This window comes from Spirosoma oryzicola, assembly GCF_021233055.1.
In the GTDB taxonomy this organism is placed as follows: Bacteria; Bacteroidota; Bacteroidia; order Cytophagales; family Spirosomataceae; genus Spirosoma; species Spirosoma oryzicola.
Genome location: NZ_CP089543.1, coordinates 1 through 57,671, shown reverse-complemented (window position 1 = coordinate 57,671; position 57,671 = coordinate 1). Strand labels below are relative to the sequence as shown.

The following is a 57,671-nucleotide window of genomic DNA, read 5'->3' as shown; positions in this document are numbered from 1 at the left end:
CACGTTTATTTGCCTGCCCCGTACGTAAGCTGCCCGGTATTTCTGGTAAAGATCCCTAAAGGCCAGTTCACTAGGAGCGGGATTGCCGTAAAGCGCATAGGTAATCTCTTCCCAATTCCGGTTCAACTTGCCACATTTTACCATGATCATATTCCAATAGTACTTCCTGAAGCGGTCGTAGGCAGCCTTCTGCATCGCTACGTATTCAGTACCATGTCCTTCTTTGGTCGGGAATGTTTTATGGGCCAGATCGGTGAGGTTATATTTTTGGCCATTAAACTCAACATCCCCTTCTTTAAACGCTTCCCGCAAATTGCTGTAGTTATCGGTTGGGTCCGCTAGCACGATTAGCTTTTGCGTAATGGCCATTTGCATGGCGTTGTGGCCAAGTGTAAAGGTGGCAATTGTTCCACTTAAACCATCCGGTTTATGAGCCGATGATTCTATTAACTTTATGAAATCCGTTATAATGCCAAACACCGGCCCGGCCAATGGGAATTTTATTCCCACCTCCTGTAAAAGCCCGATTCCTATTTTGGTAAAGGCGTTGCTGAGAAAGTCTTTCCAGTCCGAGGGACCTTTATCGCCTGATTGTAAAAGTTCAAACACGCCGGTTTCATAGCCAAGGCAATAGGGATACAATGCTGTTATCCAGGCCTCCATATTTTGTAAATTCTGGGCCGCCTGACCATACAGATCAAAATCTGCTATGGGCATTGTTGGTGCTGGTGTGGCTCCCAGGCCTCCTGGTTCTGGAATCATGTGATCGGCACAGCCGGTCAGGAACCAAGGGAGTACAACGGCACCGGTAGCCCCAATGGCGGCATTGCGTAGCCAGTTTCTCCGGCTTAATTGGTTGAGTGTGTTTTGGGATTGCATGGCATTTTTTGGTTTAAATGGGGTAGGAAACAAAAAATGAGTTGATACGAGTTTCTGTTAATTAAGCTCTGCTAATGAATCGGTTATGGTTTACCGGAGTACCCCAAGGCGGATCGGGCAGCAAAAGTCGCGTCGTAAAGGGCATTGATGCATTTGCCAAATGAAATCTCACCGTCTTTTCCTTCAGTTAAATCCCATAAGGGTAGGTACGCGACCACCGATACATCCGTTAGCGGATCATACGCAATCACGGCGATGTTACCAATGCGTGCCCCATTTTTTCCGTATCCCAGATTGAGCCGGAAGGTTCCGCCCAAATCATCCAGCTGCATGCGCTTCACCGTTTCGAGCGTCAACACATTCTGGCCTTTCATCAGGGTGCGGATGTAGGTATGCAAGTCTGCCATGGTCCCGTAGCCATTCCCTTCGCCTACCTGCGCACTCATGTTGTAATCGGCGTATCGCTTTTGAACGTTGCCCGGCAGCCATTCAAGCCCTTCGATCCGGGGTATTGGCAAGACCGTATCATCGGCCCGGTCAGGAAAATGTAGGCTAGCGAGCGGCACCGTGGCCGTCGCCCCCACGATATAGTCGCGCATGTAATCCTGATACGTTTTAGTGCTACCGCTTCTGACCGAATACACCCGTGCGATAATCTTGCCTAGTATAGAATAACCCGTGTTACTGTAATGATAGGCAGTGCCGGGGAGGTCGTAGAAAAGTTTATGAACGATGAGTTGATGCACCATTTCCTCGGTGGTGAACTGATGGGTCGGATCAGCCAGTTGGATATACTCGGTGTAGGAGTGCCCGTTAAAACCTGGCACCGAATCATTATCCACATCAAAAACGCCCGCCCGGTGTTGCAGCAGTTGCTCGATGGTGATCTGATTTTTGTAGGGAAAGCCCCATTCCGGCGTGTTGGGTACGTAAGGCGTTTGTGTGCCCGGAATCAGGTCGGTGATTTTCGCTTTATAATCGATCCATCCGGCTTCGTGCATATTCAGCAGGGCGGTAGCCGTAAAGTGCTTGGTGATGCTGGCAAAGCGGAAGTTGTCCGTTTCGCGAACGGGGGGCTGACCGCCGGGGACTGACGAGGCAAACACCCTACGGGTGGGGGTCTGAATCAGCACATTCAGTGAAGGCACCGGGTGACGCAGGCTGTCTTCCAGGGCCAAGCGGACGTCATCGACGGCTTGCTGCACGGTTGGTTGAGCGCCCGTTAGGGGACGATGATCGAGCACCGATGAGCAGCTAATGAGTCCTGGCGTAAGCAGTCCTAATAGGCAATACCGTTTTAGGAGCTGACTACGGTTGGCGATGATGAAGGGCCACGGCTGAGTAATCCGACTAAGTTGATGAGTAAAGGCTTTCACAGTAAAATTGAAATAGGATGTACAAGGAATCATGCCACAGAGGACCAGCGCTCCGGCTCTACCGATTGATGAGCTGGCTGGCCGCCAGGGCCGTTTTCTGCATACCAAAAGCCAGCGTCAAAAAATCCGCTCTGGATGATTCTGGCGTGGTGTTAACTTTGAAAATGGTAGCCACGGCCAGTACGGTCGTTTTGGTGGCCGGGTTGTAGCGCAACGTAGAGATGTAGCTGAGATGGGCTCCATCATGCCCAAAGCCAATACCCTCGTTATACGTAAGGCCTAATCCGTACACCCCGTGATCGGCATCCGCCACGTGCATTTCTTTCATTTTAGCTATATTCTCCAGCGAAATACCCGCCTGACCGGTCAGTAGCTTTTCGATCCAGGTTGAGATGTCGGTTGGCGTGGAAACCACATTGCCATCGGAGACCAGGACCGACATGTTATCGTCGGAAGTTTCCTGGACCGGTTGGCCAGGTACATAGAGATACGATTTAAGAAAGGGCTCTTTCATGCGCGTATCGGTTCCCAGATAAACACTATACGTGTTGGTGAGGCCTAAGGGTTGAAAGAAGGTCTTGGTGATGTACTCACTATAGGACATCTTCGCGATCTGCTCCACAATTTTGGCCATTAGATGGTAGCCGGTGTTGGAGTAGTGAAACTCGGCACCCGGCACCGAACTGGACAGCTTGTTGCGGGCAGCCACCCCGATCATTTCCTCCAGGGTAAAGGTATGGGTCGGCTGGTTGAGGTCTTCCATCACGTACGTGAAGTAGCGCTTACCGGCATAGGGTTGATTGACGGTTGTGGGAATATCCTGATTGGTTACGTCAAACACCCCGCCCCGATGCTGGAGCAATTGCCGGATGGTAATCTGGTTTTTATAAGGGACATCAAAGGCTGGCGAATCGGGCAGATACGTCGAGATCGGCACATCAAGTGAAATAAGCCCTTCCTGATACAGGCGCATGATGGAGGCTGCCGTGAAGGTTTTGGTAATACTGGCGATGCGAAAATGGGAATTCTCCTGCACGGCGGGGGCAATGTTGCTGGAAACCAGATAAGACCCCAAGGGATTGGCCACCCGGATTAAGACACCCCCCTTGTCGACGCCCCATTCCGCATTCATCTGCCGGTAAACGCTATCGGCGAGTTGTTGTAGTTTCGCCTGAGTAGTAGTCGGTGCCAGATGGTCCTGAACAGTACAGGTTTGTAGCGTGAGGCCAGCCAGGGAAAAGACCAACAAGCGACAAATAAGCGTAGTGAAATTCATAGTACGCATCAGTAAATAAGACTTAAAAAGGAGAGAAATAAGCGGGCAGTATATCGTCTGTACGACGTTTCTGCGGGAGCCGCATACGGACCCATATACGTTTACAAACGTACCGCCGAGCCGACAGACCGGGGTAGACTGTTGTTTCGAAGAGGTGGATTCTCGTTCTGAAGAGGTGGATTTTCGTTCTAAAAAGGTGGACTATTGTTCAGCCCGGGCCGATTGGCGGTACGTAGTGGGTGACTGACCGTACTTTTCCTGAAAAACACGGCTAAAGTACTTCGGGTCATTGAAGCCAACGGCGTAAGCTACCTCGGCAATGGTCAGGCTACTGGTCGTCAGCAATGCCTGTGCCTTAGTGAGCCGAAGCAGTCGGACATACAGGGAAATGGGCATTCCCGTCAGGGCGGTCAATTTCAAGTGGAGCGTCGTCCGGCTCATGCCCATCAACTGACAGATCTGGTCGATGGACAGGTCAGGATTCTCCAGTTGCTCCTCAATGCCCGCCCGCAGTTTTTGAAGAAATTGGTCTTCGAGCGGCTCACTCGCTAAGTCGCCTGGTGAGCCGCTCGGGGAAATCCCAAGGGCCAGCTGTTTGTAGTAGTGCTGCAGGGTACGCCGGGATTGGAGCAGGTTTGCCAGTACCACCAAGAGTTCCTGCCGCTGAAACGGCTTCACCAAATAGGCATCCGCTCCGTACTGCAGGCCCGTAATGCGGTCGCCCGTAGCGGCCCGGGCCGTGAGCAGCACAATGGGGATGTGGCTGGTCCGTTCTTCCTGCTTCAGGGTGCGGCACAGGGTAAACCCGTCTTTCAGCGGCATCATTACATCGCTTAGAATCAGATCCGGCGTTTCGGACAGGGCCCTGTCAATACCTGTCTGTCCGTTCTCCGCCCGCATGACGTCGTAAGTAGTACCAACGCAGTGGCGAATGTAGCTCACTACATCATCACTGTCTTCCACCAGCAGTAGTCTCGGTCGGTCTGGGGTGATCACCTGCTCCGGCTCTATCGGCTTAATGAGTTGGCCTTGGTTCATCTCAGCCGGTGAATAAGGGAGGGCTGCTTCGGTCGGCGTTGCCTGTCTGAGTAGGGGCAGGCTGACAAGAAACTCGGTTCCCTGGCCCGGCTCACTGAGAACGGAAAGTCCGCCCTGCATCAGCATCACCAGCTCCCGAACCAGCGCTAGGCCGATGCCGGTACTGCCGTAGCCATCGGGCTGATTATCCAACTGGTAAAAGCGGTCAAAAATGCGGGGTAAGCTAGATGGATCAACACCGGGACCGGTATCACTGATGCTAATATGCACCCAAGGCTTGTTTTGTCCGGCCGGGGGCACTACCTCCTCATGGTATCCCCGAGACCCGAACGATTGCCAGCCATCACTCTTGGTCAACTGCACCCGGACACGCCCCCCGGCTGGTGTAAACTTTAGGGCATTCGCGAGCAGGTTGACCAGGATGTCCTGAAGTTTATCCTGATCAACGTCCACTTCACAGCTCTCTTCTTGCGTAAGAAAATGCAGCTGAATCTGATTCGCGCTGGCCAGCGAATGGAATGACTCACATACGTACCGGGTAAAGGCAACCAAATTAACCCGGACAGGATGCAGATTCATTTGGCCAGCTCCAATTTTGGCCAGATCCAGAATTTGATTGATGAGCTTGAGCAGCCGTGTCCCATTGCGTTCGATCATACTACCGGCCTGTTGTACCCACTGCGGGTCCATCTGATCATAGCTTTTCAGTTCGGTCGCCATGCCTAGGATAACCGTGAGCGGAGTGCGAAATTCGTGGGAGATATTGGCAAAAAAATGGGTTTTAAGTTCATCCAACTGGCGCAGGGCAGCCGCGTCTTGCTGTTCACGTTCCAGTTGTTGCCGCAGTTGCCGCCGACGCACCCGCGTCCGGATTATGTAGTAACTTAACCCGCCGACCAGGGAGAGGATGAGTAACCGAAAAGGATTAGTTTTCCAGAACGGCGGGACCACGACTACCGGCAGCGTCAGGATATCTGAACTCCAGCTACCGTTGCTTAGCGTTCGGTTGACAAGCAATGTATACTGGTCTGCCGGTAACTGATAGCTGGCAGCTCCTTCGGCATTCTCGGTGACTCGCCACGATTTTTCGTAGCCGTCCATTCGCCAGCGGTTGTAAATCGGCTGGCGAGTAGCTAATGGAGCGAAGATGATGTTAAATCGGTCGTTTTCGGCCAGGGTGAGGGTAGGGCGGCCCAGGGAATCATACCGTAAGTTGCGGGTAGCTGACGCATTATTTTCCAACCGGATTCCGTTGATGTCCACACTCAGAATAATCAACGAAGCGTCTATCGGCGCCTTCCGTAGATCATACTCGTAGAGCTTCCCGTTCGCGCTGACCCATAGTCGGTTGGCAGGACTTACGTACACGCTTTCAACATATTCAGTAGGCTCGGCCAGCACCACCCGCCGAATAGAATCAGTAGTAGTGTAACAAAACGTGCCGGTTCCCACCGTAAAATACAGATTATCCTGCTGATCGGGGATCATTTCAGGCGCATGCGCATGATTCAGCAGGTTGGTTGATCGTACGGCACTCAACCGCAGTCGCTGAACCGTGTTGGTGGTGGGCTTAAACAGGTTTACCTCATTGGTCATTCCTATCAGGATATGGCCATTTTTTTGGGCGTATACACCGTGTGTCGAATCGGTGCTCAGCGAGTTTTTATCCTGCGGGTTTGATCGCAGGTTGCGGAGCCGTGCCGTTAGCGGATTATAGATGAACAACCCGGATGCGGTGGTGGTAAAATATAGGATGCCCTGCCTGTCCTGGGTGATTCCCCGCACATCCAGCTGCTGATCAACCACGTGGGTAATGGCGCCCGTTTGGGGGTTATATTTCAGCAGCCCATGATGTCTCAATCCAATCCAGAGATTGGCCTGATCGTCGGCAAACAGGTAATGGCTGCCGTACTTGACTAAATAATTCCGGACCAGTTTGCTCGTGTCGGGCACCCGAACGATGCACTGCCGGGCCACGTCAACGTAAGACAGGGAGGTGCCTGATTCCATTTTGAGCCACATTCGACCCTTGGAAACCGGCGTAATTTGGTAATAATAGTCTCCCTCTTTACGAACAGGATCATGAAACGATTGAAATTGCTGCCCATCGAAGCGGGCTACGCCATCTTCAGTAGCCAGCCACAGCCCACCCCGCCCATCCGCCTGCATCCCGTTTACGTTCAGGTTAACGCCGGCTATATTACTAAACTGGCGCACCAGGTGTGGTACGACCTGTTGACCATACCCTACGTTTAGGCTTGCCAGCGTTACTAAACAGACGAGCAGGACGTACTTGTAAGCCGACATAAATTAGTAAGCAGATTTAATCAACAATAGGTTTACCAGTAACTAGCGGGTACTGATAACTTGGTAAAGGTAACGGAATCAACCGAATCGCTTTTTGTCGAACTGCTGGTTATGGGATAAAGTAATTAATTGCCCTACCTCAGCGGCCATCGGGTCAACTACTTTTTTTGTGTCGGCCTGATTAATGAAGCGCTTTCGACACGACGGAATAAAGGTGTTTAGTAAAAAAACGACACGTTATTTTTACTCCTTTTTGTAGCTCATGGCATACTTGGGTTTGTAATCGATCCTGGGAAAAATCCTTGTGGATAGTTTAACTGGCCATAACCCTGAATTGTAGCTAAATACAATCCACTCGCTACTTACGTGACGGATTAAATTCGTCTACGTTGGCGGGCGATCACTGACTTAGCCGGTGGGTGGCCCAACTATAATGTAATAGGACAAATCGTCTACGCCGTGGTTTCGAGGACCCTACGTATTTTAGTCGGTTCTTTTCCTAAGAATACGGCGTTTACCCCGCTAAATTCCGTCTTTCGGTTCAATCCAAACAATAGTCCACCTTTTTGGAACAATTCTCCACCTGATTCTAGCGCTCTTCCTGTAGACTTGCAAAGCCGTGTTAAGCCCTTTTTTTGTTGGCGATCAATCGGAGGTGTGAGCGGTGTTTAACCAATAGCAAACTGGTCAATTAAAATTTTAGTGCTATGTTTCACTCCTTTAAGGAACAGATTACCATTGGCGGTTTACAGTTGAATTTCTTAGTGGATGGCCAGGATACCGAGGGTAGTCTGGTTATGTTTGAAATGCTTGTACCACCCAACGCTAAAGTACCAGCGCCGCACTTTCACGTAGAAGTCGATGAAACGCTTTACGTCTTGGAAGGAACGTTGACTATGCTGTACAATACAGAAACCCGCCAGCTAAATCCGGGTGATAGGTTATTTATTAAGCGTGGACTTAATCATGGATTTACCAATGAGCATACCCAAACGGTGCGCGTTCTTTGTGCATTGTCTCCGGCCAGCATCGGCCCGGCCTACTTTCGCCAACTGGCAGCCGTGATCAATGTCGGTGGCCCGCCTGATCGGCATCAGATATTGTCCATCATGAAGCAGTATGGTCTGGAGCCGATACAAGCTGACTGATCGATTCAGTTGATGGGATGTATATCCATTGATGTATAAAGAGCGATAAGCCATTTGGGTTACTCGATCCTGCTTGCCCTGTATTTTGACCTATCAGAAGCAACTAACAATTTTATTACCATGAGTCTGGAAGAAAATAAAATGTTTATGAATTCTTTTATTGAGGAAGTCATCAATCAGAAAAATTTGGCGGCAGCGGATCAGCTGGTAGCCGAAGATTTTATTGAACAGCTGCCCTTTCCTGGTCAGGGGCCTGGACGGGAAGGGTTGAAATTTGCCCTCAATTCCATGTTTATTGGCTTTCCCGACATGACCTGGACGGTAGATGAACAAATTGCCGAAGGAGAAACGGTGGTTACCCGGTTTACCTGGACGGGTACCCACCAGGGAGATTTTATGGGCATACCGGCAACCCAAAAACGAGTTGAGGTTTGGGGCATAGTGATCGATGTGATTAAAAACAACTTGTTTTCTGAAAGCCGGATTATTATGGATACGGTTGGCCTATTGAAACAAGTAGGCGTGATGGCCTAGTCTGCCGAAGCATAATCAACACTTGGCCAATTGACAGCTGACTGGGTATTGCCCTTATTCCAGTGGTTTTCTTAAAGGTAAATCCTTTAGAACATCTGGGTAGGGTATTGATCAACTAGATCAGCGGGGTAGGTCAAGTCTTTTCATAGAATGGCATTTTCTATCGACTTACTTAGATCAGCCTATGTACAGATTAAGCGGTTGACTTTTTTTGACCGCTGTCAAACACCAGCTTTCGCCATAGGTTGCAGTAGACACCGTACATATAGATTTAACTAAGACCTACTAGTTGTTTGAGTGTCTTATCCTGATATAGGTTGTCAATTTTCACCCAAAATTGACAACTATGCAAGACCACATCCGCGACCTGCTGAGTCGCTTTCAGTACAGTGAACAACTCCGAGAGACGGCCGTGTTCCGCATTCTCTTCGGCGGAGAAGAAGTAAGCCAGGTGATGGAAGATTTAGGCATTCATAGTGGCTATACGATTCGTAGCTGGGTGCAACTCTATCGTCAGAAGACGAAGACTGGCCTGCTAACTTTACCTGCCATGAAGCAAGCACAAAAGCGCGACATGGCCGCCTTAAAGCAGCGAAATGAAGAGTTGGAACAGACTCTACAGCAGGCCAATCTGTTAATCTTAGCACTTAACACGATGATTGAGACGGCTGAAAAAGAACTAAATGTGCCAATAAGAAAAAAGTCTGGCACCAAACGGTCTTAAACCTTCGTGAGAACGAGATAGCAAAGGTGAGCGTCGGAAGCCTTTGTCGACTGTTTGGTGTGAGCCGACAAGCATTTCATGCAAGAAAACAACGTGCTCAGCGATCGGTGAGCCATGCGATGTTAGTACTGGATCTGGTAACGGCCCTCAGACGAGATGTGCCTGGCCTGGGCACTCGGAAATTACATCTTTTGTTGGCAGAGCCATTAGCCAAAAGTGGCATCAAATTAGGTCGCGACAAGTTGCACAAGATCTTATACGATCATGCTATGGTTATCCGTCAGGGTCGACAGGTGCCCCAGACAACTGATTCTAATCATCGATTACATAGATACCCTAATCTACTCATTGATAGGGTAATAAATGCTCCCAAACAGGTTTGGGTTAGTGATATAACTTATTTGTATATTGGGTTAGGATTTGGCTACCTTTCGTTAATAACGGACGCTTATTCAAAGCTGATCGTGGGGTACTGCCTGCATCCATTCTTAACAGCAGAAGGTAGTTTAAAAGCTCTAGATATGGCCTTATCAACCCATTTGGAAAGGGAAGAAGAACTGATTCATCATTCAGACCGTGGCAGCCAATATTGTAGTTTTGACTACGTTCGCAAGTTAAAAGGGGCGAACATTTTAATCAGTATGACTCAGCAGGGCGACCCTTATGAAAACGCCATCGCCGAACGGGTGAATGGAATATTAAAAACGGATTTTCGGCTGAACCGAGTGTTCGTTACTTTTGAGGAGGCTGAAAAGGCGGTTGAAAAAAGTATCTACAACTACAATCACCTGCGCCCGCACATGAGCTGTGGTTACCTGACTCCGGTGATGGCTCATCAGAGTGAGCATCCGCTTAAAAAGCACTGGAAACCGAAGGTATATAAACGGTCAAAGGTTGTACGAGACCAGAGCCAATTTGGGTAAATCCATCTGTTTCATCTATTTTGACAACGCTATACTAGGATTACTATTGACCAAAAATTGCTGACTGAAAAACTGACAACTTATTTTCAGGATCAGACAACGGTCAACTTATTTCAGGACGATACAGTCCCATTCGAACTGGGACGTTTTTCTGAACGGTGGCTGGGTAGGGGGGAAGTAACCAAAAACAGTCTTTTTAGCGTTCAATAAATCCGTTCAATTTACTAGTTCAGTGTTTTTAGTCGGGGCAAGGTTTATTTGGACGAATCTTTAGGGAAGCTCATCTCGTAATCCTTCTCTGAGCTGTTCAAGAGTGGCTAATGCGTATTTGATAGACCATCGAGTTTCGCGTCCTAACCATTCTGCGACTTTGCTTTCTTCGCCTATTTCAAGTTGCCGATCCAGAATTGTTTCAATCCGTTTTTGTAGTTCAGCCGACCGCCTTATAATGGGTTGCATTTGCCGGCCCATTACTCTAGCTGCTGCCTTGCCCATGTCAAAATCTGGCCAGTCAAATAAGTCGTCATGACGTTCATAAATTTCAGCTTCTGCGATGTCAAAATAATGCTCTAATATGAAGCTGATATCCAGAATGTCTTTAGGGCGGTGCTCGGGGCGATCGTCATAAGCAATTAGTTTTAGAATAACGATTCCCGCTAGGGTGCATACCCGGTACGGATTCCCGTTTACTGTTATCACTTGAGTACCAGCTTCAAATACTTCTTCAAAGCCGTCTACCCGAATATCTGTGAGTCCTAGTCCAACCACATTGACTGACCCTTCCATGCTGATCGCTCCGAACGGTAGTAAATCAACAGGGCGACCGTCTTCAAAGACAACCGTATACGAATTTCCTCGGCTTGTTGTAAAGCGCCCCGTCTCAATTAGCCGTTGTCTCAGAAGCTGATATTGCTCTTCACTACTTAATAATAAAGCCAAGTCTAGATCACGAGTGATCCTGCTGGCGGGAATATCGTGTAGTGCTGTCAACCAAATATCCCGTGCTACAGCTCCGATCAAATAGAAATCAATACCTAGATTTTGCAGTTCGACTTCCAGTACGGCAAACAACTCCTGTAAGTTACCTTGCCGAATTTGGTCAAAGTTAATAGTGTACATACTTCTGGTAGATCGTACTTGCGATCTCTAGATTTCGCGGGTCAGCACTAGCTAAGAGATCTGTATAGATAAGTAAAGGTGGAACGATTGAAAGTTCATTCGATTGTTCTCCTATTGGTCGCCAGAATAGGTGGTATATCTCTATAGAGCCCTCTTCATCAGGTAGTAACCGATATTTTCGCATTAATCCAGATTTGTCTTCTTCTGTATAAATTGTCAATTTTTGCGGCCTCAAATTATTGGTTACTGCATCAGCAGCTGGCTCACCACTCCAATAACTACCTAATTGAAGTTTGATTTTCTGCCAATCATTGGGCTGTAGGCCAGTAGGTAATCTAAATTTACCTACTAATAGGTTGGGTTTAAGTGTACTACCATATCGGTTCAACCATTGCTCTATCAATCGTTCAACTTTCACCAACTTACGTCGGTGCTCATCTACAGCGACTACATAACCTAGATGTTTAAGTCCATCTAGAGTCTGCTGTACTGATCCAATAGAGACACCTGTTCGGTCGGCTAATTCCCGTACGGTTAGATTGATGGAATCAGCTTGAGTAAGCAGTGTAAAAATTACCCGTAATCCGCTCTTTCCGAAAGGCTGTTTTGCTGCTATTGTAAACTTTCCTCCCCTACGTCCTTCAATGAGAATAAACTGACCTTTTGATTGGATACAGCAGTTACCTGCTGTATCTAAATAATTTAATTTCAGTTGTTTAAGCGTCTTTTGAAGATCAGTGGGTATAAATTCAGCGATTAATAGAACGTCTCCCAGCGCTTCTTTTAAGGCCGTTAATTGAATAATCAAATGGGGATTGGCGCGTTGTTTTACCTCGATAGAGAAATTAATTATCTCATTATTAGTCGATAGTTTAACAAATCCGTCTAATTCATTTGATAATCCAAGTTCCCAACCTACTTGAAAGCCAGTAACTTCTTGCAAGGATTGAGTTGCTCGGCTAACTATATCTTCATCTTTGTTCATTTTTAGTTTTTGTTCATTTTTTTTGAACAATCAAATATATTGAACAAAAAAATGAAAATCCACAGAATTTAGGAGTACTGACTTATTAATAACTCTTTTATGCTCAACTAAAATCGATGTATAGGATAGCAGGTTACACACCCCACTAACCACCTATAAGTTAAGTGAATACGGAAAAGAAGTAACTTAAAAGTGGGCCTTTAAAGATCTCCGTAAACACGAATATGACTGGACAAAAAAATATTGGATATACACCAAAATTTTTTCGTCCATAATTTGCTTCATAGATAAAATTATTCACACATTTGTTAACTATTTCTAACACGAAGACATGCATGAGAATATTTTTCGCGACAAAAGAACTAGCTGACTTGTATGAAGATAATGCATCTGCCAAAATACAGATGGATTATAACTTTGAGAGAACGCATAGATTCATAACCGTTATTAACACGATTCGGGCAGCTACTTGTCTAAATGATTTAAAAGTTCGTCGGAGTCTAAAATACGAGAACCTAACGAATGATGAGGGTGGATTAAGTACAGTTCGCGTTGATGATTCACACTGCTTAGTCGTCGAGGACGGATCCTATGAATCTACTCGTACATTAATCATTCGGGCTTTAGTACATCTCAAACATAGCCTTGCCAAAAGACTTAACATACATCGAAGCACCCTACGGTCATGATTGAACTAAAAGACCTTGTTCCTGGCCGTGCCACTCATCCAGGAGAAATGTTGGCTCTAGAACTGGAAGGTTTAAATCTAAGCCAGCAGGATTTTGCCCTCCAGATTGGGATGCAGAAATCCCAGTTGAATGAAATTATAAAAGGTAAACGTAGCATCAACGCCGAAACCGCTATTCTGATTGCCAAAGCGCTTGGCGGTGAAGCGCAATTTTGGCTAAACGCACAACTCAATTACGATTTGGACATAGCCAAGCGGCAACAAAAAGTGCAGGATCGATCTAAAGCATTGGATCTATGGAACCGATTTAAGAATCATGTTGGTGTCACTTACCTCAGAACTCAGAAATATTTAACGGGTGATCCCGTTGACGATGTTCCAGCAGTTCAGAAATTATATAATGTTGAAACACCCGATGAATTAAAATATCAACTTGAGCATTCATCAATGGCTTTATTCCGCAAATCGCAACGATTAGACGAGGACAAGGTGAATGTGTTAGCTTGGGTAAAAATGGTCGAATTTCATGCCAGTCAGCAGGAAGTGCCGCCTTTCAATCTGCAAGCTGCTGATGAGGTCGTTACCGCCCTTCGGCAAATCATACTACAAAATGTGAATGTCTTGGTGAATGTTCAATGTACGTTGAATCGCCAAGGCATTAAATTCATTTATCAGCCTAAAGCCGACAAAGCGCCCATTGATGGCATGTCCTGCTGGTCAGGTGAAAATCCAGCTATTGGTATGTCGTTACGAAGTGCCAGGCTTGACAATTTCGCCTTTACCCTCCTTCATGAACTAGGCCATGTTTATCGGCATTTAGCCCATAATAACCACATCTGCTTCTATGATAATTTAGAAGACACACTGAATAATCAGCAAGAAAAAGAAGCGAATGCTTTTGCTCAGGAATGTATTTTGCCGGAACCAGCTTGGAAGCAGCTTATGGCTACAGCCGAGCAGTTTAATCAAAACTACATTATACGATTTGCGAAGTCGGTAGCCATGCATCCTGCGGTTATTGCAGGTCAGGTTTGCTACAGAACGGGCCATTATAAATGGCGTCGTAGCGATATAAACAACGTAATTGGTTGAGCAAGGAAGTATAAACTCAGGTCGCGAACGTCAATGTTGACGGTGGGCCTAAAATGTGAGAAACATATGAAACAAAAGTGTTCCGAAGCGCCAACTCCGGAACACGAGGAAATCAAAAACATCACTATTGTCGCGATTACGAACGAAGGATATTTTAATGGGAACTAGGAGGCCCTGTTAAATTTCCTGAGAATAAACGCAAAATTAGCTTCGTTTGCTCCATTAGAGCAAGCCCAATCTTCTCTTTGCCTTGCTTTTCTCAGAAAATCCCTTCTCTTCGATAATTGTGACGTTGCTCCAGCCAGGAGCCTGAGCGCATTTTGTGCTGCCCATCAGACCTGATGACATGGCAGATGATTCCGTATGCAATTTGAATGTGAATTTTATTCAAAGAACTCATGGCCACAAATGGAAAACCGGGCGGAGGACGCCACGGCGCTATTAAAGATCGGACTCAAGTCTATAATCCTCAAAATGATCGTTGGACCAAGCGCGGACCAAATGGAAAATTTATGGATCAGAAGGCTGACGATCAACCTTTTAAAGGCGTAACCAAGGAAAAGTGATTTTAACCAAAGGCAACCGGTCAGCAATGATTGGTTGCCTTAAATATACCTGAATTATGAAGAAAAGGAAACTATCCGAAGGTACTGTTAGCAGGGCCAGAGGACGACATCGTTGCCTGTCCCATATCATTGTCATCGGCTGTTTGCTGGCCTGTGTTGAGCCGAGTTTCGCTCAGAAGACCAAGCCATCAACAGAGGCAATTATTGAGCGCCTGAATTCTTTGGAAAGGGAAAATCAGCGTATACGGAAAGACGTTAGCGATTTGGAGGCAGAGGATAAAGACTTAGAATCAAGAAATAAGGAATTGGAGGAGAACCTAAAAGACTATGAGCCTTTCAAGTTTTGGGGTTGGATTCTAACAGGATTAGGTATTGGTAATATTATCGGAATAGCCTGGTTGTATCTCAAGGTCATTCCAAGTAAGGTGAATAAGCAAGTCGATGCAATAATCGCCAAGCACCTGACGGATCGGCATGAAGCCTTTATTGGGCTTCTCAAAGAGTACGATTTTGAGAAAGCAGTCAAACAGCGCCATCAAATTGTTTTACTCTCCCATCGTAACGGAAGTGATGATTATCATCACCGGATGCTCAGTAAAAATGGCTTTCAGGTTAAGGCACTCACTCGCCTAGAACAACTTCAGGAAGCTGACTTTACGGCGGATGATATCCTTGTTATCAATAACGATGGGGATCACTGGCCCGTCGACCAGGTACAAGCATTCATAAATCCCTTACCTAACTATTGTTTTTACTTTGGAAATGGCCGGGTCGTCGTAGATGATGACCGATTAAGTCGATTTACGGCGGCTAATTTTCGCACCCAATTTATTGGCAATCTGATGAACGTACTCAAATATTCACACCACCAAAACTAAAATCAACATGGCAATAACCAAGTATTTCAACGAGTTCCTGTCAAACATTCGCCTGTCAAAGAACCAGCGTGACGATTTAATCACTGGGCATAGCACGCTGCGTGACCGCTTAAAGAATGATGCTGACTTGTCAAAAATTATAGTTAGCACTTTTTTACAGGGGAGTTACCGACGGGCAACAGCGATTAAACCTAAAAATGGCAAACGGGCCGATGTCGATATTATCGTAGTAACCAATTTAGATCGTCATTCCCTAACTCCTCAAGAGGCTATTGACAAATTTATCTCTTTCGTAGAGAAGCACTATAAAGGAAAATACCGAATTCAGGGACGCTCAATTGGGATAGAACTTTCCTACGTAGACCTAGATATTGTGGTGACCTCTGCCCCTTCTGAAGTTGAACAAGCCTTCCTTAAATCGGAAAGTGTAACAACTGCGTTGGCCTTAGAGGATTTAGGGAACGATTGGCGCTTAGTAAAATCCTGGGCTGAACCTGGCCATCGACAAAATTGGACTTCCTTTATGGCGGAATCAATCCGTGCAGCAGCAGAATGGAAAACGGCGTCTCTCTATATTCCTGATCAGGATGCAAATTGCTGGGTTGAGACCAATCCGTTGGAGCAGATTCGATGGACTCGTGATAAGAACAAGGCGACCTATAGCCATTTCGTGAACGTAGTAAAAGCGTTGAAATGGTGGCGACTGTGTCGATTGATTGACCTTAAACATCCTAAAGGATACCCGATTGAGCACATGATTGGTGATTGTTGTCCTGACAACATTACTTCGGTCGCCGAAGGTGTCGTTAAAACGTTGGAAGCTATTGTGGCAAATTATGCCTGGTATCGACGTCTTGAAGTGACACCTACTTTAGCCGATCGGGGCGTTCCCTCACATAATGTATGGAAGCGGGTTTCTTCGAAAGACTTCATTGCTTTTTATGATTTCATCGTCGAAGCAGCTAAAACGGCCCGACGTGCTTATGATGCAGAACTGGATTGCGAAAAACTTCGGGAGTGGCGGTTATTATTTGGGACAGAATTTCCTGTGATGACCGAAGATGAAGCAAGAAATGAGCGCCTGGCTCGTAAATCTCAACAGTTGCAGGCAGGCACTGCTACGTTAACCAGTGGGATTACTATAATACGAAACACATCCGGTGTGTCTGTCCCACGAGAAAGAGATCATTATGATGATTCGAGCTTATTACAATGAGGATTATTCGCCCCTGGACCAGTTAGTTCAGCAGGAAATGGTTTTACAGATTTTTCCAAGTTGTAAAACGCGGATTCAGGGGCGGACTCTGCTTGTCGACTTCAAGATTAAAGATCCCGATTATCGGCAGGATTACTGTATACAAGTGCAATACGAATCACAGCGTATTCATAAGGTGTTTGTTTTAAAGCCTGCAATTACTCCATCAGTTGCTATCCATATGTACCCCGATGCTCGGCTCTGTTTGTATTATCCACCGGATATTTCACCGTTCCGGAAACTGTGGATTGCAAGAGATTTAATTCCAAGAACAGCTCTCTGGGTGTGTCACTATGAGCAGTGGCTTATCAATGGCAACGTGTGGAAAGGGGAAGAGGCTCCGGGTCATGCGCAATTACTTCAACGATTAAATTATCAATAAATCAATGATAAAATATAAGATTAATTTAGGATCTGATCATCTGAATCGGGAAGCTCGACAGCAAAGGAATCATGCCTATTCACCAAAATTATCGGGTATGCGTTGCGATAGCTGTAAAGGAGTGGATACGGTTATTGAGTTTTATAAAATGTCTGCTCCTTTCAACATCGTCAATGCCAAGATTCAGGCTTGTTGTTCTACTTTTGAACAACGCATTCGGGCAAAAATAGGTAAGATGGCTGATTAAGATAGGAGGACACAAGTAGGAATCAACAGGGAAATCCGTGGTTGCTCATAGAAGAGTCATCTTCGATAAGGTTTACCTTTAATGTGGCAAAGCGGATAGTCTTTATCAATCTTGAAGCCTAACCGAAAATGATTAATTTGTCTATTATTTACAGAAGCTGACCTGATGATCGCTCGTCAAGAAACCTCAGAGGAATCAACCAGTATTTTCACGGCCAAAAATCAATCGGGGCAAGTCATATTCATCCAGGAAGCAACATCCGGGAGGGGGGGATACTATTGCCAGGGGTGCCACCAGGAATTAGTTGCCAGGAAAGGTCCAATTATCATCCATCACTTCGCGCATTTAGCTCGAGATGTTGAGCAAAAGCAGCATTGCACCTTCGCTGACGAAGATTACCGACTATCCATTGCCCAAAGTACATTGCAACGAATCAAGCAAATTCGAGTTCCTCGTACTTTATTAATACATCCAGAGGTTCCCACTCAAGCAATACAACTTCAGCCACCCCGCAACATACATGCTCACCGGGTTGAGGTGAAATTTCCTCTATGTTTGAATGGTCAGGGACAAATTGAAACGGACCGCTTAATCGCAGAAAAGTTGATTTCTGAAGGGGTGTCTTTTGTTCGCCCAAACATCAGCTTTTTCAATAATAAAGATCAGCCCATTTTAGCCATTGAATTAATTACTGATGGTAAACAGAAGGGCATTTCAGCCGAAAGAAAAGCGCAGTATACACTTTTAGGGATTGATGCCATCCAGGTCATTCTCCCCAAAGAGTCAGCTCAAGCCATTGAAGATACCTTTTTCACTACTAAAAATACATTCTGGCTTTATAATGATGAATACGCCCACACCACATACCCTTCACCATCTACCGCTGAATTTATTGAAGGAGTATCAGACGTTGATCGACTCCAGATACAACTTCTCGAAGAAGACGCCAAATGCCGAGCCAACCGGCTTAGAAACCTTATACGATCAATTAGAAAATACCTTGACTCAGACTCCGCTCAACAGGTTGCAGTGGCTATACAACAGTCAATCGGAAATCTTGAAAGGCAAACAGAACGAGTTGACCAACAGCTCCGGGAACGAACTGAACAACTTAAGGGGCAAGTACGAACAGAGTTTGCTTCGCAAGTCGGGCGTTTGCGAGACGAGGAAGCGAGTCTTGACCAGCAGGAAGAAGCTTTTAGAGTCGAAGAAGAACGAGTGGAGAGCGCATATCATCAAGAAACGGAACGAATTGACGGAGATATCAGAGACATATGTGAACGACATAACCCCGCAGTCGATACGCTTAACCAAGGAATTAGAGATACTCAACGAGCGCTTGACAACCTCTCGTCAGAACGTATCAAACTTGACCAGCAGATTCCAGAGTTTGCAAGCCGAAGTTACCGACTACGAGAATCAATTGCAGAAACTGAACATTCAGAAGGACAGCTTAAGCAACGAATTGAAACAACTAAAGAGCGAATTAAGCGATATAGAGCAGACGATATTACCAAACTTAAAACTGACATCCAGCAACTTGAGAGAGAGCTTGCAGCAACAGATGAAGCGGAGGAAAACCAAATTCAACGAGAAATTAACAGCCTTGAACAGCGAGCTCAAGCAGCAATTAGTCAACGTGATACTTCTGGACTTCCCCAAGAATGCCGAGAACTTAAAGACTTTTTTTCAGGCTGGACGTCCCTTAGCGATTATAACACATACCAAACAAATTTCAGACGATTACGACAAGCTAAGCAGGAATTTGACTCAGGTGCTTGGAAGAATTGGTATAAAGCTTGAAGATTTTTTAAAGCAAATGCAGGGAAATTGATTTTGGAATTGAATTTACTTATGCACAAAGTAGGAACATGCCGAGTTTGAATAATAAATCTGAAATAGGTTTGTTTTTATAAATAATAACAATATGATCAATAGTTCTGCCGAAGAAATAAAATGTAATGCCCCTACTAATTATGAACCCTTTGAACCGAATAAGTGGAAAGAAAAGAATTATAGTACTGTAATGACACCTTGGGAAGGGCAATATGTAGTCTTTCTAACAATTACGCAAGACTTCGATTATGTGGTTATGGCTAGATTTATTAATATATTAAATATGGGTTGGAAACTATACGAAAACTTAGTTGGACAATCTCCCAATCCATACAGACAATACAATAATAAAGTTATAATTGCGGCAATTCCTGATGATAATCTTACATGTGGTAAAGGTTGTGGATGGATAGGCTCTACCGGGATTGAAATTTGTGGGTTTTATAAAGAGGATTATACTTTATTTTCCAATCAAGCAAATGATTTTCCTCATTACTATTTTTATGAAATGGGAAGAAATTATTTTATTTTCTCTGACAAACATTCAATTTTCACTACAGGCTTCGCAGTATTTATGAGGTATGTCTGTATGGATTATATTAAGCTTGATGATCCTGAATTAGAGTTACGTAAATATATAGAGTCGACAGAGAGTAAAATAAAATTTTTAGAATTAGACTTTCTTCAAATATTTACCGACAAGGCTGGCTTATCAGAGAAACAAAATCGTCTAAATGATCAAAGATTTTCTTCTGATCAGAATGTTATGTATGCTTCAGTGATGCTTAAGTTGCGTCAAGATTACGGAGGTAATGATTGGGTAAAACATTTTTTCCACTATTTATCATTGTGCCCATATGCATCGCCTAAAACAGAGAAGGGCGTTTTTATACAATGTATGAACTGGCTGGTATCTGCATCATGTGCTGCAAGGCAGAATTTATCTCAATTATTTACTGAACGCTGGAAAATGCAGATTGATGCGAACAATCAAAAAGTATTAAATGAATTTGATTGGATATCCACAGATCTACAACCTTCATTGATTATTGATTTATTACAATTTAGATAATAGTTTTAGTGCCCCTTAAGTGTCCTATGTATCATTGAGAATATCCCTCGATTTAATTCGTTTCTCAAATCCGAGCAAGTAAACCGCATTACCAAACAAACAAAGGCCATCAGTGCTAAATTGTGTAGCCATTTCAAATGGTGAAAAATGGCACATATCCGAATCTCTTAAATTTGAAACACACAGTGGAAATTCATTAAGAAAAGGGCAAGGTTTAAGTTTATTGTTATCAATCATGTCTAGAACTAAGCGAAAAGCTAAGTAAAACATGAAACAATCATTCATCTCTTTTTGATGCGCTGTATTCCCCATTATAATAGTAGAATCTCGCAATCTCACTACACCGCTTCCAAATACCAATAACAATTTTCGCCAAAAGCCCACATCCTCTAGATGCGATTTATATGAAAAAGTAAGGTAACCTCCGAGATTTTTGCTTATATTATTTAGCGAATAACTTGCTATTTTATGAACAAATTCTGCCAATGCATGATTATTTTTATTTTGATCTAATTCATTTAATAGTTTTTCAATACCAGAAGAGACAAAATTCAAATCTTGCACAACTTGATTTTTTCTTTCGGATTGCGAAAAATAATTATTAACAAACTCTTCCAAGTCTATACTGATATTATATCTTTCTGAAAATTTCGAATAATAAAATACAAAATTCTTTAAAGTTTTCGTTGGAATAAGAGTTGATAAGCAGTAACTCATTAATAAAAAAACACCTTTCCCAATATTAATTATCTTCTCTTTTTGAAAAAAATAGGCAAATAGCATCCAATACTCAGGGGCTCTACAGTAATCTATTCCCTTATCATTACTAATACGTTTATTTCGCTCAGCTATGGATGTATCATCTAAAGATGAAAACAAGTAGCCTCCCATAGTAGCCATATGCTCTCTTATAAATTTAATGCCAACTTCAGTTCTTATTAAACCATTGGTCAGAACAAGTCTTTGGGGGCGTGAGAAGTCACATATTATTGGTTTTAATAGACCATCTACCTTGTGCTCTATTTCATTGAACATATTTAGCTGAGCAACTACTTGTACACGGGTTGTAAAACCTTCTACGAATAGTTTATTTTTATACTCTGTCAGATCTAAAGGGAGAAGAATATCTTGTTGTGAGGAGGCAAAAGATGCGGCAATTTGAAGGTATGAATAAGCAAAATTTACAAATATAGGTACACCCCAAGTTGTTGTGAAGTTTTGGATAAAGTGAATGTATTCATGAATTAAGTATTCTGAATTGAGGTTTTTATCGCTCAATGGATTTGTATTTTCGGCAGTGAATGGTGTATCAGAGGCCTCACAATCAACGTGGATATACAGTCCTTCCCAATCATAATGTGGACGATTATCATTTAATAAATAATCTATAGTTGTACTCATTTCCGTTATTTATATCGTCAATTATAATTGATCTAGTTAAGTATTTTCAAAAGATTGAATTAGGATTCATCAAGCAATTCTGGATAATTTTCTCGTAAGAGCTGGCCTAATGACTTTAATCGGGTATTAACAACAATCATTTTCAATGCAGTTAGTCGATAAATTATACTCGTTTTAGTTGTGAAGTAAAAACGAGCTAAATTTGTAATAATGATTCGGAAGGCAAACCGGTTACTGGGTTGATCATCTAGATATAATGGTTTCCCTATTTGTAAATTTTGCTTAAACTGTTCAATACCTAATCGATAAATTATTGATTCCCGCGGTAATATTAAGCAGGAAGCAAATTGATTGGCTTGCCATTCAATCCAAGTCTTGGGATTGTTTAACTCATATCGATTCATCCTTAGATTGTAGACTGAATCGCTGAATGATTCATAAGTATATTGATTGATGGAAGTTCGATTGTGCAGGAAGTAGTGCCCTAACTCATGAGCCAATAAGAAGGCTGCTCGAGTCGAATTCCGAAAAGATGACTTTATCTGTATTGTTTTAGTTGAAAAAGAGCACGAGCTGTCAACTTGGTGGCCACGACTATCAAACGCATCAAGATCAGTATATAAAATTGTCATTTCATAGGTAAGAGCCAAGAATTGCTCGAATTTTTCCCAATCAAGCATTTTATCTCCTTTGACTACTTCAGGGCTATAAGCCATTAATAATGAGCTTGTAAATTCCTCAATGTCCTTAGCTGATAAAAACGGAATTTCAAACTCGTTTCGATTAAAGGAATCTGTAATCACTTGATATACAAAAACACTTAGTACTTCTCTATCAAGGATACGTTGAAGCTTTCTAAGTAAGACTTGTTGTATGGTCAAATCCAAAGTCTCAAATTCTAATGATTGAATAGAGCTCTCTTCCTTAAGTTGTTTATACCGGTTGGCTTTATGTAGAATGACGTTGAGAGTTATTAGATCATTGACCGTAATGAGCATCATCCCAACTGACTTCGCAAATGTAAAGGCACCTCGTTGAAAGCCATTGTCAGTAATAAATATACCCTTTATGTTAACATCAGCAACCTGCTTGATTTTAGTATAAAACTCTTCGATATCATCAACAGGAACCTGCTTAGCATAATTTTTACACTCAATTAGATTGAGTAATGAGTAATTAGAAGCTCCTTCAGGCCAGACCTCAATAGCTAAATCGAAAATAATGTAACCTTTTCGTTTTTCAGAGTAGTAGCCTTTTTTACGAAATACCCGACAACTGCCAGGTATCAGTCCTAACTTATACTCATTAAGTGCTTTTTCAATTAATTGATAAGAACGATACTCAAGTTCATCTCCTTTTTGTACCGAATTCATAACTTAAAATACCCTTTGTGGCATTTGTTAAAGTTTAATCGATCATTTTACGTTACCAAACTTAATTGTTTTAAACCATTATAGGTTTACCACTATATTTTAACATCTTAAATGCTTAGTAAGAAGCCAGCACACAATTATTGGTAGCTCTTAAGTAGTTTTAGCGATTTATAAGTTAGTTCAGTTAGCTTTATGAATTATCGTTGATATTCAGAATATGTAAAAATTTTGATTTGATCCAAAAATTGATTAGTCCTTATTCTTTTTTTAATGAATACTGTCGGTCCATTTTTTCAATTTGACTCACCACCATTTTTTCTGAGTATTATGAAAATATCGATTCTTTTGATTTTCCTCTAACTTTGTTAGAAATGAAAATCGCTCTGTAAGCCTCTGGTATATAATATCTCCAAGAGGTCTACTATTTCGCATAACCATCATTTTTTCTTTACAAGATTTATAACGAGGATACCATAACTTAGAAGTAGGAAGCTTAAAATCAGCATGTGTTTGTTGCAAAATTTTATTAGCTTCAGCAAACTTTTTATCTGCTATTAATTGCTTTTTTTCTGCTAAAAGGGTAAAATTAGGGTATGCTTCACCAAAGAGTTCATGACCTAAACTATCTATCTCTGCTTCAAGCTTTTTATAAAAATTATTTAACCAAGATGCAGTAACCAAAGCTATAGCTTCCTCCTTTCGAAGATAGGGTGTTAGTGAAAAGACTAAATGCCAATAGTCTGGACTACTTTGATGTCTTTGTAGAAAAGCCTCAATATAGCTCGGATCAATGTAAGTTTGTTCGGATGATATAGTAACTAACTTTCTGATTGCATCAAAAAAAATACATATATCAATGGTATTATCATTTATGAAACGAGTGAAATTTAGCTCTTTAATTACCTGAAGCATCTCATCCATGTACTTATTAAAGTTTGGACGTAATTTGACTTGAAAATTTACCATGGAGTCTGGCGAATCGATCCAGTGAATCAGAGAATTAATTTCATATAAAGAAACTGTATTATTTTTTAGCAGTCGTTTGGTGCCTAAGATAAAATCTTCAATATCATCAGTTTTTATTTCGACAGAATTAGTATCAGTTTTTAAAGTTTTAAACTTAGCCAAACTAAGCAGTTCTATATTAATATTTCGAAAAAGTATCTGACGATATTGAGAAAGATCATTCCCTAGATAATTAACAAAAAAATCAAACATAGAAGGGTGGTAAAAATTATAAAGTTGACCACTTTTTTTGATTACACTCCCTACCATGATCTCAAGTTCTTCTTTTAGATTTATTAATTCCTTTTCTCCCACGTCGCTACGAACGTTACGATATGCATAAGCGATTGAAGCATCTGTGCCTGTCGTGGAGAATAGAAGAGCTAATAGGACAAGTTTCTTGGGCTGAAGTAAATTGATAAATACTGTTTTCAGATAAGCATCTGGAGCGTTCAAATGTTGTATTAATGCGGCTTTATCAAAATCATCCGCGTTTTCAAAGTAAGCGCGAACCGTTTCGGGAGCATAATTAGTATGGTTGACTAAATTTTCAATGAAGTCATCTTCGGGAGTAGAAAGGGTCGGGAATTTTAATGTAAAGTAGCGTCTAAAAATGCTATCCTTTTCTCCTGTTGACAAGCTAGATACTTCGACTGTGATTTCAGAAAGGATTGATTCAAAATTAAAATCAGCATGTGCTTTTAAAGCTTTATATATGTAGGCGCGGCTCGTAAAAACACACTTATGATTATTACCTAAAAGATTTAATATAAATTCTATCTTTCTGTCAAAAGCATCAGATCGTGTATATTCCAAATTATGTTTACCAAAAGCATCATCAAATAGAAAGAGTTGTTTTTGGGACGAGTCAAAATACTTATCAAAATCTTCAAATCGGTCTAATTTGTAAACAATAAATTCTTCTTCTAGGAACATATATAATGCCAACATTTCGGCAGTAAACGATTTTCCAGATTTTGGAGGGCCCGATAAGAGTACAATATTTTTCTGCTGAATCAAGTCAAGAGTGTCACTAAATTTCTTGGTATAAACAAATTTTTCTTGATTTTTTTTAAATACTTCTATCCACCCAGTTGTTATATTTTTTTCGTGTTTTTTAAACAACCCATCCAATAGCAGTTTAAAATCAGTTTGTTTTACAATTTTGGGGAAATTCCATTTTAAGGAATCATGATTATCTATACAAGCCTCGATGTGTTGATAATTATATAAGTTAAATCGTAATGTGTTAGGCAATGAATGTGTAGTAATAAAATCAGAAAAAATAACCTGTAACTCGTCAAGCTGACTCGCAGTAATAGCTAGATTGGTTACCAAGCAGTAGCGATCAAAAAATAATTTATTTTTGATATAAACTTTGTCCAGTTCTTTGGCCAAATCTGATTTAAGCGCAGCAAAATTGGCAATATTCGATTTATGTTTAACCTGAAATATATATTTATAAGATTTAGAATCAGCATCAAAAAAATTAGTAATACCCTCATAAACGATATCACGGCCTTTGTCGCTTCCTCCTTGCACGTATTGAACTGATTTAGAGACATCAAATTGTAAACACTGAAAAGCTAGAACTTCAAATTGTTGCCATTCTAGTGCAGCTAAATTGTATTTCATTTCGTAAATTAAGCAAATGAGGAATCAAAGTTTATTACTTCAATAATACAACCAAGAACTTATTACTCCATAAGCTTAATAACACGCTGTACTTGGGCAACATGAAACGATTTTCCTCGGCGCGTACGAAATCCATTATTGTTTAGTGTTTCGGTAATTTGACTCCAGTTCTGACCAGCCTGACGTAACGAACGGGCCAGCGTAGCCGCCCGTCGATTATTTTCGTCCTGGCGTGCATTTACTTGGCGGATCTTCCGACTTTTAAGAATAGCCGCTGTATCCAAGTTAGCAGGAGTACCTAACTTAGCCCCCTGCCTTTTTTTCTCCGCCAGTGCTTTACGAGTGCGTTCACCGATTAATTCCCGCTCATACTGTGCCATGGTGGCCATGACGCCGATAGTCAGGGTATTAGCTTCGGGCATATCGGCACATACGAATTCAATTCCCGAATCCCTCAATGTAAAAATAAAGGCCACGTTCCGGGTTAACCGGTCCAGCTTGGCAATTAATAGGACTGCCCGTTGCTCTTTACAGTACGCGATGGCAGCCAGTAATTGAGGCCGGTCATTTTTCTTCCCTGACTCAACATCGGTAAATTCACCTACCAGCACTCCGTTACTTCCCAGATAGGTATTGACCGTTGAGCGTTGGGCTTCCAGGCCCAGGCCACTTCGTCCCTGTTTCTGGGTTGACACCCGAAAGTAGCCTACGTAGGGTCGCTGCATCATTTGAGTTGTATTTAGACAATTTGTGCCCGAAACAATGTTCCACGGCACAAAAATTACGATTCTTGGTCTAAAGATACTGGATTTAACATTTAACAAACGGTCGTTTAATAAATGTTAAATCGGGTTGACATAACGATTAACAGACCTTCGTTTAATAAAGGTTAAACTGGGTTGACGGCACGATTAGCAAATCTTCGATTAACAAATACAAAATTCAGTACATCTGCATTTTGCTATATGTTAGCCGTTTGATTTTGGGCTGAAGTACCAATTTCTACCCCACGTAGACGGAGATACTTGTATAAGGTGGTTTTAGAAATGTGTAACTCGCGGGCAATTTGTTCGACCGAGTACTTGGCTTCTTTGTAAAGACTTTCGCCAATACGGGCCTTCTGCTCGCCAGCTTTGGATAGCCCTTTACGACGGCCTAAGAGTTGGCCCCGTCGCCGGGCAGATGCTAAACCTGCTAAAGTCCGCTCGCGAATCACCTCCCGCTCAAACTCGGCTAGACTGGCAAAAATGCGAAAAACCAAGCGGCCTTGAGCCGTTGTAGTATCTATGGGGTCGTTTAAACTAACTAACCCAATATGTTGATCTTCTAGTTGAGTGACAATCTCTATCAAATGATTTAAGGACCGACCTAGTCGGTCCAGCTTCCAAATCATTAACGTGTCTCCCTCTCGTATGATTTCGAGTAGCTTGTTCAATTCAGGTCGTTCGGTTTTAGAACCACTGACTTTCTCCTGAAAGATTTTCGAGCAGCCAGCGGCTTTCAAGGCATCTAATTGAAGTGCCAAGTTTTGATCTTGTGTTGAGACTCGAGCGTAACCTAACTTCATGATGCAATAGTATCTATCTCACGTTATAGACGTGAATATGAGAAATCTATTTTCGATTCAGCAAGCAGGTTGTAGAAGTTGAAGTTACAGAATTATTGGGTTGAAATGCCAAACCGAAAGTAGTACACTAAACGCTTTATGAGGGCGCGTCGGTCAAATAGGACTGATATGATTTTAAGCCTGAAATTGTTCACAAAAAGGATCGAGCGGTCCGAAACTAGGACCTAAAAAACAATCTGTTTTACATTCAGTATAACAGATTGTTTTCGAATACTCTCCTCCTGCCTATCTACTGTTTTGAAAAACCTCTAATTCAAACCAGGACTGGACAATATGGTATTAGAAATGAAGAGGAAGTTTTTTTTGCTCCATAGCTTCTGTCCTGCACTCAGCTCGCCGACTGGACATACCACTTTACTTTAAACGGCTGTAGCGAACCAAAAGCTTAATAAATAGTTGCGTTAACAAAAGCAAAATGGAGCTTTTATACTAAGTTTAATATACCGACGAATTACCTGATTTTTACATTCCGTTAAACACGTGGCGAAATTGATAAAATAGCTTTTCGAGCAGACGACTATCATTGTTGAGAATGTCAGCTGATGCTGTCATGCCAGTTTTGTAAGCTAATGTCCGATTATACGTCGTTTTCAGGTCAGAGGGTAGTTGAACGCGAGCTAGAAAAACGCTGTCTCTAAGAGGAATGTCGGCAATGTACGTAATGCGTCCCCGAAGGGCACCAAACTCCTGATAAGGATAGCCCGTAAACTTTACCAATACAGTCTGTCCTACTTGCACTTTACCCGCGTTTTGTTGTGGTATGCGCAACTCACCGAAGTAATCGGTACTGGGGGGGGCTACATAAAATACTTCCTGATTATCAACCACCGACTGGTTTTCCTGCAATGAACCCACCATCATCACTCTACCACTAACAGGAGCCGTGAGTATATATCTTAATTTCCATCCATCCACAGCGCTTTGAAATGTACTCAAACTTAGTAAAAACTTATCGCGCTCTTCGGTAACCTGCCTATCGAGTTCCAGCATTTCCTTCTCTTTAACGCGCTGAGCGGTCAAATTGCTAATAAGGGCTAATGCCGTTTGCTGATAAGGAAACCGTCGGCCTATGAGTTTACTTTCTTCGCGCTTGAGTTCGAGTGGGGTTAATGATTTTTGATCAGCTAACTGCTTTTGAGTGGCGTAGTCTTCTTCGGCCAGTGCTTGGTCTCGTTCTTGAATTTTTTGCTGTTGACGTAGATTATTGGTTAAGGCTTGCAAGTCTTTAATTTCTTGCCGGAGGATGGCCTTTTTCTGACTAAAAAAACCATTGGCTAAATAAGCACGAAGTTGAATATGATTCTGCTCGAAGGTCTGGTAGGCGTTCTGCAATTCACCTAGATGGTTGTAGTGCGATAGGTCCAGTTTATCAAGCCCTTCCAGATTTCCCTGCCTAGCGATGTTCCAAGCGTTAGCAAGCTGGTGAGACAGCCGAATTATTTCATCGTGCCGGGCGGTGCTTTCTAAATAAGCAAGTGAAGACCCGGTTTTTACTGTTTGCCCATCCTGTACTAACAGCCGCACCACCTTCCCATCTGAGCGGGCCAATACAGCTTTAGGTACACTGGCCGAGGTGAGTTTAAACGAAGCCCGCACTAAATCGGGGTAGTGAATGAACCACGCTCCGACAAACACCAGCGCAATGACCAGAAAGGCCACTGTAATACCCCAGCGTAACAGCCACCTGGGAGGCCGAGCTAGCATTTCCTGCACCTCCTCGGCGCGTAGTTCGGAAAATGTATTCATAGGCTTAATTCCAATTGGTTCTTCACTAACTGCCAGTATCCCCCCCGCTTGGCAATCAATGAAGCATGGGTACCTATTTCGCTGATGCGACCTTTGTCTAAAACTACAATCTGATCGGCGTGGATAACAGTGCTGAGCCGGTGGGCGACTATCACTACTGTTCTACTATGAAAAAAATCGTTCAGATTCTGAATAATGACCGCTTCGTTGTTGGCATCCAGCGAGTTGGTAGCTTCATCGAAAAATATGTACTGCGGATCTTTGTAGACGGCCCTTGCAATAAGAATCCGCTGCTGTTGCCCCTGACTAATACCATTACCTTCTGTTCCTATTTTGGTATGCAATCCCGACGGTAGTGAGTCGATAAATGTCTGTAAATTAGCCATGTGAACAGCCTGCTCCAGTCGTTCTGCGTCAATGCGCTCTACTCCTACGGCAATGTTGCGGGCTATGGTGTCAGAGAAAATAAATCCATCCTGCATAACCACCCCGCATTGGCTGCGCCAATGGGAGTGGCTTATGTTGTGTAATCCCATTTCTCCTAACCTGATTTCTCCTTTGTTGGGTTTGTAGAAGCGGAGCAGAAGTTTGAGCAAAGTGGTTTTGCCGCTGCCGCTCATGCCAACGATGGCGGTGGTTTTTTTCGGCAGAATAGACAGGTCGATGTTCTCTAGCACCGGCTCATTGCCCGCACCAGGGTACTGGAAGCTTATATTTTTAAGATGAAGCCCACTCGCTTTGGGTATTGTAGTAGCCAACTGAGCGTCTACCGGTTCTTCATCGACCAACGTATGAATTTCGTTAAGTCGCTCCAGACTGATTTTGGCATCCTGCAAACTCTGCACAAAGCCTATCAACTGCTCGATGGGGCCATTGAGTTGACCCACGATTTGCTGCATGGCTAGCATTGCGCCCAGCGTAAGTTGCCCCTCGATAACGGCCCGTGCTGCCAAAAAGGTGATAAAGATGTTTTTGCCCTCGTTAATACCAAACGCCCCCGCCTGCTGGTATTGGCTCAGGGCCAGCCCGCGCATTTGAAGCTTGAACAGCCGTGCCTGGAGTCGCTCCCATGCCCACCGCATGGGCCGCTCAGCACCAGCCAGCTTTATTTCCTGCATACCCTGAATGAGCTGGACTAAGCTGCTTTGATTTTTGGACGCTACATCGAACCGCTTGTAATCTAGTTTCCGGCGTTGGCGCAGAAACAGTATTACCCAGCCGATGTAGAGCACACTCGACCCTATGAAAATAAGGAAGATGCTCAAATCATATATGGCTAGCACCGCCCCAAAAACGAGTAAGTTAAACAGCGAAAACAGCACCGACATTGTTTGGCCAGTTAAAAAACTCTCGATACGGTGATGATCACCAATGCGTTGCATGATGTCGCCGAACTGCTTGCTGTCGAAAAACGACACAGGTAGTTTCATTAACTTTATTAGAAAATCGGACAGGATGTTTAGGTTGACCCTTGTGCTGATATGCAAGAGAATCCAGCTACGAATAAACTCCACCGACAGTCGCCCGGCCATCAACATTAGTTGCGCCCCCAACACCATGTATAAAAAGGGGATATTGTCAGTATTGACTCCGATATCCACTACCGACTGCGTTAGGAACGGAAACAGCAGTTGAAGCCCGCTTCCAACGATCAATCCTAAAGCCAATTGCATCAATAACAGTTTGTACTGCCACAAATAGGCCAGTACCTGCTCAAAATTATAGGAGGTAACCGTTTCATCTTGCTGCTCAAAAAAAGCCGGGGTTGGCTCCAGCAGCAACACAACCCCCTCTTGGGTCCCTTCTTTTTGGTCTGACAGCCAGTGCTGGCAAAACTCCTCTGCCAAATACGATACTAGCCCTTTGCCCGGATCAGCTATAAAAACTGTACTCTGCCGTTGTTGACGCTGCTTACGCTCCGCCGGTGGTGTTTCTGCTGGCCAGCCGCCCGACGGAAAGATGATTTTTTCTTTGTCAACCTGAAACTCATTAATAAACGGTTGCGGCTGAAGGGAATTATGAAGACCACTATCTAAGGGTGACTTTCCTCCTATAGTGCGATTCATCCAGCTATTACCCGTTCCTTTGATGTCATAAACTACCACAAAGTGATTTTGGTCCCAATGGATAATGCAAGGTAACGGAGCTTCGGCAGCTAATTTATCAAAGGAAATCTTCACGCCCATTGTCCTAAATCCAATAGCTTCGGCGGCTTCCGAAATACCAAGCATGGAAACACCTTCCTTTCCGATCTGCGATTTCTCCCGTAACGACTGTGCAGTGAAAAATCGTCCATAGTGCTTCGCTACCATGCGCAGGCAGGTTGGCCCACAGTCCATCTGGTCAAGCTGTGTGAAGTGTGGAAAACTCATTGCTTAGAAGGTTGTATATTTTTTTGCAGTATTTCCCAACCGTGTTCATTTATCAGGTAATTTATAGCCTCTATTCTTGCTTTTTGAAAGTTTATCTTCTTCCAAGAAGCAACTTCATCATGGCCGTAATATTTTTTTAAATTACCACACGATGTAAATTCACTCTGCGCAGGTATAATTGTCGGTATATTAGCTAATATTTTGCACGTTGCAGATAAATGAATATCCTCTGCATTTTCTAACGTGTACGGTTTAATTTTCCAGAATAAATATATCCATTCAGTTTTGAAGAGCCAGTTATTACATCCAAAATCTGCTTCCGTATCATTTTCATTAAAATTGTAATGTTTCTCGGTACATCCATCACCCACTAAAAATCTTCGCAAGTCAGTTATTTGTAAACCGTCTTCATTCTTTTGATAAGAAATAATTCGACCTGCACTTGAAATAATAGAATTTCTGTTTTCGCACATCTTTCTACAATCTTCCAGCCAGTTTGTTGATGGAATAACATCATCGTCAAGTATCCATACATACTCAGACTTTACATGTAAAGCTAAAGAAAACCTACCAAAGTATTTTAAATCGACTGAGGAATTTATATATTGAATATTATTGAACTTTTTTTTTATTTTGTTTATATTAACATGGTCCCCACATTGATATACCCATACCTGATACGGCTGTTCCGTTTGATTGATAATAGCTTCAATTTGCTCTTCTAAGTGGTGCCTTTTCCATACAGTTAGAATGACAGTAACAAGTCCGTTTTTATTATCACTATACGTTTTTTTTGGGGCAAAAAACCTATTAAACATTTTGAGACTTTCTAAAATGTTAATGAAAAAATAAACTGTTAATTTAAAAACATTACTACTCCTTCAATGCTGATAGTAAAAAATCAGTCAATCGAAGATACTATCAATGTAATATCTCCAATTGACTGATATCAGTTTTTAAGCAAATTAACAATTGACTGGTGTCGACCCACAGGGGCACCATACCGAATACTTGTCAAAAGCTGTGATGCAGTCGCCTGGTCCTGATGGGTAAGGATCACCACAATTACATCTGTAACTACCACCGCCTTTAATTTCTTTCATCTGCTGCTTTGAAAGCAAATTTGAAGCAAAGTCCAACAATTTCTTTTTCATGATTGAAAAACTGGTTTAAGTGAATAATTGATTTATTGTGATTTGACTAAATCCGCTGTTGGATACCAATCCGTGACTGGTCTCAAATTAATCTGACTAATATTGTGGCGATAAGTCGGATTATTCAATAAGGTGACTATTTTCTTTCTTAATATTTGCTCTGTATCTTTTCGTAAATTCCCCCTCAATCCCCATCCTTTTACTACTATTCGAGCAGCATTGCCTGCTTGGTCGCTTTGAATATTTAATGGATAAGCCAACATTGGTATTCCAGCTGTTAAACATTCACATATTGAATTCATTCCAGCGTGAGTTACCATCATATCACAATAGGGTAATAACTCGGTTTGAGGTACATAACGCTGGACAGATATTTTGTTATTGTGCCGATCAATTACATTTGGATACATTTCACCGGCTGATAGAATGAGGTATGTATTTGCTATTTTTTCAACAGCAGTAATCAGTTTATGCAAAAAAGATAGTGCAACGGCCTTGTTTAATCCACTTAATGTCCCTAAAGATGCATAGATTAAATACGGTTTCTTTATACTTTTATCTTCCTGTAAAGCCCGAATAATAGGCCAGATTTCGGTAGATTTTATTGAGGTTGCATTTCGGTTTTTGTAAGGGTAGTAGATGAATTTTTCATATTTATCTGGTTTATACCAATCATATTCTAAAAACTGAGGCCGTACATGAACAATTGATACACATTTTATACTTTCGTAGAGGGCATTGTCCTGCCGACGAAATAGTCTAGTATCAATACCATGTCTTATAGCAAATCGTTTTAAGAAAAACTGATCATCTGCCCCCCAAAAAACAATCTTTTTTAGCAGTAGAAACGCTTTACGCTTGAATAAAAAAATCGACCATAATACTCTTGCAAATAGGCTATAAATAAAATTATTTTTAAAAGGCTTGCTATAAGACAAAGGAGGTATTCCTTCTTCACGGCGGGTTGGCAGTTTTGTATTGATTAATGTAATTCTTTTATAATCGTCATGAAGTAAATAGAAATAATGATTCAAATGCTGATCAATAAAAATCTCATTAGGGTTAAAAAAACGGCAAAGTTCACGGACCTCATATATTGCTTGAAGAAATTCTCGGTAACGAAGCAACAGGAGTTTTTTATTAATTACACTTTTCAAAAAGAAACCTAATGCTGTTCGCCAGTTATTAACTAAATATTCTTCCAAACACCACATTACGGCAAACTCAAAACCCTGTACTTCCACATGTTTTCGTAGATCTTCTGTGCCTGAAAACACTACTCGGTATCCTTGCTTCCGCAATTGATCAGCAAAGCCAAAACAGGCATTATAATGGCTTGGAACTGGAAGCATAATAAAAAGTGCCGTTTTCATGTGTTTACTTCGAGTACATTATCGGATTCAGTCCTGCTTAGCATCCACTGTAAATTTTCTATCTCATACATTTCTGGAATTTTATAGTTGTTAATATAAATGGTCGGTGTTGCCATTATACTAGCATCATGGCACCACTGTCTATGTGCTTGCCATGTAACGGTTTGCTCTGATTGATGTTCCTCAACGGGAAAGCGTTTAACCCAAGCGTTATAATCTTTGTCTTTTTGATTATACCAATCTGTAAGCGCATCAATAGCTACACTCCCTTGTTTGACCAAGGCTAACAAATGCATTGCAACCTGAGCGGCTGGATTAAACTCACTATCACTAGAAAAAATGAAAGTCACTCCAACATTTTGATTGTGAAGTACCAGTTGTTCTAATTCCTTATGTACCTTGGAACATGAGCCGCAGTATGGATTAATCACAACTGTAATCTTGGTCTCGGCATCAGAACTTCCAAGTTTAATAGGGTGAAGATTGACAGGTATTGGTGGTGCTTTCTGTTGTTGAATTAATAAGGTTCTGAATATCGCTGGATTCCGTTTTAAGGCCACTAGTTCTTCATACATTCGACGGCTCTGGAATTGCTTTTTCAGTAAAGGCTTAATAGTTACCCATGCAAGAGTTGGCAAAAGAAAGCTAATTAGAAGCACACAATATGGCTGAACAACATTAGGTAAGTTACTTACTTGATATAAAGCTAATAATCCTTCAATAGCAAAAACTACCTGTACACATAGGCATAATACGCACCATTGTCGTACATAGTAAGCTTGATAATAAATAGAGAAAATGATATAGGGCATAGCTATCAAAGCAATACCATTTAATAGAGGCCGTATAGTTGGCTGACTATCTATGAAGGCCAACGTAAACAAACCACCTGCGAAGTAAAGTAAACCTAAATCAGACCAGCTTAGCCACCCCCAAAGCTTTGCGGCTGGTGAGTTTAGTACATTCTCACAGCTAGTTTTAGCATTTATACGACATATTCGGTCTGTCAAGTCATTTTTACTACCTAATTCTTTCGCTGTCAACAGACCGGTTAAGAATAAACCAGAAATTTTTGTAAAAAGAAGCAACCAATCAGAAGCTGAGTAGCTACTTCTCCCAATTATTAAGATGGCGAATAAGACAAGTAGTATCCCTACCAACAAAAACGGTTCACGCAAACTACTTAGACGTTCCTTCTGACGTTTTATGTTATAATCAACCTCGCCAGATTGCTCATCGGTTTCTGCTAAAAGTACTATACCAGTCCACTTTTCTTCAAAATCGCTTATTAACAGAGTTATGTCTCCCTGCTCACTATCCGTGTATTGTATGTATTCATCATGAATTTGATTCACTAGAATGTACCATCCACCTTTATTCTTAAGCTGGGTGACAAACGGCAAAGGAATTTCACGGAGTTGCTCAACTGTATGTAGCTGAAGTGCAGCATTGTCAATGTTCCAACTTGATAGGACTTCACTCATACTAAGTAGACTGGGAAAATCGGGGTGTTGTAGTATTTTTTCCCGCAGCGTCTTCCGAGTTACCTTTGCATTCAAGGTTTGTAACAGGCGATACAATGTATTAATGACATTATCGTCTGAAACTCTAAACGGGTTACCCATAGCAGTCGTTTCCAATAAGTATGATAAAGTTAAAAAAAAATTACACTAACTACTATGTTATTTACAATTTTAATGGAAAAAGTTATAAAAATAAATGGGCCTAGCTGAAATCCTACCTAAAAAAAGGCTATCTCATACCCTATCTCCGTAGTTCTGGGCATTGTTACGGAAAGTACACTGTTGATCAACTGGATGTCGGTTAAGTGGTAGCTATATGTATCCATGGTCGAAAGTTGGCGACTTGTCAGAAATAATAAAGGATGGTTTAGCTAGTAGGCCAAGTCTGAATCAGTATGACTCAGCAGGGGAATCCCTACGAAAACGTAATCGCTGAAATGATCAATGGGGGTTCTAAAGACGAATTTCCACCTAAATCGAGTGTTGGTTACTTTTGAGGAGGGCGAAAAAGCGGTTGAAAAAGTATTTACAATTAATCATCATCTGCGTCCCCACATGAACGGTCCGCCGTAGCGGCTGTAGTTGTGATGGCTCATCAAAGCGAGTACCAGCTGAAAAAGCAATGGAACCCGAAGGTATATAAACGATCAAAGGTAGCTCGGGACCAAAGCTAATTTGGGTAGGTTAATCCGTTTCAACTACTTTGACAGCCTTCTATCAGAATTGAGATCAACGGATATTTTTTGACCTAAAAACTGACAACCGCCACGGCGGACCGTTTATTTTCAGGATCTGACAAACGGTCAACAAAAATCAGGACGGGTCACATACTTTTCGTTCAAATAAAGGTTATCTCCTAAACTTTATTTGAACGAAAAGTATATTATAAACCAATTGTTTATACCGAAAATTTATCAAATTAAAATCGTTCAGTAAAGCGCTTCTTTGATTGAGTGTTAGGTTTCTTAGCAGTCGATAGGCAACTAAACTGATCAGTCAGGCATCTGCTGTAAATAAGACTTCATCGTCTGTTTCTTCGTATAAAATTGAGTGGTTTCAATTGTTTCATGGCGAAGATGCTGCTGAACATGTTCTAAGCTCACCCCGTTTTCCAGCAATAATTGGCCTACCGTATGGCGTAAACTGTGGGCGGACATGCCTTCCCGTTTTAAGCCCAGTTGCCGTAAATACTTATCAACAATATACCGAATCTGATAAGTTTTTAAGTCCTCAAAAACAAACCTGGCGTGCTGGCTCGCGGCAATAGGCCACTGCCCTTTTTCTTCCAGATATGCCTGTAAAAACACGCTGCAAGACCCGAAGAGTTTAATGGCCTTTTTAGTATACCTCCCTTTACCCAGGACTTTCAACTGGCGTCGGTCAAAATCAATATCGCCCAGCCTTAGCCGGGTCACTTCGACTGTGCGGAGCCCTTCCAGGCTCAGTAAGGCTAGAATCGCGCCATCTCGTGCTGACTCAATGCCTGTAAGTAACTGATCACGCTCATCACTATCCAGGCTGTCTTTGTAAAAAGTTCGCTCAATCGCCAAGCCTCGAACAGCATCAATATCACGCAGGGCATTGAGCTGCGTGTCATCTAAGGTCAATTCAGCCCGCTTACGAACGCACCAAGCCGAGAGTTGCTTGATGGCTGATAGGTACAGATTGATCGTAAAGGCCGAGTAAGCATTCGCTTTCAGTTGGTCGACGAAATCGCTGACTGTTCGGCCACTCAGGGAGGCAGACTGTCCTGCCTGCACCTGGCTATCCATAAATAAAAAGAAGGCATTCAGGGCTTTTGTATAGGTATCCTTTGACTGATCGCCCCGAAGATTTTTGGCATCCCGAATAAAGCGAAGAATTAAGTCGTTAGCTGCCGGTGAGATCGACACTCGTTTGGGGTCAGGCAGGATCAGAGGGCTTCCCATCTTTTGGTAAAACAACAGGAATCGGCGGATGGGCGAAACTCGATTTGGCGGGAGCTCTGCTGTATAGCGGGAATAGCTGAAGCCATCGATGGAGAAGCTATTTTTCAGACAGTATATAACGTAGGCTTTCGCGTGCCTTGGGTAATTACTGGCTGGGGGCAAATCTTTTGCAAAGTAAGCAATAAGTTGGCTGACCGAATAGCGATTTAGCGCTTGTCCGATCTCTTGGGTATTATTGGGTGTACTCAGTTGAAGTCCTGCCATTTTAATCAATTGAGCCATCAAGGTACTATATTTTTTTCTTTCACCAATTCTCGCAAACTAGTATTTACAAGACGGTGAAACAAAGGATCTCTGTACAAAGGATTCTTGGACACCTAACTTACCGTTTCGACAGTGTGATCGTGTACAAATGTGTTTTCCCGTCATAAGGAGAATTGTACTCTGTTCGTTGCCACACCATAGTCTGCGGACTTTGTTCCGACACAGTGTAGGACAACGCATCATAATTACCCTCTACGCGAAGTTGCCTACCGGTTGTATGCCAATTGGCCGCGGTAAATCCAAAAAGGCTGTTTAACTTATTCTGGCAATCAGTCGAGGTTGTTAGGTGTAAGGCTCCGTCGGCCGCGAATTCATAACGGGTTGGGCCGACACAATCTTTACCAATATTTTGCTGATATAGCTGGAGAACATCTGTGGTAGTCCCATAGGTGGGAGAGGTAACCGCAGGATCGGCTGTAATCTTGGTGATTTGCCAACTTCCGACTACTTGTGCCGCGTTAATGGCTGGCCCAGCATCCTCTTTTGAACAACCAGCTAGCAGAACCAAACACAGCAGCTTGCAGGCTCCTAGTACCGTTAATCGTATCATAATCGTTGAGTACTAAAAATTCACTTACTTCACTTGGTGGCCGCAACTTTCGGTTTTTTGAATAAGATGCCGGCAATGTATCTGGTTGGGTTCGTCTTTACATCAATAAACCCTTTTTGAATTAACACATCAAGCCGAATAAATTCTTGCAGCAGGGTTTCATTACTAACGATTTCTCGCATTTGGGCACTCGTGAATCGATAGTTCTGTATTAATATTTGAGTGGCTTTACTCTGAAGTTCTTCAGTTGGTTGAGCATACACCATGTCCATTTCCTCATTGAAAGCATCAAACGCTTTGTTGTCTTTTCGGGACTGCCTCTTTATTGTAAAAATGAGCGTGGTGATAAAGCGGCCTTCTCTCTTTTCGGTGACGAAAACTTCGATATCCGTCTTCTGGTTGATTTCTTCCATCGCCCGAGCCAGTACGGTCTGCTTGAAGTTGGACCAGCGAACGTATTGTTGGGCGTCGAGAATGTCTTTCAGATCCGTAACGCTAACCCGCCAAATACCTGTATCGAGGAACTTACAAAGCCTGGTATATAGATTCTGTGCGTATTGACTATTAAGGGACAATGCTGCCTGAAGTTGGAGCTTGGTATACCCCTTGCTCAAGTCGATCATATAAGGCACCAAGTGCTTATTAACCTCAACCGTCAATACACCCCTGCTATAACGAGCCATTGGAAAAACGACCACCGACGTAAACTCATGCTGAGCAGGCGAATCAAGGTACAACTGCCGGGAAGTAAGTCGCTGGGCGACCCGTTTATAGGTCGAATAATTTACTTCGGACGATGAGTTAGGCAGCTGTAAATCAGTAATAGGAATCTTAAATGCCGGAAATTCACTTGGAAGGGTTTCGACTTCAGCGGGCCTTAAAATCTGGAGTTGCTTAATATGTTTAAGTATCAACCAGTAAACTCGCCTTTCTAGCAGGTCGAAATTGTTTCGAGACAATAATAGCCGGAGTGGCTCTTGAATGTGGACGAGTTCTCCCATGTTATTCCTTAGCAAGTCTAGCTCAAAAATATGAATAATCGGTATCAAAGCAATATAGAAAGCTCGCATCTTGCTTTACAGTGCCACATAAACCTACTTTTGTATTGCTTTATATAGTTATATCCCTGAAAATGAGTGATTTTATGCCTATTAAATTTTAGCATTATACTCATCAAAATCTAACGAATAATATATTTAATATATTGCTATCGATCATTAAAAATGAAAAATATATAAATAACTGATATTTATGTTTCAAGCATCATAACCGTATACTCTTCTTGCTTTAAACCTACTTTTATCTTGCTTAAACCTACTTCTATCTTGCTTTAAAGGTCGATTGTGGATACTTTTATCTTGCCTAAACCTACTTCCATCTTGCTTAAACCTACTTTTATCTTGTCTAAACCTACCTTATTATTGCCTAAACCTACCTCTGTCTTGCTTTATGCTAATTAATATCATTATAACTAACTGTCTAATAAGAAGCTATATGTACAGAAAACGGCCTACAAGTATCAAATAATCAAGTTTTCAATTTCAGAACAATTAAAAAAAAGAGACAAGTTGTAATTGATCAAAAAAGGTGCTGAGGTTATAAGGTCTACCCATGATTCGAGGATCAAATTTTTAAATCAAAAAGTAAAAGAGACTTTTCTAAAAATTGGTTTTACTCTCAGAGTAAAATAAAACGCCTAGTATCTTTTCACTAAAAGACCATTCACTCGCTATGAAGAAAAAGACGAAATTTACTAATAAGGAATACCAGTTCTTATTATCAGGCTTATCAGAGCAAATTACTAAAGTTCCAAAGCTAAGACCCAATCGGGATGAATGGGATATAGAGGGTAACTGGCAGGAGTGTGGTGATATTCATTTTGTCGATAGTAGATATATGGCCGAGTTTGCTACCTGGCGGGATTTTGGATGTAAAACTGTGAAGCTGATAAACTATGGGCGACCAGCTGTACGCATGAGTTTCTTCAGTAAGCATAAATATTGGCTCAAAAAACCTCATGACCTTACTGAAGAAGAACGCCACGGACACATTAATGACTATATCAATGGCTTGTCATTATCGATTAATCAACTCCAGAACAAAATAGATCACTTACTGCCACTTGCCCAAGCTGAATCTCGTCGGAAAATATATGATGCCCAACAGGAAATAGAAGCCTGGCAACAGGTTCAACAACAATCAGCCCAATATGAATTGGCAGTTTCAACCTACCAACGGGGTTATGCTTACTTATACATTAGCTACAAACACCTGTTACCAACCGGTGAGTATGACAATGCCTCAGAGCATTTGCTTCACCATATCCGAGATCGGGTTGGTAATATCACCCAATCCAAACAAAACGTTATTTTCGTTAATGTAGCGGAAATAAACCGGGTACATCCACAGCAAAACAAAGAGATTGAAAATTATCTGAACCGATTTTTACTTAAGAGTACATCTGGGCCCAAATGGCTCTACGCTCGGCCCCGACCCGAGTTGGAGATTCAGGAAGCCTTTGGCTTGTTAAATCCAGCAAATGATAAAGCTCAATTAGATTTGTTCAATGAGCTTTATCATTTGCTGGATGGTCGCCATCCCAAGTAGATCCTTTGTTAAATATAGTATAAAAAATTTGCAGGTTTTTATTTAGTAGTTTCAGTTATTGGCAACTGCATCTTGTAATACAAGTCAGTACTAACTGTATCTGAGTTTAACCAATCTAAAATTGCATTAATTGCAACATTTATTTCTGAAATGGGTACTCGAATTAGTATTTCAATTATATAATCTAAATTACCTAAGATGACCAAGGCCAGCATCGGAAGGTGAAGATCAATTCGTTCGAGAAGAAAGTGGTCGATGCCATCACCAATCTGGAACGTGTTGTCTACTGAACCTATGATCTGGAAAAAGGCCGTAGCTTATCGATCAATGGCTTCATTAACCACTATTCTGATTTTATCATCGTTTCAAACAAGGTAATATCAAGATAGTCGTGACAGATGACGACCACTTAGATAACACAACACGGCCAGAAGAGCCCCTTGGTAATCTGTGGCAAAGCAAGCAATTACTACCGATACTTCATAGTTTTTAAGTAGTCTGTAGCATAAAGCAAGACAAAAGTAGATTTTCATACACAGCCAGTGTTATGTTACTGTATCCTGTACTGAATCTGATAAAATGATTAAAGATTGGCTACAATTTGCAGTTGAACGAGCTGACTCTGATTAAAAGCGAGCACTGGTCAGTTATTAAAACGGGGTTTCGCAAGACAAAAGTACTTAAACCTACTTTTGTCTTGCTTTATCAAAAGAACTGATTTTCAATAGTATCAAACTTATTTAATTGATATTGTACGGCATAAGTCTAAAAGCAAGATAAAAGTAGGTTTAAGCATCTTGAAGGATTTTAACGGTACAAGCTTTTAAACAGATACTCGATTTTTACTGGGCCATACTTGCCTGTACCAATCCCTGATAAGTCTTCTTATCCAACTTCAAATTGATGATAATGTCGGCGAATCAGCTGTTTTCTATTTATGGCACTAATCCATTATGAACTTGATGCTGATAAATTAAAAACACCCTTTACTAGCTGTAAAAGCATTATTTTAGTAAAAATAAGCAATATAACACAACATATTCAGGATTTTCTTGATACTTATGAGTCAACTTTGTGTACTCATAATATGGAGATAATGAGTACTCCAACCAATTTGGTGATTGAGAGCAATTTTCTTGAAGACTAAGATTTGTCCTCCAATTAGGGCTAGCAGGCTAACACCATTACATTGATTTTACACAAGGAACCGACATCTATAATGCTTTAATTCATGGGTCGCTCTTAGGTAGCACTAGTGGAGGTAATTATAACACGCATAGCAGTTGACGAAAGGGGGCAAAGGCTTCGACTGTATCTTCCTGAAACCTTGCCATACCGCCTAATAAGGGGTATTTTTATAGTGTTCCCATTGCGCGGCACCGACGTGTTACTTCGGGCGAATCCATGATGTATTCAGTAGCGACCTGCCCGATAAGGCGGGGTATTGACAACCGCCTAAATCGCGACCTGATTACCCAGGCGCGGGAGCAGGGATTTGTGTTCTCTGACCCTTTTGCTGATGCTGATATGTGGCGGGGACTAGAAGCCGCCGACATTGAAAACCCGGCTCACCAATGTGACCCAGACGAAGCGGATTGGCTGTTTGGTAAAGCCATCGAAGCCACCTTGTTTTTCCTTTATCAACAAACCCGTCGAGTTGGCGGCCAATGCTCCCAGCTATGAACGGCAACTATTCTATTTGCCAACCGAGACAGGTGATGAAACCATGTGTCCATGCAATTTATAATCAAATTGGTCAGGTTGCTTTCGCTCGAATGAAGGCAACAACGTTGAAGCCAGATAACCGCAAGAATGCGTTGCAATGGAAAATGAAAGGCACCCGGTTTACATCAATTCGGGTGGAAGGCCATCAGAATGGAGTCGGATATCAGGTTAGCTTTTTCATTATCAACCATCAGCAGTTTACCGAAATAGTCATTGAGCAGGTAAAGGCACAGGAATTGATTTCTACAATTGAGCGCATAACGGGTTTAGAACTATCATACGTACCTACCGATCTCGTGCATGATGTTGATGAGAACTTCACCCTTAAAGAGTAACGCTCAAGCCTATGGAAACATCACAAGCAAATTTATGGAATCGACTAACGGCAGACCCTACTTACGTGGCCTTTCACATGGTCCGAATAGCCCCAGTTTTTGCTATTACCCCGGCTGACCTGATATGCCTGGTAGCAGGGAATGAAAAGCTGATTCGTTTGGCCGCTTGTCGGATTGATGCGCAGATCGGAAAAGCATGGATTGAGCAGGTTAATCAGTACACGGGTATAGATAGTGAAACAATCGACCTATATCTGGCCCACATGATTCAGGGCTATTTTGACACAGCAACCATGAATAATCACTAAAACCATTTAATGCCCGACTCCTGACCGGTCGTCCGTTTCGGAGTCGGGCAACTAAAGCAATGGTCAACACACAAAACTCTCAGGGGTCAGCCTACTCCGCTCCTACCCCACCCGCCAGAACGCTGGAAGAATTCAGGATTCGAGTTACTGGTATGACTGAAGACAACCAACTGACCGTAGCGGGCAAAGACCTCGTTAAGGGGTACTACTGGAAATTTGCCGGTGAAGAGTACCGCCTAGCTTGGCGCTATTTGTTCAACCGTGCCGGGCAACTTGGTTTGACTTACTGCAAACATTTTAAACGGTTCTACAAACCACTGCCACCAAAACCAGCCGTTGGTGACCGAGTGCGGTTAACCAGTACTGGAGCCACCGGCATCGTGACCGGCTATAGTCGTTTCAATGTTACGGTCAGTATTGACCAGGAGCAACGCGAAGCAGAAGTTAGTGTCGAGTATCTCGAAAAAATATAGGCATCAAAAAACGCCTGAGCCAGGAAGCCTCTGACTCAGGCGTTTTAACTTTCTGCGGGCTGCACACGCGTTTCACGGGTCATACCACTCCTTGCAACTGCGGAGCCGTATGACCTAATTCTACATCCCGGATAGCCACTGAAGAGTGGCCCTCCATTCACGATGAACGCTATCACTAAAGCACGCACAACTTTTGCCACTGGAGATACACTTCTTTTACACAAAGCTTAAAGACGAAAGGGGGCGAAGGGTTAGGTGTAAAGTTCTGTATAGCAGCTATATATCTTGTAGGGGTGGCGCTGTTTTCGTATCTTTATAGTGTTCCTATTGCGCGGCACCGACGTGTTACTTCGGGCGATTATAATGCAGAATGCAAAGGCTTCCGCACAGCGGGGCAGTGTGGATCTATACGCCCGTGTTACTGATCTCATCGTCGACGAGCTTGAAAAAGGCCGTATCCCATGGCGCAAACGGTGGGGTATCCTGAAAGGTGGGCAGGTTGAGGTGGCTCAAAATTACATCAGCAAACGCCCCTATACGGGTATCAATAGTGTCCTTTTGGGATGCGCTAGCTATGAACGCCCGTATTTTCTGACATTCAAACAGGCAACAGAATTAGGAGGTAACATTCGCAAAGGTGCGCGGGGTAATCTTGTCGTTTTCTGGAGTGTGCTGGAGAAAGAAAAGGAGGTAACAAACAGCAAAGGCGAGACAAAAACTAAAAAGGTTGGTGTTCCGCTCCTTAAGCACTATTTTGTTTTCAATGTAGCCGACGTCGAAGGGGTAACTATTGATTTGCCAGAGTTGAAAACACCTGATGCCCTTGACGAAGTGTATAGCTACAATGCCTGTGATGCCGTACATGCAGGTTATTCAAATGCGCCCGAAATTGTGCATGTTGATCCCGCCCGTGCCTATTACAGCCCGTTGCTCGATATTGTCAATATGCCCCGCCCTACTGCTTTCGATTGCCTGGAAGCTTATTACTGCGTTTTGTTTCATGAACTGATTCACTCGACTGGCCACCGCGACCGCTTGAACCGGGAGGAGTTGGTTCATTCTGACGGGTTTGGTGGGGAGTTATACGCCAAAGAAGAATTAACAGCCGAAATTGGAGCCTGTTATCTGGCCAGCAGTTGCGGCCTTAACCTGACAGATCACCGGCTTTTGACCAATGCAGCCGCGTACCTGCAAAATTGGCTGTTGGCTTTGAAAGGCGACAAAACGCTAATTTTCCGGGCATCGGGCCAGGCTCAGAAAGCGGTCAATTATGTGTTAAATAACGTAACTGAAGAAGTCGAGCCGGATACTGTAGAGGCCTAACACGAACGTGGCCGGGTGAAAGCCCGGCCACATAATTTTAAAAGTCTATCGTAAATTCACAACTCATAAAATCACAACCAATTCACCCAACCCTTACGATCAACGGAACATACCAGACATCAGGTAAAAGCACGTACAGCAGGGAGCAGGATCTACTCTTTAAATAGAATCTGACGCTGGTAACACTTGACAACAATTACATTTTATCATACTTTTCGGTTAAATAGACTTAAAACTGTTCAACGGGTAGAAAGGAGTGTGAGCGATGGTAATTGGATTCGTAGTTTTCTTCCTGTTTTTCTTCATTCGTGGCTTTGTGCAGCAACGTCAACGACAGCGTGTTGACAAGCTGCAACATGATATTGATCAGATGAGCCGTCGGTTACGCCAGCAAGAACGTCGGTAAAGAATCCTGAAAATGCAGAAAGCTCCGCTTGTGACGGAGCTTTTCTGTTTGAAAGAGAGTGCGCTTATAATGGGCGGGCCTTCATGATGTCCTTGTTCTGTACCTGAAACGCCAGTTCACGACCACCGTTCTGTTCACCAATCACAATCAGTAACTGCTTGTTGCCCGGAATTGTAAACCGCTGAAAGGCATATACGCGCTCTATCTTCTGATGCCCACGCACCGTCGTAATTGCTTCATTATGCACATAGATTGGCCGTAATTCAATTTCCTGCCGGGAGGTCAGTTTTGCCGTTTTGCCATCAACGACGAAGTACCGCACGTAATCGATGTCGTAGTTTAGATTCGATTCGTTCTCGATGGCTAGCCGGTAGTAAAGTACGTTATCTTTCACATATAGGCCCCGTAAACGTGCTTCCATCTTGTTGGATTCGGTTCCCCGTTTACCCCGACTTCGATTGTGTAGTATCCGATCACTTGCATAAACGATGTCAGACTGCGTTGCTTTCACGCCCGCGAACTGAATGTTTCCTTCCTGGCCATCGAGACCATTTACAGATTGGGTGCGATCGTTTAAGTTAATCTGACTGCCCTGGCTTCCCAGCTTTGTATTTCCAGACCCTGCCAGGTTGAGAGCTAGGACCGCTGGCGTTTCATTGTAGTTGACCACGAAGCTGTAGAACTTGCCGTCGGTAGTCATTACCGAAAAGTTAGTTTCGTTGAAGCCGATTTGCGACGCTTTTACTTTCAGTACGTTTTCTACATCAGCCGCTTTGTCGGCCATGATGCTGCGGCTTCCCAGGTCTACCGACCGCACGGCCGTTGGGAAAATGATTGATACCGTTTTGTTGTACGCCAAATCGACGTAGTACGAGCGGATTATGTGCTGGGGTTGAATAAGGGCTTCTGGGGAAGTGCGCTGAGCCCCTGATGCCGATACCAGCTTATTCTCGGGTACGTTCACGGCAAACTTACGTTCAGCTCGAAGCGTGCTGTCTGGCTTACCAACCGTTTTTTGCTGAACCAGTAGCACAAGGTTATCAGGGACGGGAGACCGGGCTGGCACGTCCTGTTTGTTTATCAATTTTGCGTACGTACGCTTATTATACGTTGGTTTACGCTGCGCCATACCCGGACCCGATAGGATGAGGAGCGCGCTTACAGAAAAAATAAGTCGTTTCATATTGTTCAGTAATTAACTGGCTAAGCTCATTTGAGCAGTACATAATAGTTTCCTTTCAGCGTTGCCTTCTGTTGGACAATCTTTCGTTGAAGAATGCTTCGAGCACCAGACAGGCCTGACTGCGCAGCTGATATGCCGGCCATTGTTGCGGCTGCTTTGGCACTACTGGCTGAGGTACCATTCAGATTGTAGTTAGCCCCGCTAATCGTCTGTCCCAGAAGTTGCTTTCCTTCCTGGGCAGCCAGTACGTTCGGTACGAACACGCCAGGCATACCGTCCATATCATGCACTGTGAGTTTGATTGGAAATATGTGTCCTTCGTACTGAAGATTACTCAGCGTGATACCCACGCGTTCCGTTCCAAAACTGCCAGTACCGAAAACCAGTGTATTGGCCGGAATGAGAGTACCACGTACAGTCACTGGCTCCAGTAGGCGAAGCTGTACCCGTCCTCCATCAGTAATTTGCTGATCTTGATGAATGACTGCCCGGATGGTGCCCAGATCTTCCATTAAAGCTGATTCCTGACCCCCTTTCTGGTCCTGTGTGTATAGCCCATAGAAACCATTCAATCGTCGATTGGTGGTTTCCCCCAACGTAGAGACGACAGCTCCTGATTCTGCCTTACGCGGCCGCTCCCCTTCGCGGGCAATAGCCGCCTTGGCTTCTTTGTCCCGCTTGTACTCTGTCAATAATGCCAGTAGTCGCTGTCTATCTTCTACTTGTTTCTGCATATCCCGTCTGGGCAATGCCTCCTCGTCAAATTCTTCTGGGAGTCCTGTTTCTGGGTAGCCTGTAGATACCGGCCGAATCCGATTTGTTGAACGGGGCCTACCTCCTACCCTGTTTTGCCGTGAAGGGGGCGAAGGGTTATACAACGAGTCCATCGCGGCAAATTCCGGATCGATTGCATCGGGCATCCGTTTTTGCTTGTATACGTAGGGGTCAAGGGTAGTCGGCAAACCCGTTGAGGGCAATGCTTCAGGCAGTGCAGCTACAACACCTGTTTGCATACCGTTGACGGTAGTCTGACTGTTTAAGCCTTGTCGCTGTTCCGCTGCCTGTAACTCCAACTTAGACTTAGGTACGCTGTCGGTTTGGGCGTTAGGAATCGTTGCGTTCACATTATTAATTAAGGGCTTTTGTTTCCCCTCGGACCCTACAATTAGGAAGTACCCGGTTGAGCCCAACGCGAGTAACAACACGGGTGCTGTCATCCAAAACCGTTTGTCTTTTAAAACGTCCTGAAACGATTTGCGAGCCGTTGGTGCTTCTGTCGCATCAGGCGTATCCTCAGGTAAAGGATTATCGATGTGATTTTCTGGTTGAGTCGGATCGGTAAGGTTCATGAGTTTCACGTTGGGTTTCTGAATGATTAGATACATTCGGATTTGATGGTTGACCCTTGGAGAAAGAGTAAGGCAGGACAGGCGGCTCTTGCGAAAGATTCATACTCACTGACCACCCACCCAGTAGCAAAAGGGTAAAAAAAGCGGCCAGCACGTGCCATTTTCGCTGAGATACAGGTCGACTTTCCCACCCTCTTAGTCTTCGGACAATGTTTCTGCGTCCTAACCGCCAATACGCGTGATGTGGCCTGTTCATAGATTTGTAGTCTGGTTGGATCGCTGAACCGTTTCAATGTCCTGATTCTGGACCACCTTGAACCGCTCAATCATGAAGCCATGCGGATTATTGTCCGTCCTGGCCACATCAATGAGGTAGCACTCCGTCACTAATTTTCGGATGGTGATATTGTTCGCCCGGATCAGCAGCTGCCGTCCGCTGGTCACTACACGATAGGGCGATTGACTGAAATTGACCTCGACTTTATCAATCTCTACCTTCTGGTGTACGTTACCCTGAATCAACTGTCCATAATATCCCGCTTCCTGCAGGTCCTGATATAACCTGACGACTGAGCGATCGCCCAGGTACGTAGCCTCTCGGATATTACCTTCTACCTGTTTCTCGTCGGGCTCAAGCGTGAAAAAGAGTCGATGAAATGTCTTGATGTGGTCTTTTGCTTCAGCTGGCCGGTTGATATTCTGCTCCTGAGCGAGGGCTACCATAACGGACTTTCCATTGTCGAGTACGTACACTTTTTGGCGGCTGGCCGACACCTCGGCGAAAGCCCAGTAGGCTACACCCAGCGCGAACGAGAGGCTTCCAACTACTGCAATGATGGCCATCCAGCGCACCATTTTGAAGGATGTTTCTAAATTGGTCAGGTAACGAAATTGTCCGTTCATGTTAGATGCTGTTTGAGGTCGGCTGCGATTTTGACGATGAGAAAGCACTGGCAACGGTTCGACTTAGTGAGGCTGCTCCAGCCCCGGCTGCCTGGCCTGTGCTGGCCCCGGCTACCATTGCCGTTGGTTGGGTGGCTGAACTGATTGCATCGCCTACCCCGGTAGATTCAATGATGTAAGAGGCTACTTTGGGTATTGACAGGTACGCTCCAGCGCCAATGAAATAGAAAATGATTAAGCCCCAATCGGACGAACCCATGCCGGTATTTCCCGATAGCAGCTGCTCATCGAAAACGGCCAGATCCTGATTCAGCATGGAGATATGGATTGTCTCCAGAATCGAACCCAGAATATTGACCAGCGGAATGTACAGCAGTATATGGATCAGGCGCGAGAACCAGGCCGCTAGACCGGAGTAAAACCATTCGAAGGTGGCCAGGCCAAAGGTGATCGGGCCGGTGAGTGCGAGTACGATTAGAAAGAACGTGCTGATCAGTTTGATGTAAATAGCCGCCAGATCGTAGAAGATCTCCCCAAGCCAACTCAGAAACTGGTCAAAGTAATACTGCATGACCCCGCTCACAGCATTTCCTACCAAACTGTTACCGCTACCTGTGGGGCCGAATACGGTCTTGACAACATCCCAGGTACCAATTTCCCCATCTTCGCCCGGCGGAATCAGAATCTTATCCCAATTCTCTTTGACCTTTGCTTTTTTGACCTGATTTAAGCGCTCTACTTCCGCTTTTTGACTGGCCACCATGGAGCCGGTTCCTTTATCAAGCAATCGCCCGATGCCCACCATACCTTTGACCAATAGCGGGTAGCTGAGCAGGCAAAGGGCCAGCGCAAAGGGGCGGAGCAACGGATACACGTCGATGGGTTCGGCACGGGACATGTGCCCCCAGATCCGATAAAAGACGTAGCATAGTGCGCCGATGAAGCCAATAGCCTGCCCAAAGGCTACCAATGCCCCAAATCCATCTGAGAACTGGGTGAACACCTCGTCAATCGATGTTTCCAGTACGGGCGAAACTAACAGAATTGCCTGCATACGGTTGAGGGTTAGCGGTATGATTGGGTACGTAGGTATTTGGTCTGATACGCTTTCCGATTACGTTGGTACTTGTAATAGTCTAGCCCCTGTGACGTGATTTTGTCCATTGCTAGTAGCGTTGTGCGACGGGCTTTGCTTTCCTTATCAATTTCGCGCAGTAGCCGAAGCCGGTCCGCTGGTGATAGGTACGCCGTTTGACCCTGCTTCTCAACGAGAGCCATTTTTGCTTTCAATGTTTTGTCATCGGCTAGCAACGACGAGCGAGCTGAGGCTAACACTGTCCAGCCAATGTCCTCGTTTGGATAGCGCGCATCAATGTCCTCTTTCATGAGCCGAGCATTGGTGGGATCTGTGATTGTTATGGCGACGGGCAGCCCATCTGTCCACAATGCCTTTACTGACTCGTCAATGGCCTGGCGACGGGTGCCTTGCATCACGTCCATCGGAGCTTTGTTCATCGCCTGCTGATAGGCGTATTTGACTTTAAAGTCCTGATAACGAACTTTGTTGATCCGTTCCTGGCCATCTTTCCACGTTCTCTTCAGCTTCTCGATGGCTTTGGCCAGGTCCTTATTCTTCTGTTTCTGGTATTGCTCCATGATCTCGGTAGCAAAAGGAGCTAATACGGTAGCATCAGCAATCCCTTTGATTACCTCGTCCATAACCTTTTCTTTTATAAGCTCACCATAGTCGAGTCCAGCATCTTTTAAACCCGCCATTATATCGCTTTCTGATACGCGTAATAGTTGGTCTATCTCGGATTGAATGATGCTGCTACCCCTGTTTCCAGTTGGTATCGCATTGGCAGGGGGCATCTGTGCGTTGGCAGTCCCAGCTAAGCAGCCGAGCCAAACCCAGTAGAGTATTCGCTTTTTCATTTGCTTTGATAGGTAGTAGAGCGGGTGCTTACTATCCGGTTGAGCGTTGAATTTTGTTTATACAATCCCTGCCTGTAAGCGTTTTTAGCTATTTCTCGAGATCGGAATTGATAGGTCGCTCTGATTAGGGCTAATGTCTGATTGGTTCGCTTGATGCGGTCATAAAGGTCAGTTCGAACCGCATTCAGGGCTGATAATCGTTCCCCTTCTGACATCCACACCGGTTTACCGCCGAGGTTAATGATCGTTTTAACCTCAGCTTCCAAATCGCTCGTCTCAGCAACCCCCTGTAACACCTGTCGCATTGCTGCCGCTTCTTTAGCCGTAAATGCTGACGTATTCAGAAATTTGTCGGCCGCTTTCTTACTGGCGCCAATGGCGCCGGTAAGCTGGTTCAGATTTAGTTCTCGATAGTAGGTAGCAAAGGCAGGCGAGAGCTCCATGTGTGCTTTTTTCCAGGCGTAGTCTACCTTGTAGTTTTGATACTCGATCTTTTGCTGCTTGGATAAACCGTCCTTCACCATCGACTGGAGCGATTTAACCGCCGAGATCGGCGAGACGTCAAATAGTTGGCCCAGAGCATTACCAAGCAATCCGGTAAGTTCATCCTGAATGCCCTTCATAATGGAATTCTCCGTTTCGCCGATGATACTCTCGATTTCTCCGGATAAATCATCGCCTAAACCACCAAGCAACGTCTGGCCCGGTGGTCCTTGTTGTGGAGGCTGCCCCGGATTTGTGGTGTCCACTTCAGCCAATGCCGGGTTAACGTGTAAGTCATTTGGTACGCCCTTGGCACCAGCCTGAATGGGGAAAATTCCCCCAAAAAGGCAAAGGCTGGTCAAGAGCAGTTTGTTAACAGACTGCTTCACTTCAGTATAGAAATAGATTCGCAGATTTAGCGACTAACGAGGGTGCCGGTCTTCACTTCGTCGGCGTAGTCGCGCAGGGCTAAGTCGTAATTACCGCCGTAGGATGCCACCTTTTCTTCGAGCCGTATTTTTTCGGTTTGCTCAGTTGAATAGGCCAGGTACTCCTCGGTCGATACTTCGACGCCATATACTTTTGATTCTTGTCCTCCCCAGGAGATAAAGACCTCTTTATATTTCCGCTTTGGGTCGAGGTCCCGGTTCAATGACAGACAAAGATCTTTCTCCTTATCTGTTAGGGCCAGCAAATCCTTTACGTGGGAAAACTTGTTGCGGTACTTGCGCTGGTCGAGCAGTATTTTGGTGTCGGCATTGTTGATGATCGAGTCTTTAACGATCTTATTACCAATAATGTCGTCTACTTCCTGCGTTACGATCCAGGCTTCCCCGAAAAACTTACGTACCGTTTTGTAGAGGTATTTGATGTACTCGGCCATCCCATCTTTCATGATGGCTTTCCAAGCCTCTTCAATGAGAATGATCTTCCGAACCCCATTCAGCTTTCTCATTTTCGAAATGAAGGTGTCCATGATGATTATGGTCACCACTGGGAACAGGATCGGGTGATCCTTGATGTTATCCAACTCGAAGACGATAAATGGTATGTTCAACAGATCCAGATTAGCCCGGCTATTGAGTAGCTCCTCGTATTCGCCACCCTTGTAAAAGGGCCGCAGTACATAGATGAAGTTATCATAATCGAAATAGCCGATTTGTACTTTGTGTTCCTCCAGGTACCGAGGGAAATCTGACTGCATAAACTCGTAAAACGAGTTAAAACAGGGGAAAGTGTCCGGATTATTGGGCAGGCAACTTTCAAAATATTGCGTTACTGCATCCGAAAGCGCGGTGTATTCTGACATCGTTTGGCGCTCGTCACTTCGTTTCCAGAGCGTCTGTAGCAGTACCTTGATGGCTTCTTTCTTCTCGACGTCGGGGAGCAGGCGGTTTTCGATAAAGAACGGATTAAAGTTGATCGGTTCTTCTTCTGAATAAGTAAGATACAGACCACCCAGCATGTCGCATAGGCCGCGATAAGAGTGGCCAACATCAACAATGACGGCATGGCTACCCTGAACGTGAAAACTCCGCAGTGCATGGTTGGTAAAGAACGATTTGCCGCTGCCCGATGGACCCAGTATGAACTTGTTCCGGTTAGTCACCCACCCTTTGTTCATCGGGTGATCGGATAAGTCGACCAGTAACGGCTTTCCGCTCATCCGCTCAACCAGTTTCACGCCGTAGTGCGAGACAGAATCATAGTAGTTTGTTTCCTGATTGAGGAGGCATACTGATTGCGGTACAAATGACCAGTATTTGTCTTCACTGGGCAGATCGGCCGCGTTACCGGGTATGCCTGCCCAGAACAACCCTAATGCGTCTTTCGTGTTTTCACGAGGCCGGACGCCTAGCTTGGCGATAGCTGAGGAAACCAGATTGCGCAGAACGGGTAAGCGGCTCCTGTCTTCGGTCCAGACCTGAATGTTGAAATGCGAACGTACCGGCGTAAAACCTGTCTCGACTGCATAGCTGAGATACTGGTTCAGCAGCATGGCGTTTACTTCATTATCCTTACCAAAGTTGGCCAGCGATCGCATTTGTGTGGCCCGTTGCTCTAATTTAGGGAATGCCGCCTGCTTATCTTCGATGAAGATGTACTGGTTATAGATGTGATTACACGGAAGCATCAGCGAAATCGGAGCTGCATAACTTACCGACACATTCGACCGTTCTGTGGAGAGTGCCTCAACCCGGTTATTGGTGTGCACCCACTCGGGCAGATCGTCAATATCCGAGATTGTGTAGAATTTGGCATATTTCCCCCCAACCCGTAACTCCTCATCCATCTCTAAATCCGCCAGCGTTACTACCTCATCGCGGAGCGATAAACTCATATATCGCTCTAACAAGCCCGCTTTTTCGCTCGTACCGGCCAATTCGGCTGATCGGAGCCGACGCAGGCCAATTAACCGGCTACTTTCCAGAATCGAAGTGAACTGTTCAACGCTGTTAAAGAACTCCTCAACTTTGTGCTTATCCCCTACTTCCTTTGGTACCAGTCGACCACGCGCCAGCGATGTTTTAACCGCACTCACGTCCCGTCTTTCTTGATGGGTTTTGGTTAAATACAGGTAGCACTCGTGATGGAGGTAAGGACGCTCATTGAAATGGCGATCACTGGCCCGATCAAGGAATGTGCGTTGCGTTGAGCCTGCTCCTTCGCCTGAAGTTTGATAGTTTTCTTCTACGAACCAATCCTGTTTGTGCAGGATCGTATAGCTTGGTAGTACACCTAACGCTTTTGTCCATACGTTGCACAGAGTGATGTAATCTCCCTGCTCAATGCGCCCCTCCCCTACCCCATCGAAACTTGCATTCAGGGTAAATATTTCTGGTAAGCTAACGGCGAAACAAACGGTCAAATCGCCGTGAACCGATATGAGGCAATCCTGCTCAATGGCTCTTATGGGAAACACATCATGAATAGCTTTACTTTTTAGGTTCATGCCTCAGTTGTTTATATACCCCCGAACTTCTAACCATGATCAATTTAGGCTGTCTGCCCCGTCCTTGTGTACGGGCCATTCCCCGTTCCCCATGCACTCTGGAAATCCGTACCAGTTGTCCATAGAGAACAATTAGTCCAACCAGGTATGTCCCATAACAGATCATTCCTGACCATCCTGTGACAATCATAATGAACGTACTTACAGCCAGCAGTCCAACAGCTGCTCCTCCTAAGACCAGCAGGAAATTCATTCCTCTGATACCTAACACCTGAGGGGGCCTATCCACTCCTTTGTTGACTCGAAACATACTAGGCTCCGAAAACGGCCGACAGCGTCACTACGACCAAACCCGCAAAAATTAGCGCACCAAACCAGGATGCTGCTGCTTTCCGCGTATCAGGATCTCCGTTTGACCACTTGCTATACACAGAAATGGCACCAACAATCCCAATTATGGCACATACAGCGTACATCAAATTGGTTACTACCGTGAAGGCACCTTTTACTTGAGTTGCTGCTGTACTTAACCCTTGTGTACTTAATCCTTGGCCCGGTGCGATATGAGCTACCAATATGCCTGCCACGATTAACGCGATGAGTTGGGCCGCGTTAGAACCCTTCGATTGGTTAAGGCGATTTTGCATTGTTGAGTTGTTTTTATTTTTAAATGGACTCTAAAATCATAAATGCAATGGCTATGAACAGCAAGCCACCCAACCAGGAAGCACTGGCCTTCCGTACGTCACTCTCTCCATTTGACCATTTACTGTATACCGCAATGGCTCCCACAATTCCCACTATCGCTGCAGCTGCTTGTCCAAGTCGGATAGCTCCCGCTTTAGCGTTCGTTATTTGCGTCGTCGCGCCCTCAACTGCCTGTTTTAATTCATCTTGGGCGAGAATCTGTTGACTCAGTAGAAGCAGCCCTACAATACCCAAACTGCACAAAATTGCCTTCATTAAATAATATACATATTAAAAATTTTATGCTAATATATATAGTATTTTAATTGAGACAAAATTTTTTAGCTTGTTAAGCTTTCGATTCGATCGAAGAGCGAGCCGTAATCAGTTTTAGACGTTTGCTCATGCTGTTGGAATAGCCAATCTAATGCCTGGTCATTTTCAAGCTGATACGTATCGATTAATAGTCCTAGTTCTTGTTTCACAAAGCTTGTATCTGCGTTGCGTCGTTTTTTCAGCTGCGTCATCTTTCGTTGAACTGTACTTACTCGCTTTATATACTCGTTCAGTGTCACAAATGACTGGTCATTTTCTAGTTCCTCATCGTTTTCAAAGTCGACTAATGAAATAGATTCCTCATCCATCCAGTTGCACGTTTCGGGTATCTGATCCGTTTCAGCTGGATATTCAATTTCGTCTATAGGTCCCTCTTTCAGCATCAAGGTTGTGGCTGGCTCAATAATTGGTCGCTCCGTCTCTTCATCAATGCTGCTATCGTCAGTTTCAAAGGCTTGTTGGCTTGCTGGTGTAAATCCACCCAGTAACTTCCCAAAGTTGGTTCTTGAAAGGCCCAAGCCATTCTCAGTTGATTTGGTGTTTTCTAATGAAGGCATCTCGTTCACCTCCCCCTTTTTAGATGCGATTACGCTTCTCCCCCACCATCCATATTCTTTTCCTAACCGGTAACCCTGCCAGCCCGTCAGAGCTAGCAGGGATGCACTAATCCATAGTGTTATCATTCGTGTAGTTCGGCTTCTTTTTGTTGTACTGTTGTCCGCATCATCTCTATCTCAGCCTTATTGTCGCTAAAGTGCTGTCGGAATATATTCTCCATGATTTCCTGCATGGATACCTTGCTGCCAGTCAGGTCAGCATATCGCTGTAGAAATGCGATATATGAATGTGAGCGTTTAGATATGTATGCCACCTTTGTGGGTCGCTCAAATCCTTTAATAGGTTGCAGGTACGTGTTTGTGTACTTATCAACCTTTTTACCTGACGTTGCTGGCTCCTTTGGTACTTTGTTTAAAACCTCAGTTTGTGATTGGATTGACTCCTCCCCTGTTGGGACTACCGGTGATTTAATAACTGGTTCATTCACCAACGGTTGTACTGGTGCTGCAGACACCTCCGTTGCGGTCACTTCCGGTTGCTGTTCGACTTGCGCTGATTCATCCGCATTCCACCCATAATTCTCCTGTAGCTTGCTGAGGTCAGATGAAGCCGTTGCCAGGTTAGCCATCGCCCGAAGGGATGCGTCGTCTAAGGTTTTCTTATTTTTAGCCATGGCTTATCCTACTGGTTGAGTGATGTTGAGTAACAGATTTAATTCGCCCACCAGGTTTTTAACCTTTTCGCTTGGAAACAGCGTGGAACGTTCCCGTTTCCAGGTAACTGAGTCACTTACCCGCTGTTCAAGTATCTGCACATTCCCTCGTTCCCGCACAATGTTTTCTATGCCCTGCATCAAGCTCGGATTTTCTGATTTCTTGTATTTGTTCCAGAGCATGAACAACTGGTAGTCGGCTCCCTTTGCTTCCCGGAAGCGGTCGAAGAGGTCCAACGTTTGCAGTCCGGCTGTGAAGCTCATTTTATCTGCTTCCATTGGTAGTATCACGTAATCCAACTGCGATGCTACCCGGTCGAAACCTTTGACGTTCATGGTACCAGGCATATCGATGAAGACCAGTTCATCTTCCCCCCTACCCTTAAGGTCGGTCAGGAACATAGCCAACTCTTCGAGTGAACCCTTGTAGACCTTATACAACTCACGGTTCATCTCCGGGTACAGCGTTACATATAGACTTTGAATCTCCTCGTCGTTCTGGATGCTTGCCAATTCAGATCGGCGCGTTGCATCAAAAGAGTGCTGAGGGAAGTCAGCATCAATTACCGTTACCGGTTTCCCTACGGTGGTATGGTAGTAGGTGGCCAACAGCATAGTCAGTGTCGTTTTACCGACACCCCCCTTCTGGGTACACACGGAAATCAGTTTTGCCATCTTGGAAGCGCTTTTATGATTTAGTGCAATTTTAAGAGAAATATATAAATGCTTATGTAATTATTAGTTAAGTTCTTTATTAAGTGCAATTAATAATTAATAAGTACAAAAAATAATAAATCAATAAAAGGGTAATTTATATACTATTTAAAGTAATATTTTATTTATGTAAAATTATATTATTATAATGTAAATTTGCAATAGAATGGTAAAATATTAAACAAACATTATAGTACTGTTATATTATTATTGATTAATAATATGATATTGTAGCAAATTTATAATATTATATTGTGAGTTTATGATAAGATCAGATTGTTGAGTAGAGAATTTGGTGTATGATATTGTGACAATGCCATATTATTATAAGATTTTAGTTTATAA

48 protein-coding genes and 2 pseudogenes (1 of these 50 running past the window's edge) are annotated in these 57,671 nt (G+C 43.6%); 17 read left to right on the top strand and 33 right to left on the bottom strand.

Features of this window, described 5'->3' with window-relative positions:
- From LQ777_RS28045 to LQ777_RS28030, 4 genes are all read right to left on the bottom strand, one after another.
- Nucleotides 1-879 carry the 5' portion of a hypothetical protein gene (locus LQ777_RS28045; protein WP_232563777.1) on the bottom strand. Its footprint begins 318 nt before the window's first position, so the window shows 879 of its 1,197 coding nt (coding positions 1-879); the start codon lies at nt 877-879; the stop codon falls past the left edge of the window.
- 83 nt (nt 880-962) lie between these two features.
- Nucleotides 963-2,255: a serine hydrolase domain-containing protein gene (locus LQ777_RS28040; RefSeq protein WP_232563776.1), complete on the bottom strand. Its 1,293-nt coding sequence runs from the start codon at nt 2,253-2,255 to the stop codon at nt 963-965.
- 58 nt (nt 2,256-2,313) lie between these two features.
- Nucleotides 2,314-3,531, bottom strand: a complete 1,218-nt coding sequence (locus LQ777_RS28035) for a serine hydrolase domain-containing protein (protein ID WP_232563775.1) — start codon at nt 3,529-3,531, stop codon at nt 2,314-2,316.
- A 201-nt stretch (nt 3,532-3,732) separates the two neighbouring features.
- Nucleotides 3,733-6,876: a hybrid sensor histidine kinase/response regulator transcription factor gene (locus LQ777_RS28030; protein ID WP_232563774.1), complete on the bottom strand. Its 3,144-nt coding sequence runs from the start codon at nt 6,874-6,876 to the stop codon at nt 3,733-3,735.
- 707 nt (nt 6,877-7,583) lie between these two features.
- Here LQ777_RS28030 and LQ777_RS28025 point away from each other — a divergent pair.
- The 4 genes and pseudogenes from LQ777_RS28025 to LQ777_RS28010 form a co-directional block, all read left to right on the top strand.
- Entirely contained in the window at nt 7,584-8,024 is a 441-nt protein-coding gene (locus tag LQ777_RS28025; protein ID WP_232563773.1) for a cupin domain-containing protein, read from the top strand.
- 147 nt (nt 8,025-8,171) lie between these two features.
- The gene (locus tag LQ777_RS28020; protein ID WP_232563772.1) at nt 8,172-8,558 is read left to right on the top strand and encodes an ester cyclase; all 387 of its coding nucleotides are present in this window, start codon (nt 8,172-8,174) and stop codon (nt 8,556-8,558) included.
- Between the two features lie 346 nt (nt 8,559-8,904).
- Nucleotides 8,905-9,282 carry a transposase gene (locus tag LQ777_RS28015; RefSeq protein ID WP_232563771.1) on the top strand — a complete coding sequence of 126 codons (378 nt, stop codon included), beginning with the start codon at nt 8,905-8,907 and terminating at the stop codon, nt 9,280-9,282.
- 11 nt (nt 9,283-9,293) lie between these two features.
- Nucleotides 9,294-10,205, top strand: a pseudogene (locus LQ777_RS28010) (IS3 family transposase); the annotation flags it as partial.
- Between the two features lie 270 nt (nt 10,206-10,475).
- On the opposite strand, the gene LQ777_RS28005 reads toward LQ777_RS28010, so the two are convergent.
- Together LQ777_RS28005 and LQ777_RS28000 are read right to left on the bottom strand one after the other, a co-directional pair.
- Nucleotides 10,476-11,324 carry a nucleotidyl transferase AbiEii/AbiGii toxin family protein gene (locus LQ777_RS28005; RefSeq protein ID WP_232563769.1) on the bottom strand — a complete coding sequence of 283 codons (849 nt, stop codon included), beginning with the start codon at nt 11,322-11,324 and terminating at the stop codon, nt 10,476-10,478.
- Nucleotides 11,311-12,339 (bottom strand): type IV toxin-antitoxin system AbiEi family antitoxin, encoded by a 1,029-nt coding sequence (locus LQ777_RS28000; protein WP_232563768.1) that lies wholly within the window; start codon nt 12,337-12,339, stop codon nt 11,311-11,313. Before LQ777_RS28000 ends, LQ777_RS28005 begins: the two co-directional genes overlap by 14 nt.
- A 655-nt stretch (nt 12,340-12,994) precedes the next feature.
- Here LQ777_RS28000 and LQ777_RS27995 point away from each other — a divergent pair.
- The 7 genes from LQ777_RS27995 to LQ777_RS27965 all read left to right on the top strand — a co-directional run bounded on the left by LQ777_RS27995 (nt 12,995) and on the right by LQ777_RS27965 (nt 20,325).
- Nucleotides 12,995-14,089, top strand: coding sequence for a HigA family addiction module antitoxin (locus LQ777_RS27995; RefSeq protein ID WP_232563767.1), 1,095 nt, complete (start codon nt 12,995-12,997; stop codon nt 14,087-14,089).
- 622 nt (nt 14,090-14,711) lie between these two features.
- Nucleotides 14,712-15,533 carry a hypothetical protein gene (locus tag LQ777_RS27990; protein WP_232563766.1) on the top strand — a complete coding sequence of 274 codons (822 nt, stop codon included), beginning with the start codon at nt 14,712-14,714 and terminating at the stop codon, nt 15,531-15,533.
- A gap of 7 nt (nt 15,534-15,540) precedes the next feature.
- The gene (locus LQ777_RS27985) at nt 15,541-16,749 is read left to right on the top strand and encodes an SMODS domain-containing nucleotidyltransferase (RefSeq protein WP_232563765.1); all 1,209 of its coding nucleotides are present in this window, start codon (nt 15,541-15,543) and stop codon (nt 16,747-16,749) included.
- Nucleotides 16,724-17,170 (top strand): type II CBASS E2 protein, encoded by a 447-nt coding sequence (locus LQ777_RS27980; RefSeq protein WP_232563764.1) that lies wholly within the window; start codon nt 16,724-16,726, stop codon nt 17,168-17,170. The genes LQ777_RS27985 and LQ777_RS27980 overlap by 26 nt, the downstream gene beginning before the upstream one ends.
- A gap of 4 nt (nt 17,171-17,174) precedes the next feature.
- Nucleotides 17,175-17,417 carry a hypothetical protein gene (locus tag LQ777_RS27975; protein WP_232563763.1) on the top strand — a complete coding sequence of 81 codons (243 nt, stop codon included), beginning with the start codon at nt 17,175-17,177 and terminating at the stop codon, nt 17,415-17,417.
- 165 nt (nt 17,418-17,582) lie between these two features.
- On the top strand, nt 17,583-19,220 hold the full coding sequence (locus LQ777_RS27970; RefSeq protein WP_232563762.1) for a competence protein CoiA family protein: 1,638 nt from the start codon (nt 17,583-17,585) through the stop codon (nt 19,218-19,220).
- A 124-nt stretch (nt 19,221-19,344) separates the two neighbouring features.
- Nucleotides 19,345-20,325 carry a hypothetical protein gene (locus LQ777_RS27965; RefSeq protein WP_232563761.1) on the top strand — a complete coding sequence of 327 codons (981 nt, stop codon included), beginning with the start codon at nt 19,345-19,347 and terminating at the stop codon, nt 20,323-20,325.
- A gap of 24 nt (nt 20,326-20,349) precedes the next feature.
- On the opposite strand, the gene LQ777_RS27960 is transcribed toward LQ777_RS27965, so the two are convergent.
- The 13 genes and pseudogenes from LQ777_RS27960 to LQ777_RS27900 all read right to left on the bottom strand — a co-directional run bounded on the left by LQ777_RS27960 (nt 20,350) and on the right by LQ777_RS27900 (nt 39,385).
- Nucleotides 20,350-21,726: a hypothetical protein gene (locus LQ777_RS27960; RefSeq protein ID WP_232563760.1), complete on the bottom strand. Its 1,377-nt coding sequence runs from the start codon at nt 21,724-21,726 to the stop codon at nt 20,350-20,352.
- A gap of 59 nt (nt 21,727-21,785) precedes the next feature.
- The gene (locus tag LQ777_RS27955; RefSeq protein WP_232563759.1) at nt 21,786-23,099 is read right to left on the bottom strand and encodes an ImmA/IrrE family metallo-endopeptidase; all 1,314 of its coding nucleotides are present in this window, start codon (nt 23,097-23,099) and stop codon (nt 21,786-21,788) included.
- A gap of 303 nt (nt 23,100-23,402) precedes the next feature.
- A complete protein-coding gene (locus LQ777_RS27950) occupies nt 23,403-25,739 on the bottom strand; it encodes an ATP-binding protein (RefSeq protein ID WP_232563758.1) in 2,337 nt (778 codons plus the stop codon).
- A 62-nt stretch (nt 25,740-25,801) separates the two neighbouring features.
- Complete coding sequence (locus LQ777_RS27945) at nt 25,802-26,467, bottom strand: recombinase family protein (RefSeq protein WP_232563757.1); 666 nt, start codon at nt 26,465-26,467, stop codon at nt 25,802-25,804.
- 266 nt (nt 26,468-26,733) lie between these two features.
- Nucleotides 26,734-27,306 (bottom strand): annotated as a pseudogene (locus LQ777_RS27940) (recombinase family protein); the annotation flags it as partial.
- A gap of 522 nt (nt 27,307-27,828) precedes the next feature.
- Entirely contained in the window at nt 27,829-29,112 is a 1,284-nt protein-coding gene (locus tag LQ777_RS27935; protein WP_232563755.1) for an HlyD family secretion protein, read from the bottom strand.
- On the bottom strand, nt 29,109-31,484 hold the full coding sequence (locus LQ777_RS27930) for a peptidase domain-containing ABC transporter (protein ID WP_232563754.1): 2,376 nt from the start codon (nt 31,482-31,484) through the stop codon (nt 29,109-29,111). The genes LQ777_RS27935 and LQ777_RS27930 overlap by 4 nt, the downstream gene beginning before the upstream one ends.
- The gene (locus tag LQ777_RS27925) at nt 31,481-32,302 is read right to left on the bottom strand and encodes a glycosyltransferase family 2 protein (RefSeq protein ID WP_232563753.1); all 822 of its coding nucleotides are present in this window, start codon (nt 32,300-32,302) and stop codon (nt 31,481-31,483) included. Before LQ777_RS27925 ends, LQ777_RS27930 begins: the two co-directional genes overlap by 4 nt.
- A 368-nt stretch (nt 32,303-32,670) precedes the next feature.
- Nucleotides 32,671-34,011: a glycosyltransferase gene (locus LQ777_RS27920; protein ID WP_232563752.1), complete on the bottom strand. Its 1,341-nt coding sequence runs from the start codon at nt 34,009-34,011 to the stop codon at nt 32,671-32,673.
- Entirely contained in the window at nt 34,008-35,636 is a 1,629-nt protein-coding gene (locus tag LQ777_RS27915) for a vitamin K epoxide reductase family protein (protein WP_232563804.1), read from the bottom strand. Before LQ777_RS27915 ends, LQ777_RS27920 begins: the two co-directional genes overlap by 4 nt.
- An 890-nt stretch (nt 35,637-36,526) precedes the next feature.
- Entirely contained in the window at nt 36,527-37,744 is a 1,218-nt protein-coding gene (locus LQ777_RS27910) for a tyrosine-type recombinase/integrase (RefSeq protein ID WP_232563751.1), read from the bottom strand.
- A gap of 100 nt (nt 37,745-37,844) precedes the next feature.
- The gene (locus LQ777_RS27905) at nt 37,845-38,336 is read right to left on the bottom strand and encodes a lipocalin family protein (RefSeq protein ID WP_232563750.1); all 492 of its coding nucleotides are present in this window, start codon (nt 38,334-38,336) and stop codon (nt 37,845-37,847) included.
- A 29-nt stretch (nt 38,337-38,365) separates the two neighbouring features.
- Nucleotides 38,366-39,385 carry a replication initiation protein gene (locus LQ777_RS27900; RefSeq protein WP_232563749.1) on the bottom strand — a complete coding sequence of 340 codons (1,020 nt, stop codon included), beginning with the start codon at nt 39,383-39,385 and terminating at the stop codon, nt 38,366-38,368.
- A gap of 682 nt (nt 39,386-40,067) precedes the next feature.
- Between LQ777_RS27900 and LQ777_RS27895 the strand changes: the two genes are divergently transcribed.
- From LQ777_RS27895 to LQ777_RS27870, 6 genes are all read left to right on the top strand, one after another.
- Entirely contained in the window at nt 40,068-40,943 is an 876-nt protein-coding gene (locus LQ777_RS27895) for a hypothetical protein (RefSeq protein ID WP_232563748.1), read from the top strand.
- 1,404 nt (nt 40,944-42,347) lie between these two features.
- Complete coding sequence (locus LQ777_RS27890) at nt 42,348-42,626, top strand: hypothetical protein (protein WP_232563747.1); 279 nt, start codon at nt 42,348-42,350, stop codon at nt 42,624-42,626.
- Nucleotides 42,627-42,718: 92 nt separating this feature from the next.
- Nucleotides 42,719-43,003 (top strand): hypothetical protein, encoded by a 285-nt coding sequence (locus LQ777_RS27885; RefSeq protein ID WP_232563746.1) that lies wholly within the window; start codon nt 42,719-42,721, stop codon nt 43,001-43,003.
- Nucleotides 43,004-43,014: 11 nt separating this feature from the next.
- Nucleotides 43,015-43,311 carry a hypothetical protein gene (locus LQ777_RS27880; RefSeq protein ID WP_232563745.1) on the top strand — a complete coding sequence of 99 codons (297 nt, stop codon included), beginning with the start codon at nt 43,015-43,017 and terminating at the stop codon, nt 43,309-43,311.
- Nucleotides 43,312-43,370: 59 nt separating this feature from the next.
- Nucleotides 43,371-43,784, top strand: coding sequence for a KOW domain-containing RNA-binding protein (locus LQ777_RS27875; protein ID WP_232563744.1), 414 nt, complete (start codon nt 43,371-43,373; stop codon nt 43,782-43,784).
- A 363-nt stretch (nt 43,785-44,147) separates the two neighbouring features.
- Nucleotides 44,148-45,107: an ArdC family protein gene (locus LQ777_RS27870; protein ID WP_232563743.1), complete on the top strand. Its 960-nt coding sequence runs from the start codon at nt 44,148-44,150 to the stop codon at nt 45,105-45,107.
- Nucleotides 45,108-45,336: 229 nt separating this feature from the next.
- Here the strand turns inward: LQ777_RS27870 and LQ777_RS30560 are convergent, their stop codons facing one another.
- From LQ777_RS30560 to LQ777_RS27805, 14 genes are all read right to left on the bottom strand, one after another.
- Entirely contained in the window at nt 45,337-45,465 is a 129-nt protein-coding gene (locus tag LQ777_RS30560; protein WP_255720948.1) for a hypothetical protein, read from the bottom strand.
- A 112-nt stretch (nt 45,466-45,577) separates the two neighbouring features.
- On the bottom strand, nt 45,578-46,696 hold the full coding sequence (gene traN / locus LQ777_RS27865) for a conjugative transposon protein TraN (RefSeq protein ID WP_232563742.1): 1,119 nt from the start codon (nt 46,694-46,696) through the stop codon (nt 45,578-45,580).
- 26 nt (nt 46,697-46,722) lie between these two features.
- Entirely contained in the window at nt 46,723-48,081 is a 1,359-nt protein-coding gene (traM, locus tag LQ777_RS27860) for a conjugative transposon protein TraM (RefSeq protein ID WP_232563741.1), read from the bottom strand.
- A 216-nt stretch (nt 48,082-48,297) separates the two neighbouring features.
- Nucleotides 48,298-48,948 carry a conjugative transposon protein TraK gene (gene traK, locus LQ777_RS27855; RefSeq protein WP_232563740.1) on the bottom strand — a complete coding sequence of 217 codons (651 nt, stop codon included), beginning with the start codon at nt 48,946-48,948 and terminating at the stop codon, nt 48,298-48,300.
- 1 nt (nt 48,949) lies between these two features.
- Nucleotides 48,950-50,002 (bottom strand): TraJ family protein, encoded by a 1,053-nt coding sequence (locus tag LQ777_RS27850; RefSeq protein ID WP_232563739.1) that lies wholly within the window; start codon nt 50,000-50,002, stop codon nt 48,950-48,952.
- 11 nt (nt 50,003-50,013) lie between these two features.
- On the bottom strand, nt 50,014-50,883 hold the full coding sequence (locus LQ777_RS27845) for a hypothetical protein (RefSeq protein ID WP_232563738.1): 870 nt from the start codon (nt 50,881-50,883) through the stop codon (nt 50,014-50,016).
- Nucleotides 50,880-51,755: a hypothetical protein gene (locus LQ777_RS27840; protein WP_232563737.1), complete on the bottom strand. Its 876-nt coding sequence runs from the start codon at nt 51,753-51,755 to the stop codon at nt 50,880-50,882. Before LQ777_RS27840 ends, LQ777_RS27845 begins: the two co-directional genes overlap by 4 nt.
- Before the next feature lie 26 nt (nt 51,756-51,781).
- A complete protein-coding gene (locus tag LQ777_RS27835) occupies nt 51,782-54,319 on the bottom strand; it encodes a TraG family conjugative transposon ATPase (protein WP_232563736.1) in 2,538 nt (845 codons plus the stop codon).
- Nucleotides 54,303-54,629 (bottom strand): DUF4133 domain-containing protein, encoded by a 327-nt coding sequence (locus LQ777_RS27830; protein ID WP_255720944.1) that lies wholly within the window; start codon nt 54,627-54,629, stop codon nt 54,303-54,305. The genes LQ777_RS27835 and LQ777_RS27830 overlap by 17 nt, the downstream gene beginning before the upstream one ends.
- Before the next feature lies 1 nt (nt 54,630).
- Complete coding sequence (locus LQ777_RS27825; RefSeq protein ID WP_232563735.1) at nt 54,631-54,966, bottom strand: DUF4134 domain-containing protein; 336 nt, start codon at nt 54,964-54,966, stop codon at nt 54,631-54,633.
- Between the two features lie 19 nt (nt 54,967-54,985).
- Nucleotides 54,986-55,282, bottom strand: coding sequence for a DUF4134 family protein (locus LQ777_RS27820; protein ID WP_232563734.1), 297 nt, complete (start codon nt 55,280-55,282; stop codon nt 54,986-54,988).
- 65 nt (nt 55,283-55,347) lie between these two features.
- Entirely contained in the window at nt 55,348-56,025 is a 678-nt protein-coding gene (locus LQ777_RS27815; RefSeq protein WP_232563733.1) for a hypothetical protein, read from the bottom strand.
- Nucleotides 56,022-56,573, bottom strand: a complete 552-nt coding sequence (locus LQ777_RS27810; protein WP_232563732.1) for a DUF3408 domain-containing protein — start codon at nt 56,571-56,573, stop codon at nt 56,022-56,024. Before LQ777_RS27810 ends, LQ777_RS27815 begins: the two co-directional genes overlap by 4 nt.
- Before the next feature lie 3 nt (nt 56,574-56,576).
- Nucleotides 56,577-57,287 (bottom strand): ParA family protein, encoded by a 711-nt coding sequence (locus LQ777_RS27805; RefSeq protein WP_232563731.1) that lies wholly within the window; start codon nt 57,285-57,287, stop codon nt 56,577-56,579.
- Between the last annotated feature and the right edge of the window lie 384 nt (nt 57,288-57,671).

Bases quoted from the DNA above. Each gene is read 5' to 3' on its own strand.
- LQ777_RS27815 (WP_232563733.1), bottom strand. From the start codon at position 56,025: ATGATAACACTATGGATTAGTGCATCCCTGCTAGCTCTGACGGGCTGG.
- LQ777_RS28035 (WP_232563775.1), bottom strand. From the start codon at position 3,531: ATGAATTTCACTACGCTTATTTGTCGCTTGTTGGTCTTTTCCCTGGCT.
- LQ777_RS28020 (WP_232563772.1), top strand. From the start codon at position 8,172: ATGAATTCTTTTATTGAGGAAGTCATCAATCAGAAAAATTTGGCGGCA.
- LQ777_RS28005 (WP_232563769.1), bottom strand. From the start codon at position 11,324: ATGTACACTATTAACTTTGACCAAATTCGGCAAGGTAACTTACAGGAG.
- LQ777_RS27820 (WP_232563734.1), bottom strand. From the start codon at position 55,282: ATGAAGGCAATTTTGTGCAGTTTGGGTATTGTAGGGCTGCTTCTACTG.
- LQ777_RS27930 (WP_232563754.1), bottom strand. From the start codon at position 31,484: ATGAGTTTTCCACACTTCACACAGCTTGACCAGATGGACTGTGGGCCA.
- LQ777_RS27830 (WP_255720944.1), bottom strand. From the start codon at position 54,629: ATGTTTCGAGTCAACAAAGGAGTGGATAGGCCCCCTCAGGTGTTAGGT.
- LQ777_RS27945 (WP_232563757.1), bottom strand. From the start codon at position 26,467: ATGATGCAGCGACCCTACGTAGGCTACTTTCGGGTGTCAACCCAGAAA.
- LQ777_RS27850 (WP_232563739.1), bottom strand. From the start codon at position 50,002: ATGCAGGCAATTCTGTTAGTTTCGCCCGTACTGGAAACATCGATTGAC.
- LQ777_RS27925 (WP_232563753.1), bottom strand. From the start codon at position 32,302: ATGTTTAATAGGTTTTTTGCCCCAAAAAAAACGTATAGTGATAATAAA.
- LQ777_RS27995 (WP_232563767.1), top strand. From the start codon at position 12,995: ATGATTGAACTAAAAGACCTTGTTCCTGGCCGTGCCACTCATCCAGGA.
- LQ777_RS28025 (WP_232563773.1), top strand. From the start codon at position 7,584: ATGTTTCACTCCTTTAAGGAACAGATTACCATTGGCGGTTTACAGTTG.
- LQ777_RS27905 (WP_232563750.1), bottom strand. From the start codon at position 38,336: ATGATACGATTAACGGTACTAGGAGCCTGCAAGCTGCTGTGTTTGGTT.
- LQ777_RS27845 (WP_232563738.1), bottom strand. From the start codon at position 50,883: ATGAAAAAGCGAATACTCTACTGGGTTTGGCTCGGCTGCTTAGCTGGG.
- LQ777_RS27890 (WP_232563747.1), top strand. From the start codon at position 42,348: ATGATGTATTCAGTAGCGACCTGCCCGATAAGGCGGGGTATTGACAAC.
- LQ777_RS30560 (WP_255720948.1), bottom strand. From the start codon at position 45,465: ATGTTGCAGCTTGTCAACACGCTGTCGTTGACGTTGCTGCACAAAGCC.
- LQ777_RS27835 (WP_232563736.1), bottom strand. From the start codon at position 54,319: ATGAACCTAAAAAGTAAAGCTATTCATGATGTGTTTCCCATAAGAGCC.
- LQ777_RS27965 (WP_232563761.1), top strand. From the start codon at position 19,345: ATGATCAATAGTTCTGCCGAAGAAATAAAATGTAATGCCCCTACTAAT.
- LQ777_RS27970 (WP_232563762.1), top strand. From the start codon at position 17,583: ATGATCGCTCGTCAAGAAACCTCAGAGGAATCAACCAGTATTTTCACG.
- LQ777_RS27915 (WP_232563804.1), bottom strand. From the start codon at position 35,636: ATGGGTAACCCGTTTAGAGTTTCAGACGATAATGTCATTAATACATTG.
- LQ777_RS27955 (WP_232563759.1), bottom strand. From the start codon at position 23,099: ATGAATTCGGTACAAAAAGGAGATGAACTTGAGTATCGTTCTTATCAA.
- LQ777_RS27870 (WP_232563743.1), top strand. From the start codon at position 44,148: ATGCAGAATGCAAAGGCTTCCGCACAGCGGGGCAGTGTGGATCTATAC.
- LQ777_RS27935 (WP_232563755.1), bottom strand. From the start codon at position 29,112: ATGAATACATTTTCCGAACTACGCGCCGAGGAGGTGCAGGAAATGCTA.
- LQ777_RS27980 (WP_232563764.1), top strand. From the start codon at position 16,724: ATGATGATTCGAGCTTATTACAATGAGGATTATTCGCCCCTGGACCAG.
- LQ777_RS27825 (WP_232563735.1), bottom strand. From the start codon at position 54,966: ATGCAAAATCGCCTTAACCAATCGAAGGGTTCTAACGCGGCCCAACTC.
- LQ777_RS27960 (WP_232563760.1), bottom strand. From the start codon at position 21,726: ATGAGTACAACTATAGATTATTTATTAAATGATAATCGTCCACATTAT.
- LQ777_RS27805 (WP_232563731.1), bottom strand. From the start codon at position 57,287: ATGGCAAAACTGATTTCCGTGTGTACCCAGAAGGGGGGTGTCGGTAAA.
- LQ777_RS27990 (WP_232563766.1), top strand. From the start codon at position 14,712: ATGAAGAAAAGGAAACTATCCGAAGGTACTGTTAGCAGGGCCAGAGGA.
- traM (WP_232563741.1), bottom strand. From the start codon at position 48,081: ATGTATCTAATCATTCAGAAACCCAACGTGAAACTCATGAACCTTACC.
- LQ777_RS27975 (WP_232563763.1), top strand. From the start codon at position 17,175: ATGATAAAATATAAGATTAATTTAGGATCTGATCATCTGAATCGGGAA.
- LQ777_RS27810 (WP_232563732.1), bottom strand. From the start codon at position 56,573: ATGGCTAAAAATAAGAAAACCTTAGACGACGCATCCCTTCGGGCGATG.
- LQ777_RS27985 (WP_232563765.1), top strand. From the start codon at position 15,541: ATGGCAATAACCAAGTATTTCAACGAGTTCCTGTCAAACATTCGCCTG.
- LQ777_RS27885 (WP_232563746.1), top strand. From the start codon at position 42,719: ATGAAGGCAACAACGTTGAAGCCAGATAACCGCAAGAATGCGTTGCAA.
- traN (WP_232563742.1), bottom strand. From the start codon at position 46,696: ATGAAACGACTTATTTTTTCTGTAAGCGCGCTCCTCATCCTATCGGGT.
- LQ777_RS27895 (WP_232563748.1), top strand. From the start codon at position 40,068: ATGAAGAAAAAGACGAAATTTACTAATAAGGAATACCAGTTCTTATTA.
- LQ777_RS28015 (WP_232563771.1), top strand. From the start codon at position 8,905: ATGCAAGACCACATCCGCGACCTGCTGAGTCGCTTTCAGTACAGTGAA.
- LQ777_RS27910 (WP_232563751.1), bottom strand. From the start codon at position 37,744: ATGGCTCAATTGATTAAAATGGCAGGACTTCAACTGAGTACACCCAAT.
- LQ777_RS27880 (WP_232563745.1), top strand. From the start codon at position 43,015: ATGGAAACATCACAAGCAAATTTATGGAATCGACTAACGGCAGACCCT.
- traK (WP_232563740.1), bottom strand. From the start codon at position 48,948: ATGAACGGACAATTTCGTTACCTGACCAATTTAGAAACATCCTTCAAA.
- LQ777_RS27950 (WP_232563758.1), bottom strand. From the start codon at position 25,739: ATGAAATACAATTTAGCTGCACTAGAATGGCAACAATTTGAAGTTCTA.
- LQ777_RS27875 (WP_232563744.1), top strand. From the start codon at position 43,371: ATGGTCAACACACAAAACTCTCAGGGGTCAGCCTACTCCGCTCCTACC.
- LQ777_RS27920 (WP_232563752.1), bottom strand. From the start codon at position 34,011: ATGAAAACGGCACTTTTTATTATGCTTCCAGTTCCAAGCCATTATAAT.
- LQ777_RS28030 (WP_232563774.1), bottom strand. From the start codon at position 6,876: ATGTCGGCTTACAAGTACGTCCTGCTCGTCTGTTTAGTAACGCTGGCA.